Genomic DNA, 57139 nt, shown 5'->3' on the forward strand with positions numbered 1-57139 from the left:
CCCGCCACGGGGACGCCTACGGGTGGCGCCTAGGGGTGGCGCCTAGTAGTTGCCCAGGCCGCCGCAGACGTTGAGGGCCTGCGCGGTCACGGACGAGGCGCCGTCGCCGACCAGGTAGTCGACCATGGCCGCGACCTCCTCGACGTCGACGTAACGGCCGATCGGCACCCGGGTGGTGACCTTCTCGGCCGCCTCCTCCAGCGTGATCCCGTACATCGACGCGTAGTGGCCGCGCACGCGCTCGGCCATCGGCGTCTCGACGAAGCCGGGGCAGACGGCGTTGACGGTGATGCCCGTCTTCGCGAGGTCGAGGCCGAGGGCCTTGGTGAAGCCGACGACACCGTGCTTGGAGGCGGAGTACGGGGCGGCGGTGACCGCGCCCTGCTTGCCCGCCGTCGAGGCGATGTTGATGATGCGGCCCCAGCCCTTGGTGAGCAGGCCGCCCGCGCTCAGCACCTCGCGCGTCACGAGGAAGACGCTGTTGAGGTTGGTGTTGATCACGTCGTACCAGAGCTCGTCGGACATCTCGGCGATCGCGCCGCCGCCGTTGCGGCCGGCGTTGTTGACGAGGATGTCGACGGTGCCGAAACGGTCCACCGCGGCGGCCACGAAGCGCTTGACGTCCTCGCGGTCGGTCACGTCACAGGTGGTGCCGTCGGCCTCGAAGCCCTGGTCCTGAAGGGACTTCACGGTCTCCGCCAGCTTCTCCGCGTCCCGGGCGCACAGGTAGACGCGGGTGCCGTTGCGGGCCAGGTGGGTGGCGATCGCCAGGCCGATGCCACTGGTTGCGCCGGTCACCAGTGCGACCTTGGCGTTCTGCGTGCCCATCGTTCCTCCGTAGCTGGTTGCGAATACTGCGCGTGGCGGACGTCCCGCGCGGTGATGGCGACATGACGTCGGTCGCGCCGAGGGTGCCGCCGGGGCCTCGACGGCCGGTCGAAGAGGGGTCGAAGAACCGATTCCGCCCCGCCGGCCCCGCCTCGGCGGTCCCGCCCCCCTCACGCACACAGCGGCGCGACCGCCCCCGTCCCCGCCCCTCGCCGCCGCTGTGCCGGCAGCCGCCGCGCCCCCGCGCGTGCGGCGATGAGGTGGGCGACGGAGGCCAGGGTGACGTGGCGGTGCCAGCCGCGGAACGAGCGGCCCGCGAAGTCCCGTATCCCCGTGTGCTCGGAGATCTCCGCGAAGTCGCGCTGGACGACGTCCGTGAGCCGGGTCAGGCGCAGCAGGGTGACCAGCGGCAGCCGCCGGGAGTCGGTGAGCCACAGCCGCGACGGCCACCGGTCGGAGGAGCCCCAGTCGCCCATCAGCAGCATGGGCCGGTGATGGACGCCCCCGATGCCCCCGCCGCCGGTCCCGCCCGCGGGCGCGGGGCACGAGAGGATCACCGGGATCGCGCTCACCACCCCGCGGTACGAGCCCGTGCCCGAGGTGTCGGACCACTCGACCTGGCGGCGCATCCGATTCATGGAGCCGATCAGGTTCTGCGCGGGCACCTCCCGGTCGCTGTAGCCCTGCAGCAGGGCGCCGTCGACGCGCAGCGGGGTCGTGCCGTCGATGCGCATGATCAGCGGGAGGCCCGCACGCGCGAAGCGCCGCACGGTCGCCCCCGCGTCGAGCCCCTCCACGTCCACGACGACGGGGCGCCGCCGCAGCCCCCAGGAGTCGGCGGCTTCCAGGGCCACCGCGCCGGCGTGCTCCTCCAGCGAGATGGCGCGGCTGGCGTCGGGTATGTGGGCGCGGCTGCGCCGGGCCGGGTCCTCCACCCAGTTCCTGGACAGCACCAGGCTCCAGTTGAAGGGCACGCTGATCCGCTCGGAGGCGCTCCAGACGCTGAACGCCCGCTGGCCGTTGACCGTCTGCCCCAGGTGGGGGAGGAACTGCTGGTCGACGCCGACCGAGTGCACCCCCGCCTTGGGGATGACGGTGGAGTTGACCACCCACGCCTGGGGGCGCACCGCCTCCTCCGCGCGGCGCGCGAGCGCCCGCCGCACCGGGGACCAGTTCCAGGACGAGGCGGTGATGAAGTGGTGGACGCTCTGCTGGAGCGCCTTCCCGCCGATCTGTTCCGCGACGTTGCGCAGGGTCTTGCGGCCCTCGGCCTCCAGCAGGCCGCGTACGTACTGTTCCGCCATCCTGCGCTGGTCGTTGCGCGTGAGCGACGAGAACAGCTCCGGTTCCACGCTCCACGGATCGGCGGGGGACGGTTCCTTGCGGGGTCGTTCCTCGGTGGACACAGGGCTGAGTTGCACGGATCTGGCTTCCATCGTCTCTCCCCACGTGATGGCTACCGACGGCGCATTTGACCGTACCAAACCGACTGCGTTGTTTCTATTACTCTTTGAAACCTTGACCTGACGCATATTTCTGACCGTTCTTGTCCGCTTTCATCCCCCTCTACGGCGCCCCAAGCCCGACAAGAAACCAACCGGAAGCCCTCCCTACGCCGCCCCCGGCGTCGGATTACCAAGAGAAACCGGCCAGCCGGTTTCTTGTCTCGGCCCTCCTGTGCGCCACCCGGGCCACCCGGGGCCACCCGGAGCCACCTGGAGCCACCGGAAGCCACCCGGCGCCCCACCTGCCGGTGCCCCATCCGTCTTCGAGTGGTGTTCGAGCCCGGCGCCGCACCGTTTCCCTTGCCAACGGCGCTGTCCCTGGCAAGCAGCGGAAAGGAACGTGACTCGATGTTCAGCTCGAAGGAAGGCGTGCCCACGCGATGACCCGACGAGTGGTGATCACCGGTATCGGCGTCCGCGCCCCGGGCGGCTCCGGCACCAAGGAGTTCTGGGACCTGCTCACCGCGGGCCGCACCGCCACCCGGCGGATCTCGTTCTTCGACGCGGCTCCCTTCCGGTCCCGGGTGGCGGCCGAGGCGGACTTCTTCCCCGAGGCCGAGGGCTTCTCCCCCCGGGAGATCCGCAGGATGGACCGGGCGACCCAGTTCGCCGTCGCCTGCACCCGGGAGGCCGTGGCCGACAGCGGCCTGGAGTTCGCCGGCGTGGACCCGTACCGCGTGGGCGTGAGCCTGGGCAGCGCCGTCGCCTCCGCGACCAGCCTGGAGAACGAGTACCTCGTGATGGCCGACAAGGGCCGCGAGTGGCTGGTCGACCCCGACTACCTGTCGCCGCACATGTTCGACTACCTCAGCCCGGGCGTCATGCCCGCCGAGGTCGCCTGGGCCGCGGGCGCCGAGGGCCCGGTGACCATGGTCTCCGACGGCTGCACCTCCGGCCTCGACGCCGTGGGCTACGGCGTCCAGCTGATCCGCGAGGGCTCCGCCGACGTGATGATCGCAGGAGCCTCGGACACCCCGATCTCCCCGATCGTGCTGGCCTGCTTCGACGCCATCAAGGCCACCACCACGCGCAACGACGACCCCGAGCACGCCTCCCGTCCGTTCGACGCCTCCCGCAACGGCTTCGTCCTCGCCGAGGGCAGCGCCATGTTCGTCCTGGAGGAGTACGAGGCCGCCAAGGCCCGCGGCGCGCAGATCTACGCCGAGGTCACCGGCTACGCCACCCGCTGCAACGCGTACCACATGACCGGTCTGAAGAAGGACGGCCGGGAGATGGCGGAGGCGATCCGCGCGGCGCTCGACGAGTCGCGCATCGACCCGACCGTCGTCGACTACGTCAACGCGCACGGCTCCGGGACCAAGCAGAACGACCGCCACGAGACGGCAGCGTTCAAGATCGCGCTCGGGCAGCACGCCTACGACGTTCCGGTCAGCTCCATCAAGTCGATGGTCGGCCACTCCCTGGGCGCCATCGGCTCCATCGAGATCGCGGCCTGCGCCCTGGCCATCAAGCACGACGTCGTGCCGCCGACGGCCAATCTGCACACGCCCGACCCCGAGTGCGACCTCGACTACGTCCCGCTGACCGCGCGCGAGCAGCGGGTGGACTCCGTCCTCACCGTCGGCAGCGGCTTCGGCGGTTTCCAGAGCGCGATGATCCTGCGCGCCCCGGAAGGAGTGAAGGCATGACCAGCAAGGACGGCCTGAACGACGTGAACGGCCGAAACGCCCGGACCGTCATCACCGGCATCGGCATCACCGCCCCCAACGGCCTCGGCACCGAGGCCTTCTGGAAGGCGGTGCTCGCGGGCCACACCGGCATCGCCCCCGTCACCCGCTTCGACGCCTCCCGCTACGCGGCCTCCCTCGCGGGCCAGATCGACGACTTCGACGCCGCCGAGCACCTGGGCAGCCGGCTGCTCCCGCAGACCGACCCCTCGACACGGCTCGCGCTCGTCGCCGCCGACTGGGCGCTCACCGACGCCGGCGTCTCCCCCGACACCCTGCCGGACTACGACATGGGCGTCGTCACCTCCAACGCACTCGGCGGCTTCGACTTCACCCACCGCGAGTTCGACAAGCTGTGGAGCAAGGGCCCGGACTTCGTCAGCGTCTACGAGTCCTTCGCGTGGTTCTACGCCGTCAACACCGGCCAGATCTCCATCCGCCACAAGCTGCGCGGACCGAGCGCGGCCCTCGTCGGCGAGCAGGCCGGCGGCCTGGACGCGCTCGGCCACGCCCGCCGCACGATCCGCCGCGGCACCCCGCTCGTGGTGGCCGGCGGCGTCGACTCCGCCCTCGACCCGTGGGGTTACGTCTCCCAGCTGGCCGGCGGCCGCGTCACCACCGCCACCGACCCCGCCCGCGCCTACCTGCCCTTCAGCGCCGACGCCTCGGGCTACGTACCCGGCGAGGGCGGCGCGATCCTCGTCACCGAGGACGAGGCGAGCGCCCGCGAGCGCGGCGTGCAGCAGATCTACGGCGAACTCGCGGGCTACGCCGCGACCTTCGACCCGGCGCCCGGCTCGGGCCGTCCCCCGGCCCTGCGCCGCGCCGCGGAAGCCGCCCTGGCCGACGCGGGCCTCGCGCCGGGCGACATCGACGTCGTCTTCGCCGACGGCGCCGGCGTGCCCGAGCTGGACGCGGCCGAGGCCGAGGCCATCAGCGCCGTCTTCGGCGCCGGAGCGGTGCCCGTCACCGCCCCGAAGGCCCTCACCGGCCGGCTCTACTCCGGCGGCGGCCCGCTGGACGTCGCGACGGCGCTGCTGTCGATCCGCGACGGCGTGATCCCCCCGACCCCCACGGGCGCCCCGGTGCCCGAGGCCTACGGCCTCGACCTGGTCCAGGGCGCGCCCCGCGACCGGCGGGTCCGCACCGCGCTGGTGCTCGCGCGCGGCCGCCACGGCTTCAACTCGGCCGTCGTCGTCCGCGGCGCGTAGGCACGACCGGCAGCCCCCGCGGCCGCCGCCCTCACCTCATCGGCCTTCTCTACCCCTTGGAGCAATACCCATGGCTCACATGACCGTTGACGACGTCCGCCGCATCCTCGTCGAGTGCGCCGGCGTCGACGACAGCATCGACATCAACGGCGACATCTCCGACCGCCCCTTCGACGAGCTGGGCTACGACTCGCTCGCCCTGATGGAGAGCGCCGCCCAGATCAAGCAGGAGTTCGGCGTCGTCGTCCCGGACGACGAGCTCGTCGAGGCCGAGACGCCGCGCGCGCTCATCGACCTCGTCAACGGCCTGGTCACCGAGGCCGCCGCCGCCTGACGCGCCACGCCACGCACCGCACCGCACCACACCGAGCGGACGGCAGTAACCCGGCAGGGCGCAGCACCCCGGGGCCGGGCACGGGACACCCACGTGCCCGGCCCGGGCCCGGGCCCGGCCCCGTACGCACCGAGGAGACGAACGACATGACGGAACCGCGCCGGCACCACACCGAGCACACCCTGGATGTTTCCGCGCCCCCGGAGGTGCTCTACGGCCTGGTCGCGGACGTCACGACCTGGCCTGCGATCTTCGGGCCGAGCGTCCACGTCCACCACCTGGAGCGCGGCGAGCGCGCGGAGCGCTTCGAGATCTGGGCCACGGTCAACGGCAAGGTCAGCACCTGGACCTCCCGGCGCACCCTCGACCCCGAGGCGCTGCGCGTGACCTTCCGGCAGGAGCGCAGCACGGCCCCCATCGCCTCCATGGGCGGCGAGTGGATCTTCGAGGCGCTGCCGGGCGGCGGCACCCGCGTGGTGCTGCTCCACGACTTCACGGCCGTCGGCGACGCGCCGGAGACCGTGGCCGCCGTCAACGCGGCGCTCGACCGCAACAGCCCCGAGGAGCTGGCGGCGCTGGCGCGGATCGCCGAGTACGGCGGCACCGCGTCCGACGTGGTGTTCTCCTTCACCGACACCGTCGAGCTGACCGGTTCGGCCGCCGACGCCTTCGACTTCGTCGACCGCGCCGACCTGTGGGCGGAGCGGCTGCCGCACGTCCGGCAGGCCCGGCTGACCGAGGACGTCCCCGGCATCCAGGACCTGGAGATGGACACCGTCACCGCCGACGGCTCCGCCCACGCCACCCGCTCCACCCGTATCTGCCGCGGCCCGGAGTGGATCGCCTACAAGCAGCACGTCATGCCGAAGCTGCTGCTCGGCCACAGCGGCCTGTGGCACTTCACGGACAAGCCCGGAGGCGGGGCCGTCGCCACCGCCCGGCACACGGTGGCGGTCAACCCCGAGGCGGTCACCGAGGTCCTGGGCGCGGGCGCCACGCTCGCCGACGCCCGCGCGTACCTCCGCGAGGCACTCGGCCGCAACAGCCTCGCCACCATGGCGCACGCCGCGACGTACGCCGAGAAGCGCGCCGCCGCGCAGGCCGGCTGACCACCCCTGTCACCCCCTTCCTTCCGGAGAGGCACCATGACCGCCACCCAGTCCCTGACGGAGCTCCACTCCCAGGTCCAGCACTTCTACGCCCACCAGATGCACCACCTCGACGCCCGCCGCTTCGAGGAGTACGCGGCGACGTTCACCGAGGACGGCGTCTTCCAGCACTCGCCGGGCGCCGAGCCCGCCGTCGGCCGGCCCGGCATCGTCGAGGAGCTCGTGAACTTCCACAAGAAGTTCGACGGCGACCCCGTCACGCGCCGCCACTGGTTCAACCAGATCGCCCTGGACCCGCAGGAGGACGGCACGGTCAAGTCGACGGTGTACGCCCTCGTGGTGACCGTCCGCCCCGGCGGCAAGCCCGAGATCAACCCGAGCTGCACGGTGCACGACACGCTGGTGGTGGACGGGGGCGAGGTGCAGCTCAAGTCCCGCCTGATCACCCATGACCAGGTCTTCTGACCAGGCCGAGGCAGCGACAGCGACAGCGACAGCGACAGCGACCACGCTCCGCGGCCGCGTCGCCGCGCTGGAACGGCACCTCGGCGACCCCCGCGACCCGGGCAACCCGCTGGGTCACACCGCCGTGCTGGCCGCCGACCGCCGCGGCGAGCTGCCGCTGGGCGGCGACCGCCTGCTGGACGCGTTCGGCCTGCGCGAGGAGATCGTCCCGCAGCCGCTGGGCGGCCGGCTGACCGGCCTGGACACCGCGACGCAGCTGCTGCGCGCGGTGTTCCGGCGGGACTTCGCCCTCGGCCGCGGCCACGGCTCCGCCTCCCTGGTCTCCGCGGCGTTCGCCTGGTGCCACGGCACCCCGGCGCAGCAGGCCCGTACGGCCCGGCTGCTCCTGGACGGCGGACGGCTGTCCGTCGCGTTCCAGAACATGTCGTACGGCAACGAGTTCAGCAGCGGCGACCTCACCCTGACCCCCGCGCCGCAGGGCGGCTGGGTGCTGGACGGCCGCACCCCGCTGATCGCCAACGCCCCACTGGCCGCGGGCTTCGTCCTCCTGGCCCGGCACGCGGACGGCGCCGGCGGCGGCGACAGCTATGGCGGCAGCAACGGCACCGGCACCGGCAACAGCGACGGCACCCACTCGGCGCTGCTCCTGAACCGCGCCGACCTGCCGCCGGACGCCGTGCGGCCGGTGTCCCCGTACCGCACCGGCGCGGTGCGCCGGCTGCCCGCAGGCTTCCTGGAGTTCGACCGGTGGCCCGTGCCGGAGGGCAGCGTGCTCGGCGCGCCCGGCGACGGGACGGCGGTCGCGCTGCGGTCCCTGCAGGTCAGCAGGCCGCTCGTGCCGTCGATGGCGGTCGGGTGCGCCGACACCGCGCTGCGGTCGGTGGTCGAGGCGGTGCTGGAGCGCGCGCCGGGGGTACGCCCGCTGACCTCGCGGTACGCGCGGCGCGCCATCACCTCCTCGTTCGCGGACATGCTCGTGTGCGACTGCCTGCTGCTGGCCGCCATCCGCTCGCTGCACCTCCTGCCGGAGGAGTCCAGCGTGTGGACGGCTGCGGCGATGTGCCTGGTGGTGCGCATGCTGCAGCAGAGCACGGGCGATCTCGCAGCCGTCCTGGGGCCGCGTGCCCTGCAGGAGGAGGGCGGCTTCGGCACGTTCCGCAAACACCTGCGCGACCTGTCGGAGATCCCGCCGGGGCCGATCGGCGCCGCCGCGGCGCTGGCGACGCTGGTGCCGCAACTTCCCTTCCTGGCCCGGACGTCGTGGACCGCCGCCCCGCCACCGGACGGGCTGTTCTCCGCCTCGGCACCCCTGCCCCCGCTCGACCCGGCGCGGCTCGACCTCGCCGCCGGAGGGGACACGCTGATGGCGGTGCTGCCGCACGCCGAGGAGACCCTGGACGCCCTCCCCGTCACCGGCCCGGACGGGGAGGCGCTGCGCTCCCAGGTAGGGGCTCTGGCCGCGGAGCTGCGGGCACTCGGCGAGGAGTGCCGCGCGCTGCCCGCGCAGGACCTCGCCGCCCTGGCCACCCCGCACGGCTACGCCCTCGCCGAGCGCTACACCCTGCTCGCGGCGGCGGCCGCCTGCCTGGGCGTGTGGATGTACGGCGACCGGGGCCGGGACCGGGAGGAGCAGGGGGAGGAGGAATCCGGCTTCCTGTCCGACCCCGCCTGGCTGATCGCGGCCCTCGGCAGGGTCCAGTTCCGCCTCGGCCTGCCGGAGCCCGCGGCCGACGGCAGACGCGTCGAGGCGCTGCTGGCGGAGGCCGTGGCGCGCTGCGCACAGGGCCGCAGCCTCGACCTGTACGACGTGCTGCTGGGCGGCGGTCCGGCCACCGCGTAGCACCCGCCACGCAACCGGCGACCGCATAAAGGGACGCATAAAGGGAGATGACATGGCCACATCCGGTCCCCGGGGGCTGGCCGGTCCGGCGCCGGTCCGGGTGACGGCCCCGGACGGCCCGTGGACCGCGGCGGACGCCGCCATGGAGGAACAGGGCTTCGCCCTCGTCTACGGGCTGACGGCCGACTGGGGCGACCACGGCCTGCCGGACGACGAGCTCGGCAGACTGCTCGGGCAGGAGGCGCAGCGCTACGCCGGGATCCGCCAGGAGCACACGCGACGACGCTTCGCCGCCTCCCGCCTCCTGCTGAAGTACGCCGCGGGCGCCGTACTCGACGCCGACCCGGGCGGGCTGGAGCTGGCCCGCAACCCCAACGGCAGGCCTTACCTGCGGGGTTGCGGGCAGCTGGAGGTGAGCCTGAGCCACACGGGGGACATCCTCGCGGTGGGCCTCAGCCACGCCGGCCCGATCGGCGTCGACGTGGAGTCCTCGGCGCGCCCGGTCTACGGCACGGGCCTGGCCGAGGAGTCCTTCACCGCCTACGAGCGGGCCGCACTCGGCTGGCTGCCGGAAGCGGACCGCAACACGTCCATGATCCGCCTGTGGACCCTCAAGGAGGCGTACAGCAAGGCCCTCGGCCTGGGCCTGCGGCTGCCCTTCACGTCGTTCGGCTTCACCATCCCGGCCGCCTCGGGCGCCACGGCCCGCCTGCTGCGCTCGGACGGCTCGCCGGCCGACGACGGCGACTGGCACCTGGAGTCCCACACGCTGCCCGCGGGCTACACGCTCAGCGCGGCGGTGGCCCCGACGGCCTTCGGCCCGGCGCGAAGACCGACGGCGTACTCGGTCCTGGACACGACCCTGGCCGCGGCAGTGCTCTCGGCGAGCCCCGGCTCACGTCCCGACACGCATCCCTCCCCGACCCCAGCCCTGACCCCGCCCCTGACCCCGACCCCGGCCCCGGCCGCACAAGGAGCGCACCCGTGAACACCCATGACACCCCCCGCCTCCAAGAGGTGGCGGAGAACGTCCACGCCTACGTCCAGCCCGACGGCGGCTGGTGCCTGAACAACGCCGGCCTCATCGTCGCCGGCACCCGCTCCGCGCTGATCGACACGGCCGCCACGGAGACGCGGGCACGCGCCCTCAAGGAGGCCGTCACACCGCTCACCGCGCGGCCCCCGCAGTTCGTCGTCAACACCCACTCCCACGGCGACCACACCTTCGGCAACTACCTGTTCGCCGACGACGCCGTGGTCGTCTCCCACGAGCGCACCCGCACCGAGATGGCGGACGTGGGCCTGCACCTGACGGGGCTGTGGCCCGAGGTGTGCTGGGGCGACGTCTCCGTCGAGCTGCCCACGCTCACCTTCCGCGACCGGCTGACCCTGCACATCGGCGACGTCACGGCCGAGCTGCTGCACCCCGGCATCGCGCACACCACCAACGACACGGTCGTCTGGCTGCCCGAGCAGCGGGTGCTGTTCACCGGCGACCTGGTGATGTCGGGGGCGACGCCCTTCTGCCTGATGGGCTCGATCTCCGGCTCGCTGGCCGTGACCGAGCAGCTGCGCGCCCTCGACCCTCTGACGGTCGTCGCAGGCCACGGCCCCGTCGGCGGGCCGGAGCTGCTGGACACCACGGAGGGGTACCTGCGGCGCGTCCAGGAGATCGCCAAGGCGGGGCTCGCCGCGGGAATCGGCCCGCTGGAGGCCGCGCGCGAGGCGGACCTCGGGGAGTACGCCGAGCTGCTCGACTCCGAGCGCCTGGTGCCCAATCTGCACCGCGCCTACGCCGAGGAGAAGGGGGCGCCTCCCGGCCGCCCGCTGGACGTCGGCCTGCTCTTCTCCGAGATGGTCGAGTACCACGGCGGGCTGCCCATGTGCCATGCGTGACACAGCCCATGACACAGCCGTGAACCGGATGTGACAGGGCCCGAACAAAAGAAAACCTACCGGTCGGTAGCCTGACACTCTCACCGTCCCGGAGTGGGGGCTTTGTGCCGCAGACACCTACGTTGTCAGCAATCTTGCTCAACGCGGCACAGGGATCTTTGCACCCGGTACAGGAGTGTGTGCAGTGCGATTCAACCTCATCGGCCCGTTCGAGATCGTCACCGGAGACGGACGGCCGCCCCACCTGCCCAGCACGCCGAAGGTCTGTCAGACACTGGCCCTGCTCCTGACCCGGCCCAACGAGATCGTCACCTCGGAATCGCTCATCCAGGAGCTCTGGGGCGAGACCCCGCCGCGCAGCGCCCTGACCACGCTGCAGACGTACATCTACCACGCACGCAAGATGTTCATAGCCGAGCGGCTGGTGCCCGCCGAGCGCGCCCTGCTGATCACCCAGCCGCCCGGCTATCTCATCCGCGTGGAGGACCACGAGGTCGACATCAAGATCTTCGAACGCCTCGTGCTGCAGGGGAAGACGGCGCTGGAGAACGGCCGGCCCGAGGCCGCCGTCCAGCGCCTGGAGCAGGCGCTGGCCCTCTGGCGGGGGCCCGCGCTCTCCAACATCCCCGCGGGCGACGTCCTCACCGGCCGCATCGTGCACCTCAACGAGCTGCGCATCCGGGCGCTGGAGCTGCGCATCGAGGCGGAGCTCCAGCTCGGCCGGCAGCGGGAGTCCATCCCTCTGCTGCGCGCGCTCGTCAACGACTACCCGCTCAACGAGTGGTTCCACGGCCAGCTGATCTCCGCCCTCAACCACTCCGGGCGGCGCGCCGAGGCCCTGCAGGCGTACCAGAGCCTGCGCCGGATCCTCAACGACGAGCTGGGCCTCGAACCCTCCCCCGAGCTGCAGCGGCTGCAGCTGGACGTACTCAACCCGGACCCGGCCACCGTGCCGGCACAGCAGCGCCGTCTGGCCTTCGCCGCCGTCTGACCTCCGTCCCGGGCCCAGGAAGCGCCCACGAAGCGCCGGACGACCCTTTTACGGGTCCGTCCGGCGCTTTCGCGTGGAGTCCTTCGGCGAGTCGTTCAGCCGGAGTCGTTCAGGCTGAGTCGTTCAGGCGGAGCCGTTCAGCAGCCGGGCGTACGCGCCCGCCGCCGCCGGGAACTGCAGACCGCTGTGGCCCGCCCCGCAGTTCACGTCCCGCCAGCGCCGCTGCAGCTCCTCGCCCTCGGCCTGTGCACGGGTGCCGGCCGAGCGCAGCAGCCGGTCGGTGACCGTCGCGAGCATCTCCGCGGCGAGCGCGCAGTCCCGTCCGTTGCGGGCGGTGCCGAGCGCGTCGGCGGCACCGGAGTCGGTGGTGCGGGCGACGCGCTCCAGCAGCAGCCCGGCCGCGTCGGTCTCGCCCTCCGCGCGGGCCAGGAGCTGCTCGAAGGTGCCGTGGTCGGAGCCGCCGGAGATGGCGCCGGCGGGGGCCGCCAGCTTGGCGGCGACGAGTTCGCGCCAGCGGCGCAGCGCGCCCCGGGTCGCGCCGAGCAGCGGCCCGGCGAGGGTGACGCCGTTGGCGGCCTTGATCGGCACCCGGTGGCAGGCCGCCTCCGCCTCGGGGGCGAGGCCGGCGAGCAGCACGTCGAGGGGGACGGTGAACGCGTCGGGCACCAGCGCCTCGTCCAGCACGACGGTGTTGCTGCCGGTGCCGCGCATGCCGATGACCTGCCACGTCTCGCTGATCGCGTAGTCGGTGCGGGGCACGGCGAGGACGCGGACGCCGGTGCCCTCCTCGCCGGTACGGGCGGCGAGGAGCGTCCAGTCGGAGAAGTCGACGGCGCTGACGTAGTTCCACGAGCCGGTGACGCGCCAGCCGCCGGGGGCCCGCTCGGCGGTGCCCGAGGGCACGAGCCCGGCGACGACGACGGTCTGCGGACCCTTGGCCCAGACGCCCTCACGGCCCTCCCGCGGCAGGTAGGCGGTGAGCCGTCCGGCGCTGGCGATCACCGAGGCGAACCAGGCAGCGGACGCGCAGCCCTCACCCAGCGCGGCCGTCGCGTCCAGGAGTTCCGCGAAGGTCCCGGCCGCCCCGCCCTGGGCGGCAGGCGCGAAGTGGCCGGAGAACCCGGCGGCGACGATCGCGTCCACCACGGGCTGCGCGAGGCGGCGGTCCGCCTCCGCAGCCTCCGCGTGCGCGGCGGCGAGCGGGGCGGCCGCGACGGCGGCCTCCAGCAGGGTGGGTACGGCTGCGGCTACGGCTACGGCTGCGTCCCTGGTCATCGTGAGGGCTCCTGTGGTGTGCGGTGGTGCGGTGGATGGCGGTGCGGGCGCGCGTCAGGAGTTCTTCGCGGCGAAATCCCGGATGGACTCGGCGGAGTAGTCGACCATCTCGGGGGTGAGGCCGGGGTAGACGCCGATCCAGAAGGTGTGCTCGGCGACGAGGTCGCTGTTGGCGAGCGAGCCGCTGATCCGGCGCGGGCGGTCCAGGTAGGCCGGGTGGCGGGTGAGGTTGCCGGCGAAGAAGCGGCGGGTGCCGATCTTCCGTGCCTCCAGGAACGCCACCAGGTCCTTGCGGGTGTAGCGCGCCTCGGGCCGCACGGTGAGGGCGAAGCCGAACCAGCTGGGGTCGCTGTCGGGCGTGGCCTCCGGCAGGAGCAGCCCGGGCACCCCGTCCAGGCCCTCGCGCAGCCGCTTCCAGTTGGCGCGCCGGGCCTCGCCGAACGCGTCGATCTTGGAGAGCTGGCTGAGGCCGAGGGCGGCCTGGAGGTCGGTCGCCTTCAGGTTGTAACCCACGTGGGAGAAGATGTACTTGTGGTCGTAGCCGTGCGGCAGATCGCCCATCTGGTAGTCGAACCGCTTGAAGCAGCGGTTGTCCTCGCCCGGCTCGCACCAGCAGTCCCGGCCCCAGTCGCGCATGGACTCGACGATGCGCGCGAGCGCGAGGTTGTCGGTCAGCACGCAGCCGCCCTCGCCCATCGCGAGGTGGTGCGCGGGGTAGAAGCTGGTGGTGGCGATGTCGCCGAAGGTGCCGGTGAGCTTGCCGCGGTAGAGCGAGCCGACGGCGTCGCAGTTGTCCTCGATGAGGAAGAGGTCGTGCTCCTCGGCGAGCTTGGCGACCTCCTCGACGGCGAAGGGGTTGCCCAGCGAGTGGGCGATCATGATCGCCCTGGTGCGCGGGCCGATGGCCTCGGCGATGCGCTCGGGCGTCGTGTTGTACGTGCCGAGCTCGACGTCGATGAAGACGGGCACCAGGCCGTTCTGGATGATCGGGTTGACGGTGGTCGGGAAGCCCGCCGCCACGGTGATCACCTCGTCGCCGGGCTGCAGCCGCCGGTCCTCCAGCTGCGGGGAGGTGAAGGCGGACAGCGCGAGCAGGTTGGCCGAGGAACCCGAGTTGGTCAGGTGGGCCTTGCGCAGCTTGAAGTACTTGGCGAACTGGCGCTCGAAGCGGCGGGAGCTCACCCCGGCGGCGATGCGCATGTCCAGCGCGGCCTCGACAAGCGCCACGCGGTCGTCGGCGTCGAAGACGGCACCGGCCGGCCACACGCCGGTCTCCCCGGGGACGAACTCCTTCTCGTCCGTGCCGTGGTAGGCACGGACCTGCTCCAGAATGCGGGCCTTGGCTTCGTTCACTTCTCTTCGCCTCCTACGGCGTACTCAGCGAGTCGTCGGGCAGTGCCGGCCCGGCCGCTGCCGCTGCGCGCGGCCCGACCGCCGCCGCTGTGCGCGTGCCCTGCCCGGTGGACGTCGGCGACCAGCTCCGCATGGCGGACGGTCGCCTCGCCGGTCGTCGTACCGGCGCCGGATCCGATGGTCGTCACCAGCGCTCGGACGGCGGCCGTGACCTGGTCGAAGGGCTCCAGCTCCAGCTCCTCGACGCCGCCCCGCCGCTCGATCGCGACCACCGGGCGGTGGTCGGCCGGGGGCGTGAAGGCGTGGTCGAGGCGGAGCCGGCCCGCGCTGCCGAGCACTTCGTAACGTGACGTGTAGTGGTGTTCCATGCCGAACGTGAGGTGGGCGGTCACCCCGTCGTGCCGCCGCAGCAGCACGCCGCCCGCGACGTCCACACCCCGCTCCGGGTCCGTGCGCAGGTCCGCGCCCACGACCTCCAGGCCGGGCCCGAGCAGCAGCTGGGCGGCCCGCAGCGGGTAGACGCCGACGTCGAAGAGCGCGCCGCCGCCGAGGTCCGCCCGGTAGCGGATGTCGCCGCCGGGCCGCGGCGGGATCGTGAAGGCCGCGTGGACGGTGCGGACCTCCCCGATCGCGCCCTCGTCCAGCAGCTGCCGCACGCGCCGGTGCTGCGGGTGGTGGACGAACATGAAGTTCTCCATCAGCACCAGCCCGCGGGAGCGGGCGAGGCCCACGAGCCGTGCCGTCTCCCCGGCGTCCAGGGTCAGCGGCTTCTCGGCCAGGACGTGCTTCCCGGCGAGCAGCGCGCGTTCGGTCCACTCGGCGTGCAGCGCCGACGGCAGCGGCACGTAGACGGCGTCGACGTCGTCCCGCTCCAGCAGCTCCGCGTAGCCGTCGGCGGCCTCGGCCCCGTACTCCCGGGCGACCCCTGCGGCCCGTGCGGCGTCGCGCGCGGCCACGGCCGTGAGCGCGATGCCCCCGGTCCGGGCCACGGCGGGCAGCACCCGGCGCAGGGCGATGTCGGCGCAGCCCAGGAGGCCGAGGCGCACGGTCCCGGCCGCGGGGCCCTGCTCCCGGGCCTGCTCCCGGGCGCTCACCGCAGGAACCGCAGGCAGGCCAGGAGGTTGCGGGCCTCGACGTTCACGTGGTGGGAGTGCCGGACCATCGCCCCCAGCTGATGAGGCGTCATCCAGATGTGGTCCGGGCCGACTTCGAGCGGGAAGCCGTCGGGCGCCTCGACCGCGAGGTAACGGTTCTCCGCGTGGTAGAAGCGGCCTCCCTCCTCGGAGTGGACGACGTCCAGCAGGACCCGCTCGGGGGCCGCCGAGAGCACCTCGTCCAGGAAGCGCGGACGGCTCCCGGCGGGCAGGCCCTCGTAGTTGGCGGGCGCACACTGCACGGTGGGCCCCATTTCGAGGACGTCGAAGCTGCCCGCCTCGGTGCGCGCGTTCACCAGCAGGTGGACCGTGCCCTCGATCCGCCGCGTGAGGAAGGCGATCACGCCCCGGCCGACCGGCGCGATCATCGGCTGCGACCAGCGGGCGACCTCGCGGCCCTGGGCCTCGACGTCCACGCCGATGACCTTGAAGAAGCGGCCGCTCTCGTGCACCACGGCCCCGCCCTCCTCGGACCAGCCGCCCACCTCGTTCAGCGGGATGCGGCGGCGGTCGAGCCGGTGCGAGGCCTTGGCCTCGGTGAACCAGCTCAGCAGCTCGGCCGTCCGGTGCAGGGCCCGGCCCTCGGCGCCGGTGGTGCGGCCCTGGACCGCCCAGCCGTCGGGGAGGCCCGACAGCACGGTGCGGGTGTCCATGTTGACGAGGTTCTCGACGTTCAGCAGCTCGCCGATCTGGTCGAGCGTGAGCCAGCAGAACCCGTCGCGGACCGGGACGTCCCCGTCCACCTCGATGATCATGTTGCGGTTGCGCTTGCCCAGGAACCACGAGCCCTGCTCCGACTGCAGGGCGTCGAAGACCACCCGCCCGGCGCGCGGCGCCAGGAAGTGCTCCAGGTACGGGACGGCGTTCCCCTGGTGCACGCGGGTGAAGTTGCTCCGCGTCGCCTGCACGGTCGGGGAGAGCTGCAGGATGTTGATGTTCCCCGGCTCCATCTTCACCTGGAGCAGGAAACGGGGAACGCCGGCGAACTCCTTCACCAGGATGCCCAGGATCCCCGACTCCGGCTGCACGATGACCGGCTGCGACCAGGCGGCGACCTCGCGGTTGTCGGTCTCCGCCGCGATGCCCTCGATGCTGAAGAACCGGCCGCTGCGGTGCCGGATGTCACCGGTCCCCGGCTCGAACGACCAGCCGTCGAGCCCGCGCAGCGGGGCGGGCGTCACCCGGTGGTGCTGCGCCGCGCGCTGTTCGGCGAACCAGTCGTGGAATTCGCTTGTCTGCCGGAACACGGCAGCCCTCCTCATGATGTGCGGTGGCTTCAGCTTTCGGCACCCGGTTAGAGCGCCGCTCGAAGGAGGCTCAGAGCGTCAGACCCTGCGCCAGCCCGTCAGAGCGACAGGCCCACGCGCTGCGCGGCCGTGGCGAAGACCTCGGCGGTCGCCGGGAGCCGGTCGATGCCGTCCCGGTAGGCCGCGCGCGCCTCCGCCAGCCGACCGCGGACCAGCGGGTCGTAGAGGATGCCCGTCAGCGCCTCGACGACGCCCTGCTCGTCGAACAGCTCGGTCCGTACGGTGGTGTCGGCGAACGGGTTGTCCACCAGCAGCGGCCCGACCACCTTGTTCCAGCTCAGGGGCCACATGTGGAACGAGGGGACGGCGCCGGGGAAGTCCGCGAGCCACCCCCGGACCGCGGGCGAGAGCCCGTCCGGGGCCCCGGCCCGCCGCCCGCCGGCGCCCGCCGCCTCCCCCATGGCGTGGGAGTTGAGGGTGAACATCCCCGGCACGTCGGCGAGAACGGCCCGTTCGAGGGCGTAGGAAAGCATGAAGGCCGACATCACGGCGTCCGAGGCGCCGAGCAGGGCGTGGTAGCGCTGCGCGGTGTACGAGGACTCCACGTGGACGCGCTCGGGCGGCAGCCCCAGCCCGTCCAGATACGGCCCGGCGACGACGAAATGGGTGTCGTCCGGGAGCTGCCGCAGGTAGTGCCCGATCAGCTGCGGCACGCGGACCGCCAGCTCGCGCGTCCGGGGACCGGCCCGCGTCTGCATGATCTCCTGCCACGGCAGCGTCGGGAACATCAGCAGCCGCTCCGCCCCGCCGAGCCCCAGCAACCTGCGTACCTCCGCCCGCGCCGCGTCCGTCAGCGGCTCGATGCCGCTGTTGGCGCGGTACGGCAGGCCGAGCCCGCCGGCCCGGGCCTCCGGGCGGCCCATCGGCACCGGGTGCAGGTGCACCGGCATGTCCAGGAGGTTGCCGTCGGCGACGACGGTCTTCCCCAGCACTTCCAGCTCCCGCGTGGTGTTCGTCAGGTCGTGCAGGTCGAGGGGGATCACCGGCACGCCGAAGTCCTGGACGTACCAGGGGTCGGTCTCGTAGCTGACGAGGTGGGTCAGCCAGTGCGCGAGGTAGTCGCTCAGCACGATCGCGTCGGGCCGGAACTCCCCGACGACCCGCCCGACCTCCTCGCGGACCCGGCCGCCCATCGCGGGTGTGATCACGGTGTACGGGTATCCGGCGGTCTTGAGCTGGTCCTCGTTGTCCGCGTCGATCACGAAGTGAGCGACGACGCCGGCCCCCTTGAGCTGGTCCGCGAGGTCGAGCCCGATGGTCGTCTCGTGCAGGCTCTTGGCCAGCGGGGACATGAACAGCACTCGCATGACGTGGTCTCCCGTCCTGGTCAGCCCGCGGCCGGGACGTCGGTGGTCTCCCGGGCCAGGTCCCGGCCGCGCGTCTCGATCGCCTTGCGCAGCTCGGCCACCACGGTGAGCACGTCCGCGTCGGCGAGCCCCGGATGGATCGGCAGGCACAGGGTCTCGCCGGACGCCTGCTCGGTGCCCGGCAGCTCGGCGTCGGACTTGTAGGTGGGCACCTTGTGCAGCGGGGCGTAGCGGAAGGTCGTGTAGACGTCGGCGGCCAGCAGGTCGGAGGCGACCTGGTCGCGGATCCGCGCGTCCATCTGCACCCAGTAGAAGTAGTGCGAGGACTCGTGCCCGTCCGGCAGCGGCGGGGGCGTCTTCAGGCCCTCGACGTCCGCGAGTTCGCGGTCGTACAGGGCGACGATCTCCTTGCGCCGGCCGGTGAACTCGGGCAGCCGACCGAGCTGTACCAGGCCGATCGCGGCCGTCAGGTCGTTGCCGATGACGCGCCGGCCGACCTCCGGCACCTCCAGCTCCCACCAGCGGTGCGAGACCTTCGCGTAGGCGAGACCGGTGGCCTGCACGAGCCCGTGGTACGCGAGCCGGCGGGCCCGCTGCGCACGCTCGGCGTCCCGTACGTAGAGCATCCCGCCGTCGCCCGTGACCAGCACCTTCGCGGCGTCGAAGCTCCACATGGCCAGGTCGCCGAAGGAGCCGGCCGCGCGGCCGTCCACGCGGGAGTCCACCGAGCAGGCCGAGTCCTCGACCAGGGCGAGGCCCCGCTCCCGGCAGCGCTCGGCGATCTCCACCACGTCGCCCGGGCAGCCGCCGTAGTGCAGCACGACGACCGCCTTGGTGCGCGGCGTGACCGCCGCCTCGATGTGCTCCCAGGTGGGGTTCATCGTCCGCGGGTCCACGTCGCAGAAGACGGGGGTCGCGCCCGCGGAGACGATGGCGTTGGCCGCCGCGAGGAAGCTCATGGACGGGATGACGACCTCGTCGCCCTCGGCCAGGTCGAGGAGTTCGAGCGCCAGGAACAGCCCGGCCGTACCGGAGTTGAGGAAGAGGACGTGCTCCGGCGCGACCCCGAGGCGCTCGGCGAACGCCGCCTCGAAGGCCTTCGTACGCGGCCCGTGCCCGAGCCACTTGCTGTCGAACACCTCGGCCACGGCCGCGAGTTCCGCGTCCCCGACCTGCGGCTGGAAGAGATTGATCATTTGGTAGTACCCCTGGGAGTCGGTGTGGCGCGAACGCGTGCGGTGGCGGGCGTACGGGGCGGGACGGGCGTACGCGGCATGCGGGTGTCAGCCCGCGGCGGCGAGCCGCTCGATCGCCCGCACCGCGTCGGCGGACGTGGGCAGCGCGGCCACCTCGGCGGCCAGCTCCGCGGCCCGCTCGCGGTAGGAGGGGGTGGCCAGCATCTCGGCGCAGACGCGCGCGATGTTCTCGGCGCCGTCGTCGGCGGGGTCGATCATCGTCGCGGCCCCGTACGCGCTGAGCCGGGCCGAGTAGTCGACGCAGTAGGGCAGGTAGGGCACCAGCACCTGGGGGACGCCGTAGGAGAGATAGCCCATCGTCGTGTTGCCGCCCGCGTGGTGGACGACGAGGTCGCAGGTCGGGGCCACCAGGTGCAGCGGGATCCAGCCCGCCCGCACATGGTCCGGCAGCGGCCGCAGCTTCTCCGCGACCGCCTCGGGCGCGGCGATGAGCAGCTCGACGTCCAGCTTGCCGACCTTGTCGACGAGGCCACTGAGGATGTCGAAGTCGGACTCCGGGGTGACCCGGCTGCCGGCCGACACCAGCACCCGCGGCCGGTCGCCCTTGGTGTACATCCACGGCTCGACCGGCATCTGGGTGGCGAACGGCACGTAGCGCATCATCTGCGCGGGCGGCGCGTCGGAGGGCCGCAGGCTGGGCGGGCAGATGTCCACGAACAGATCCGTGCGCGGCATCTCGTACATGCCGAGCCGCTCCAGCTCCGGGCCCAGTTCGGCGGCGGCCGCGAGGTCGATCGTGCGCGGCTCGCCCATGTCGATGGCCTGCTTCACGTACGGCACGCCCAGGTGCCCGGCGATCAGCGGCGCGGCGAAGGCGAGCGCCCCGCCCACGACGACGTCCGGGCGCCAGTGCGCCACCAGGGACAGCAGGCCGTCCAGGCAGGCGGCGGCGTAGCGGCCGAAGGTGCGCCCGTTGAAGATGTAGCGCTCGTGAAGATCCTCGGGGATGGGCACGCGGATGCCGCGCCGGTCGACGAGGTGGTCCAGCATGGGCACGTCGGAGACCGGGACGCCGGGGATCCCGGCGCCCGTGACGGTCGCCATCATGTTCTCGGGGGCGGCCATAAAGACCTCGTGCCCGGCGTTGCGGGCGGCCTGGGCCAGCGGGACGATGCCGAAGATCACCCCGGAGGTGCCTCCCGCGACAAAGAGAATCTTCATGCGGTCATCGTTGGAACCGGGCCTCGAACCCTGCTCGACGGCGGCTCGACGGCGCCGCCCGGCGGGCCCTCAGACCAGCGGCTTGCGGACGGTGATCACGGAGTACCCGAGCATGTCCCGCTCCAGCGTCGAGACCCGGCCGATCATCTCCTTGAACTCCTCGGCGAACTGCAGCCCGCCCTTCTCCACGACCTTGTCGTAGTTGTCCGCCACGAGCTGGTCGATCCGCGCCGCCGAGCGCCGCAGGTGCGCGGTCGCGTCGAGGTTCCGCTCGACGGTCAGCCCCGCCGCGGTGAGCATCTCGGCGTACTGGTCCGCGGTGGGCAGCGAGCCCACGGTGAAGCCCTCCAGCAGGACCTTGCGCCACTCCTCGTCCAGCTCGGCCGACTCCACGTAGTCGGACAGCACGAACACCCCGCCGGGCTTGAGCACGCGCGCGATCTCCCGCAGCGCGGCGGCCCGGTCACCGAGGTACATCAGCGACTCCACGGCCCAGGCGGCGTCGAACTCACCGTCGGCGTAGGGCAGTTCCGACACGTCCGCCAGCGCGAACCGCACCCGGTCCGCCAGGCCCGCCCCGGCCGCCGCCTCCGTGCCGTCCGCGACCTGCTCCGCGCTCACCGTGATGCCGGTGACGGCACCGCCGCTCGCCTCGGCCAGCCGCAGCGCCGGGCGGCCCTTGCCGCAGCCGACGTCGAGGAGGTGCTGCCCCGGCCGCAGCCCGACCTGCCCGATGAGGACGTCCGTGAGCCGGTCCTTGGGGTCGGTCTCCGGGTCCTCGTCGTCCCACCAGCCGATGTGCAGGTTCTGGCCCATGAAGATCTCCCAGAGCCAGCCCTTCTCGTCATAGACCTCGCCGACCTCGTCCGGCGACAGGGCCTGGGCTTCGGCCTGCGGTTCCTGCGTCATTGACTCTCAGCTCCTCCACATCGGCGACCGCGACGGGATGAGAAGTTGTCAATATTGGTTCGACGGTGACTCGAATCGGAGTCGAGCGCGGTCGACCACGTTGTCCCCGATCCTGTCTCCTTGCGAGAATTTCTGGGGAACCCATGAAAGCACTGGTCCTGTCCGGGGGCGAAGGTACGCGGCTGCGGCCCTTCACCTACTCGATGGCGAAACAACTGGTCCCAGTGGCGAACAAACCCGTCCTGGTGCACTGCCTGGAAAACCTGCGGGACATCGGCATCGAGGACGTGGGCGTCATCGTCGGCGGCCACGCGGCGCAGATCGAGGCCACGGTCGGGGACGGCTCTCGGCTCGGGCTGCGCCTCACGTACATCCGCCAGGAGGCCCCGCTCGGGCTCGCCCACTGCGTGGCCCTCGCAGCCGACTTCCTCGGCGACGACGACTTCGTGATGTACCTGGGGGACAACGTCCTGGCCGACGGCATCGCCGAGGCCGCCGAGGACTTCCGCGCGCGCCGCCCCGACGCCCAGGTGCTGGTCACCAAGGTGGCGGACCCGCGCCAGTACGGTGTGGCCGAGGTCGACGCGGACGCGAACGTGCTCGCCCTCGTGGAGAAGCCGAGCGCGCCGCGCAGCGACCTCGCCGTCATCGGCGTGTACTTCTTCACCGCCGCCGTGCACGAGGCGGTGCGCGCCATCGAGCCCAGCGCCCGCGGCGAGCTGGAGATCACCGACGCCATCCAGCACCTGGTGGACCGGGGCCGGACCGTCACCGCCCGCGAGTACCAGGGCTATTGGAAGGACACCGGCAAGATCGACGACCTGCTGGAGTGCAACCGGGAGATCCTCGACCGCATCAGCGGCACCGAGGCCGACCGCGAAGGCGCCGAGGTCGATGCGGAAAGCATTCTGCAGGGGCCGGTCGTCATCGGACCGGGAGCCCGCGTCGTCCGGTCCAAGCTCACCGGCCCGCTCGTGATCGGCGCCGGAAGCGTCATCACCGGCAGCACCGTCGGCCCGTTCACGGCCATCGGGCGCGACTGCGTCCTGGAGGACACCGGCGTCGAGGACTCCATCATCCTGGAGGGCGCCGCCATCAAGGACGTCCGCGACCTGCAGAGCTGCGTCATCGGCCGCTGGGCCCGGGTCCAGGCGCCCGTCACCGCCACCTCGGGCAGCCGGCTGATCATCGGCGACCACACGCGCGCGGAGGTCATGGCATGAAGGTCCTCGTCACCGGCGGCGCCGGCTTCATCGGCTCGCACTACGTCCGCACGATGCTCTCCGGCGGCTACCGCGGCTACGAGGACGCGCACGTCACCGTCATCGACAAGCTCACGTACGCCGGCAACACGGACAACCTGCCGATGGGCGACCCGCGGCTGACGTTCGTCCGCGGCGACGTCTGCAACCAGGACCTGCTGCGCCAGCTGCTCCCCGGCCACGACGCCGTCGTCCACTTCGCGGCCGAGTCCCACGTCGACCGGTCCGTCGACGGCGCGGTGGCCTTCGTCCACAGCAACGTCCTGGGCACCCAGAGCGTCCTCGACGCCTGCCTGTACACCGGTGTGGACAACGTGGTGCACGTGTCGACCGACGAGGTCTACGGGTCCATCGCCACCGGTACGTGGACCGAGGAGTCGCCCCTGCTGCCCAACTCCCCCTACTCCGCGTCGAAGGCCGGCAGCGACCTCCTCGCCCGCGCCTACCACCGCACCCACAAGCTCAACGTGCGCATCACCCGGTGCTCCAACAACTACGGCACCCACCAGCACGTCGAAAAGCTCATCCCGCAGTTCGTCACCCGGCTGCTGCAGGGACAGCAGGTGCCGCTCTACGGCGAGGGCACCAACATCCGCGAGTGGCTGCACGTCGACGACCACTGCCGGGCCATTCAGCTCGTCCTCACGGCGGGCCGCGCGGGCGAGACGTACAACATCGGCGGGGCCACCGCCCTGACCAACCGCGAGATGACCGAGCGGCTGCTCGACCTGACCGGCCACGACTGGTCGCAGGTGCAGCACGTCCCCGACCGCAAGGGCCACGACTTCCGCTACGCGATCAACGACGACAAGATCCGCGCCGAGCTCGGCTACGCGCCGCACTGGACGCTGGACGAGGGCCTCAAGCGCGTCGTCGGCTGGTACGTGGACCACCCCGAGTGGTGGAAGCCGCTGCTCGATGACTGAGCACGCACGACAGGGCGGAAGCCGGGGCGGATGACTCGGCGGAATCCGCGCCACCGCCTTCGAGTGCCGCTCGAGTCATCCTCGAGCGGCATCTGAAGGAGTGGCAGGACGGCACTCACCATCCACCCCCCGTTACGCAGCTAAGGTTCCGCCGATGGCATCACCCGTCCCGTCATCACCCACCCCGCCCGGACCGGCCTCACGCGGCCGGGCCGCCCTGGCCGTACTCCTCCTCGCCTCCACCCTCACCGTCATGGCGGGCACGATCCTCACCCCCGTCGTCGGGGTCATCCGCGGCGAACTCGGGGTCAGCGGTACCAGCGCCGGTCTGATCCTCACCGCCCACGGCCTGTCCCTCGCGATCGCCAGCCCCCTCGTCGGCTGGACGATCGACCGCTGGGGGCTGAAGACGCCCCTGGTGGCCGGGCTCCTGCTCTACGGCGTCGCGGGCGGCGCCGGGCTGGTCACCACCTCGTACACGGCGCTGATCATCAGCCGGTTCGCGTTCGGCGTCGGCGCCGCCGCGGTCTTCGCCGGGACGACGGTGGCCCTGCTGGCGCTCTACGAAGGGCCCGAGCGGGACCGCGTGGCCGGCTGGCGCTCGGTCGCCATCAGCGTCGGCGGGATCATCTGGCCGCTGCTCGGCGGCGCGCTGGGCGGGATCTCCTGGCACGGCCCGTTCGCGATCTACCTGCTGGGCATCCCCGTCGGCATCGCGATGATGTTCACCCTGCCCAGGAGCCTGAACGCCAAGCGGCCCGGCGGAGGTGGCGGAACGTTCACTCTGCTGCGCTCCCGCCCCCGGCTGCTGGGCCTCTACGCCCTGTCGCTCACCAGCTCGTTCCTGCTCTACGTCCTCGCGGTCTTCCTGCCGCAGCGGCTCGCCCAACTCGGCGTCGAGACGCCGTTCCTGGTCGCGCTCTACACCACGAGCACCTCGGTCGCCGGCACCCTGGTCGGCCTGGGCTACGCCAAGATCAAGAAGAGCCTGGGCTACATCCGGCTGCTGCGGGTCGCGGTCGTCCTGTGGGTGGCGGCCTTCCTGGTCGCGGGTACCGCGTCGCACTCGGTGCTGATCATCCTGGCCCCGGCCCTGTTCGGGCTCGGCATGGGCATGTCCGTACCCGCGCTCGCCGTGATGATCGGCGAGACGGCGCCGCCCGCGATGCGCGGCCAGGCCACGTCCCTGTCGGGAACGGCCAACTTCACCGGCCAGTTCGCCGCGCCCCTGGTGATCGGCCCGGTCATCGGCGCGACGTCGATAGCCACCGGCTTCCGTATCGCCGGCGGCATCGCCCTCCTGTCGTTCCTGCTGCTGTTCTTCCTCAAGGCCCCGGCCCCCGCCGCCGCCCCGGCGCCCGCCCCCGCGGAGCCGGCGGACGAGGAGGGCTCCGCCGCGCGCTGACGGCGCCCGGCCCTCGCCGCGGGCGCCCCCTCCGGCCCGCCCGCGACCCCATTTCCGCGGGCGGGCCGCAGTCTGGCCGAAATCGACCGATTGCCGTATCACGCCTGGTCACAGATTGATCAAAGGGTGAACTCTCCGCCACTGAACCCATCTTTAGCCGGATGCGGGCTTTTAGTTAGCGCTAAAGGTGGCATCCTCTAACTGGGAAGGCGCCCAAGGGCGCCGACATTTCTGTTCCTGGGGGTAGCGATGGCGTGGGGCGACAGACACGATCAAGGACGGAAGGCCGATGCGGCCGGAGCCCGGTTGGCCCGCCACGCGACGGCATCCCTGGCGGGCCTCCTGGCCGAACGGGGCATGACCCGCAAGGACTTAGCGGACAGCATGGGCGTGTCCCCGGGCAGGGTGAGCCAAATCCTGTCCGGCGATGAAAATCTGACGATGCGTTCGCTGGCGGCCGTGGCCGACGCGCTCGACGTGAAGATGGAAGTGTCCTTCACCGAGGCGCCTTCGGCCGAGCGCCAGGAGCAGTCCACCAGACGGGCGTTGGCCCGCACCCACCACTGACTCAGCGCGTCGAGGGCTCGGCGGCAGCTGCGTACAGGGGCTGCCGCCGCAGTGCGAGGATCTTCTTGTCATCGCTGCGCTTGCAATGGGCGTGCGCCAGCTCCAGCAGATACGCACACAAGTGCTCGGCCTCGCCGAACGCCCGCGTCATCCGCCCGGCCTCCTGCCGCGTCCGCTCGCGCTGCTCGTCCTTGCAGGTCTTCTCGATCTCGGTCTCAAGGGTGTCCGCGTGCTGCACCGCGGCCCGCACCTCCTCGTACCGGTCCTTGATCGAGGTCACCAGGCCGCTCTTCCCCTTGGGTGAGCGCCCCGGGACGTCCACGCGGGCCTTCAGGTGCCGCGCGACCCGGTCGGCGAAGATGTCGATCTCCCAGCAGTTGTCGAAACCGCCGGCCATCCGGGCGCACCAGTCGGCCCGGTCGGTCTGCAGGCGCAGCATCAGGCTGTTGATCAGCAGGGAATGCCCCAGTGTGACAATCGCCATCACCGGGTGCTCGGCCTGCTCGGTCCTCTTCTTGGGCACCAGCCCCGCCCCCGCCACGACGCCGACCGCGGCCGGCGGCACGCTGGAGGCGTGCGGTAAGAGCAGGCCACTGGCCAGCGCCGCCATGGCGGAGGTCCACAGCACCACGGCGACCGCCGCCGACGCCGACCTCACGCTCCCCAGCAGCCGCCCCTGCCCGCGGAAGCGGTGGACGAGGCACACCCAGGTGACGGGCGCGCAGACGACAGCGGGCAGTATCCACTCCGAAAAAACGGACGTCTGGTCCCCAGCCACCCCGCGTCCCCCATTCCGGATCACACAGCGCCCCGGTGCGACTACAGAATGATGTTCCCACTCCCGTCACTACGGCGTGCCACGTTCCGGCCAAGCTCTTCCGGTTCAGTGGGCACAAAACGAGACAGGCCCCTCAGAGTGACATGAGTCACTCTGAGGGGCCTGTCCTCACTGTGCGCGAGGGGGGAGTTGAACCCCCACGCCCTTTCGGGCACTGGAACCTGAATCCAGCGCGTCTGCCTATTCCGCCACCCGCGCATGGGTGTTGTCCTCGGGCTTCCGGGGCTTTCCCTTGGGGCCTCGCCCTTCCGGTTCTGCGCCGTTCGCCTTCCGACATCGAGAACATTAGCACGCCTTCGCGGGTGCCTTCACACTCGTTCTCCCGGGGCGGGCCTGCGGGGACCGTGCCGGTCCGCCGGGACCGGTGGGGACCCCGCCGGTTGCGGGACACTGGCTCCCGGCCGCCTCTACGATCCCTATGTAGGGGTAGGAAGAGGTCGCGCCGGGCAGGCCGGGGCGACACTCGTCACTCCTGGCCCCGAAGGGGAACCGGCCGTTTCCCCAACGCGTGGATACGATCAGTAAGCAGTATCAGGAACGACACCGAGCATCAGGAACGTCACTGAGGGAAGGAGGTGCCCCGTGGGAGTACTGAAGCGCTTCGAGCAGCGTCTCGAGGGTCTCGTGAACGGCACCTTCGCCAAGGTGTTCAAGTCCGAGGTGCAGCCGGTCGAGATCGCCGGCGCGCTCCAGCGCGAGTGCGACAACAACGCCACCATCTGGAACCGTGACCGCACCGTCGTCCCGAACGACTTCATCGTGGAGCTGAGCACCCCGGACTTCGAGCGGCTCAGCCCGTACTCGGGCCAGCTCGGCGATGAGCTCTCCGGCATGGTCCGCGACTACGCCAAGCAGCAGCGGTACACCTTCATGGGGACCATCAAGGTCCATCTGGAGAAGGCGGACGACCTCGACACCGGCCTGTACCGGGTGCGCAGCCGCACCCTCGCCGCCAGCGAGTCGCAGGACCACCAAGGCCAGCAGAGCGCACGCCCCGGTCCGGCGCGCCCGGGCGGCCCCGCCACACACGGCGCGGGCTATCCGGCACCGCCGTCCGGGCTGCCGCCCATGCCCGCGTCGCCGCCGCCCTCCGCGCCCCCGGGGCGGTCCGCGCCGCGCGCGGGCGGCCAGGGCCCCGCGGCAGGCGTGCCCGGAGCCCAGACCCGGCGCTGGATCGAGATCAACGGCACCCGTCACCAGATCTCCCGACCCACCCTCGTGCTGGGCCGCAGCACCGAGGCGGACGTACGGATCGACGACCCCGGCGTCTCCCGCCGGCACTGCGAAATCCGCGTCGGCACCCCCGCGACCATTCAGGACCTGGGGTCGACCAACGGCATCGTGGTGGACGGACAGCACACCACGCGCGCTACGCTCCGCGACGGCTCACGGATCGTCGTGGGCAGCACCACCATCGTTTATCGGCAAGCCGAAGGGTGAAGCGGGGGCAATGTCAGAGCTGACCCTCACGGTCATGCGGTTGGGTTTCCTCGCCGTACTGTGGCTGTTCGTGATCGTGGCCGTTCAGGTCATCCGCAGTGACCTCTTCGGCACCCGGGTGACCCAGCGCGGCTCCCGCCGGGGCGGTCCCGAGCGGCAGCCGCAGCGCGCGCAGGCCCAGACCGCGCCCCCGCAGCAGCGCCAGCAGCAGGCGGCCGGCGGGCGCCGGGCCGACCGGCGCGCGGACCGGGGCCGCCGTGGCGCCCCGACCAAGCTCGTGGTCTCCGAGGGCTCCCTCACGGGCACCACGGTCGCCCTCCAGGGCCAGACCATCTCGCTGGGACGCGCCCACGACTCCACGATCGTGCTGGACGACGACTACGCGTCCAGCAGGCATGCCAGGATCTACCCCGACCGCGACGGCCAGTGGATCGTCGAGGACCTGGGTTCGACCAACGGCACGTATCTCGACCGCACGCGGCTGACCACCCCGACCCCGATCCCGCTCGGCGCGCCGATCCGTATCGGCAAGACCGTCATCGAGCTGCGGAAGTAGTAGGACCATGACGACCGGAGGGTGGGCAGCGTGGCTGGGAAGGGGCTGTACCCGGAGCCGACGGGCGAGGTGCGTATGAGTCTGTCTCTGCGCTTCGCCGCCGGATCGCACAAGGGCATGATCCGGGAGGGCAACGAGGACTCCGGTTACGCCGGCCCGCGCCTGCTCGCCATCGCCGACGGCATGGGCGGCCAGGCCGCGGGCGAGGTCGCCAGCTCCGAGGTGATCTCCACCCTCGTCCAGCTCGACGACGACGTCCCCGGCTCGGACATCCTCACCTCCCTCGGCACCGCCGTGCAGCGCGCCAACGACCAGCTGCGCGTGATGGTCGAGGAGGACCCCCAGCTGGAGGGCATGGGCACGACCCTGACCGCCCTGCTGTGGACCGGCCAGCGGCTCGGCCTCGTGCACGTCGGCGACTCCCGCGCGTACCTGCTGCGCGACGGCGTCCTCACCCAGATCACCCAGGACCACACCTGGGTGCAGCGGCTGGTGGACGAGGGCCGGATCACCGAGGAGGAGGCCACCACCCACCCGCAGCGCTCCCTGCTGATGCGCGCGCTGGGCAGTGGCGACCACGTCGAGCCCGACCTCTCGATCCGTGAGGTCCGGGCGGGCGACCGCTATCTGATCTGCTCCGACGGCCTGTCCGGCGTCGTCAGCCATCAGACGATGGAGGAGACCCTCGCCAGCTACCAGGGCCCCCACGAGACGGTCCAGGAGCTGATCCAGCTCGCCCTGCGCGGCGGCGGTCCCGACAACATCACCTGCATCGTCGCCGACGTCCTCGACGTCGACGGCGGCGACACCCTCGCCCAGCAGCTCAACGACACGCCGGTGATCGTCGGCGCGGTCGCCGAGAACCAGCTGCAGCTGGGCGTCGACGGCGCCATGCAGACCCCGGCCGGGCGGGCCGCCGAGCACGCCCGCGCCAACCGGCCCGTGCCCCCGCAGCCGCCCGGCGGCGCCTTCGGCCCGCCCGGCAGCGGTGACGGCGGCATGGGCGGCGGTCCCGAGGGCACGTTCGGCGCCTTCATGGACGAGGACTTCGTCAAGGCGCCCTCGCGCGGCCGGTGGATCAAGCGTTCACTGATCCTCGCCGTCGTCCTCGGCGTCGTCGCGGGCGGCCTCTACGGCGGCTACAGCTGGACCCAGACGCAGTACTACGTGGGCGCCAAGGACAACAACCACGTGGCGGTCTACCAGGGCATCAACCAGGACCTGGCGTGGGTCAGCCTGAGCAAGCTCTACCAGGACCACCCCGAGATCGAACTCAAGTACCTGCCCGTCGACCAGCGCAGCCGGGTCGAGGACACCATCGCGCTCGACAGCCGCGAGAAGGCGGAGCAGAAGGCCAAGGACCTCGGCCTGCTCGCCGGCGCCTGCAAGAAGGAAGACGAGCGGCGCAAGGCCGAGCAGCAGCAGCGCGAGAAGGAGAAGCAGAACGGCGACCGGGTGGGCTCCGTGGGCGAGCTCCCCAAGGACCCCAAGGATCCCAAGGACCCGAAGGCCGACGCCAAGCCGGGAGCCACCGGCCTCTCCGCCCAAGCCACCCCGGTGCCGAGCCCGGCCCCCACCCTCACCGAGGAAGAGCAGAAGTTGGTCCCGCAGTGCAGCGCTCAGCAGTAAAGCCGTAGGGGGCCATCAACTCATGTCAGCCATGCCATCCATGCCATCCAGCGCGGGCAGCAACACCACCGCGACGACCACGATCAGCACCGTGGGCCCGCCCAGCCGGCGCAACACCGAGCTGGCGCTGCTCGCGTTCGCGGTGATCCTGCCCTGCTTCGCGTACGCCAACGTCGGCCTCGCGCTCAACGGCGAGATGCCCTCCGGCATGCTCGGCTACGGGCTCGGCCTCGGCCTGCTCGGCGGCGTCGGCCACCTGGTGGTGCGCAAGTTCGCCAAGTACGCCGACCCGCTGCTGCTGCCGCTGGCCACCCTGCTCAACGGCCTCGGCCTCGTGATGATCTGGCGGCTGGACCAGTCGGAGCGGCTCGCCCGGCTGGCCAAGGCGCAGGGCTTCGTCTTCCAGCCCTCCGCGCCCAACCAGCTGATGTTCTCCGCCTTGGGCATCGCGCTGTTCGTCGCCGTGGTGATCTTCCTCAAGGACCACCGCATCCTGCAGCGCTACACCTACATCTCGATGGTCGTCGCGCTGGTCCTGCTCATCTCCCCGGTCTTCTTCCCCGGCAAGTTCGGCGCGAAGATCTGGATCGTCATCCCCGGCCTCGGCTCGATCCAGCCCGGTGAGTTCGCGAAGATCATCCTGGCGATCTTCTTCGCCGGCTACCTGATGGTGAAGCGCGACGCCCTGGCGCTCGCCAGCCGCCGCTTCATGGGCCTGTACCTGCCGCGCGGCCGCGACCTCGGCCCGATCCTCGCCGTCTGGGCGCTCAGCCTCGTGGTCCTCATCTTCGAGACCGACCTGGGCTCCTCGCTGCTGTTCTTCGGCATGTTCGTCGTCATGCTGTACGTCGCCACCGAGCGCACCAGCTGGATCGTCTTCGGTCTGCTGATGTCGGCGGGCGGCGCGGCCGTCGTCGGCTCCGTCGAGCCGCACGTCAAGGTCCGTGTGATGGCCTGGCTGCACCCCTTCGCGGTCTACGACAACCCGCGCCCGTCCTGGGCCACCACCGAGCAGATCGCCCAGGCCATGTTCGCCTTCGGCTCCGGCGGCGTCTTCGGCACCGGCTGGGGCCAGGGCGCCTCCGACCTGATCCAGTTCGCGGCCAACTCCGACTTCATCTTCGCCTCCTACGGCGAGGAGCTCGGCCTGGCCGGCGCCATGGCGATCCTGCTGATCTACGGCCTGATCGTGGAGCGCGGCATGCGGACGGCCCTCGCCGCCCGCGACCCGTTCGGCAAGCTGCTGGCCACCGGCCTCGCCGCCGCCTTCGGCATCCAGGTCTTCGTCGTGGCGGGCGGCGTCATGGGCCTCATCCCGCTGACCGGTATGACCATGCCGTTCCTCGCCCAGGGCGGCTCGTCCGTCATCGCGAACTGGGCGCTGATCGCCATCCTGATAAAGATCAGCGACACGGCACGGCGCCCGGCCCCGGCCCCCGCACCGTCCACAGACGCCGAGATGACCCAGGTGGTCCGCCCGTGAACAAGCCCGTACGCAGGATCGCGATCTTCTGCGGTCTCCTCGTCCTGGCCCTGCTCCTGCGGGACAACTGGCTGCAGTTCGTCCAGGCCGACGAGCTGAAGACGCACAAGAACAACCGCCGCGTCGACATCGCCCGCTACAGCCAGCCCCGCGGCAACATCATCGTGGACGGCCAGGCCATCACCGGCTCCGTGGAGACCGGCGGCGTGGACTTCAAGTACAAGCGGACGTACAACGACGGCGCCATGTGGGCGCCGGTCACCGGCCGCTCCTCGCAGGTCTACGGCTCCACCCAGCTGGAGAAGCTCTACGACCGCGTCCTCATCGGCGACGACGACCGCCTGTTCTTCAACCGCACCGTCGACATGATCACGGGCAAGGGGAAGAAGGGCGGTGACGTGATCACCACCCTGAACAGCAAGGCCCAGAAGGCCGCCTTCGAGGGCCTGGGCGACAAGAAGGGCGCCGTCGCGGCCATCGACCCGCGCACCGGCAAGATCCTCGCCCTGGCGTCCACGCCGTCCTACGACCCGTCGAAGATCGCGGGCGCCAACGACGGCAAGGAGTGGACGTCGCTGGACAAGGACAAGAACCAGCCGATGCTCAACCGGGCGCTGCGCCAGACGTACCCCCCGGGCTCCACGTTCAAGGTCGTCACGGCCGCTGCCGCGCTGGAGAACGGCCTGTACAAGGACGTCGACTCCAAGACCGACTCGCCGCTGCCGTGGACGCTGCCGGACACCCGGGTCACCCTCGACAACGAGGGCACGATCCCCTGCAAGGACGCCTCGCTGCGGGTGGCCCTGCAGTACTCCTGCAACACCGTCTTCGGCAAGGTCAGCGCCGACCTCGGCAACAAGAAGATGATGGAGCAGGCGCAGAAGTTCGGCTTCAACAACGACAAGGTCGACACGCCCGTGCGTGCGGCCCAGAGCGTCTACCCCAAGGACAACCGTCCGCAGAACGCCATGGACGGCATCGGCCAGGCCTCCAACCGCGCCACGCCGCTGCAGATGGCCATGGTGGCCGCCGCGGTCGCCAATGACGGCAAGCTCATGGAGCCGTACATGGTCGACAAGGTACGCGCCCCCAACCTGAACGTGATCGAGACGCACCAGCCGAAGGAGATGTCCCAGGCGATGTCCCGGGACACCGCCCGCAAGGTGCAGTCGATCATGGAGACGGTGATCAACGACGGCACCGGCAAGAAGGCCCAGATCCCGAACGTCACCGTCGGTGGCAAGACCGGAACCGCCCAGCACGGCGTGGACAACAAGGACAACCCGTACGCGTGGTTCATCTCCTACGCCAAGGGCGCCGACGGCTCGCCGGTCGCGGTCGCCGTGGTGATCGAGAGCTCGGACACCCTCCGCGACGACATCGCCGGTGGCGCCCTCGCCGCGCCCGTCGCGAAGAAGGTCATGGAGGCGGTGCTGAGCACGTCGAAGTGACGCCGCTCACCTCCGCCGTCCGGCGCCGCGGGTGACGGTACCGGTCGTGTATCAGGTGACCGTCGCGGCCGGAAGGGGCGCGACGTGCCGGGTACGGTATGCCGGACAGCACACCGCCGGACGTAGTGAAGGTGCGGTCAGAAAAACGGAAGGGCTGGAGCTATGGAAGAGCCGCGTCGCCTCGGCGGCCGGTACGAGCTGGGCTCGGTGCTCGGCCGCGGTGGCATGGCCGAGGTCTACCTCGCCCACGACACCCGGCTCGGCCGCACCGTCGCCGTGAAGACGCTGCGGGTGGATCTCGCCCGCGACCCGTCCTTCCAGGCCCGGTTCCGCCGTGAGGCCCAGTCGGCCGCCTCGCTCAACCACCCGTCGATCGTCGCCGTCTACGACACCGGCGAGGACTACGTCGACGGCGTCTCGATCCCGTACATCGTCATGGAGTACGTGGACGGGTCGACGCTGCGCGAGCTGCTGCACTCCGGCCGCAAGCTGCTGCCCGAGCGGTCGCTGGAGATGACCATCGGCGTCCTGCAGGCGCTGGAGTACTCCCACCGGGCCGGCATCGTCCACCGCGACATCAAGCCGGCCAACGTCATGCTGACCCGCACCGGCCAGGTCAAGGTCATGGACTTCGGCATCGCCCGCGCCATGGGCGACTCCGGCATGACGATGACGCAGACCGCGGCCGTCATCGGCACCGCCCAGTACCTCTCCCCGGAGCAGGCCAAGGGCGAGCAGGTCGACGCCCGCTCGGACCTCTACTCGACCGGCTGCCTGCTGTACGAGCTGCTGGCCGTGCGGCCGCCGTTCATCGGCGACTCGCCGGTGGCGGTCGCCTACCAGCACGTGCGGGAGGAGCCGAACCCGCCGAGCGTCCACGACCCCGAGATCACGCCCGAGATGGACGCCATCGTCCTCAAGGCGCTGGCCAAGGACCCGGACTACCGCTACCAGTCGGCCGACGAGATGCGCGCCGACATCGAGGCGGCCCTGGAGGGCCAGCCCGTCGCCGCCACGGCCACCATGAACGCCGTCGGCTACGGCGCCGACGCCCCGACGGCCATGCTCCGCCCCCAGGCCCCGCAGGGCCCGGGCCAGACCTCCATGCTGCCGCCCGTCCGCGAGGACGACGGCGGGTACGGCGGCTACGACGACGGCGCGGGCCGGCGGCGCGGCGGAGGCGGCGGCAAGAAGAGCAACCTCTCGACGATCCTGCTGATCGCCGCGGGCGTGCTGGTGCTGGTCGGTGCCATCTTCATCGGCAAGTCGCTCTTCAGCGGCAGCAACAACGCCTCCAAGGTGTCGGTGCCCAACCTCGTCGGGCAGACGCTGAAGGACGCTCAGCAGCAGGGCGTCAACGGCGACTTCAAGGTCGTCCAGAACGGCACGGACACCTGCGAGCAGCCCAAGGGCAAGATCTGCAGCCAGGACCCCACGGGCGGCGGCAAGATCGACCGCGGCGGCGAGGTCAAGGTCAAGGTGTCCGAGGGCGCGGCCAAGATCGAGGTCCCGGACGTCACCGAGAAGCAGCTCGACAACGCCCGGCAGATCCTTGAGGGCAAGGGCTTCCAGGTCAGCACCAAGACCAAGGTGACCGACGGCGTCGCCGCGGGCACGGTCCTCTCGCAGAACCCCAAGGGCGACACCAAGGCCGAGAAGGGCTCCGAGGTCACCCTGACCGTCGCGGAGTCCAAGCCGACCAAGACGGTGCCGTCCGTGGTGGGCCAGAACGTCGAGGCCGCGAAGAAGCAGCTGAGCGACAACGGCTTCCAGGTCTCGGTGACGGAGGAGGACGCCCCCGGGCAGCCCCCGGGCACCGTCACCAAGCAGAGCCCCGACGGCAACACCCAGGCCGCCCAGGGCTCCACGGTCAACCTGACCGTGGCCAAGGGCTCCCAGAACGTGGCCGTCCCGGGCGTGCTGACGCACAAGCTCAAGGACGCCAAGAAGGAGATCGAGGGCGCGGGCCTGAAGGTCGGCAACGTCTTCGGTCCCCAGGACGACAACGCCGTCGTGCAGACCACCAACCCGATGCCGGGCACGCAGGTCGCCAAGGGCTCCCCGGTCGACCTGACGACCACGGCGGGCCTCCCGGGCGGCGACACCGGCTCGCCCGGCACCCCGCCGGGCGGCGCCAACGGCGCCACGGGCGACACGGGCTTCATCGGAGGCGGCTTCATAGGAGGCCGGCGCCACTAGCGCCTCCGGCGTAAAGGCACGAACGGCGAGGGTCCGGCGGGTTGTTTCCTCCGCCGGACCCTCGCCGTTGTGGTGCCCCGCCGTTGCGGCGGGAAAAACGGAGTCCTAGCGCAGCTCCGCCGGCTTCGTGCGGTCCGCGTCGACCTTCTCCGTGCGCTCCAGTTCCGCCCAGACGATGTAGCGGTAGTCGGAGGTGTAGACCGGCGTGCAGGTCGTCAGGGTCAGGTAGCGGCCCGGCTTGGTCACGCCGGACTCCTTGGGGACGGGGTCGAGGACCTCGACGTTGTACTTCGAGGTCTCCTTCAGCTCCGCGAAGACCTTGTAGACGTACCAGACGTCGCGCGTCTCGAAGACGAGGCGGTCCCCGGTCTTCACCTTGTCGATGTTGTGGAACTTCGCGCCGTGCCCGTCCCGGTGGGCGGCCAGGGTGAAGTTGCCCTGCTTGTCCCAGGGCATGGCGGCCTTCACCGGGGTGCGGTAGAAGCCGGCGACGCCCTCGTTGAGGACGTCGGTGGAGGTGCCGCTCTTGACCAGCACCTCGCCGTTCTTCATGGCCGGCACGTGCAGGAAGCCGATGCCGTCCTTGGTGTCGAGGGCGCCCGGGCCCTTCTGAGCCCAGGTGTTGCGCACCGCGTGGCCCTGGCGCTTCGCCTCGCGGTCGGCGAGGACGTTCGTCCACCACAGGGAGTAGACGACGAAGAGGGCCATGACCACACCCGCGGTGATCAGCAGTTCGCCGAAGACGCTCACGGCGACGGCGAGGCGCCCCCGTCCCCGGTCAGTCCGTGCCACAGACGTTCGTACCCCGCTTCGCTGTTCTTCGCGCGTTTCCCGCGTGTCTCAGTTGACGAGCGCATCCGGCTTTCCCTTGCTCCGGGGCCGCTCGTCGACCATCTTGCCCCACACGATCAGGCGGTAGGTACTGGTGAACTCGGGGGTACAGGTGGTGAGGGTGATGTAGCGGCCGGGGCCGCGGAAGCCGGAGCCGGCCGGGACAGGGGCGATGACCCCGACATTCGCGGGTGACGTCTGCTCCAGACGGCTCGTCATCTCATACGTGTAGAACGCGCTGCGCGTCTCCACCACGATCTTGTCGCCGGGCTTCAGACGGTTGACGTAGCGGAACGGTTCGCCATGGGTGTTGCGATGGCCCGCGAGGGAGAAGTTGCCGTTCTTGTCCCACGGCATCGCGGTCTTCAGAGCGCCGTCCCCGTAATGGCCGACCATGCCGCGGTCGAGGATCTTCTGCTTGCCGACGCCCTCGGCGATCGGGGCCTTCACGTCCAGCGCCGGGATGTAGATGATCGCGAAGCCCTCGCCGGGCGAGAACGACCCGGCGTCCCGGTCGGCGCCCTGCTCCTCCTCGTCCCAGCGGCTCTGCAGGTGGTGGGCGGCCCCGCCGGCCTGCTGCAGGGCGCGGACGTTCGTCCACCACAGCTGGTAGGCCACGAACAGCAGCATCACCAGGCCGGCCGTGATGAACAGCTCGCCCGTGAAGCGGCACAGCAGCACGCCCAGGCTTCCCCTGCGCGCCCGCCGGGCCGCGTGCCGCCGCGCGGCACGCCCCCCGGTCCGTACGGGCCGGGGCGCCTGCGACGGCACCTCCACCCTGCGCAGCTCCATGGTCGCCCGGTCCTCGGGCGGCAGGGGCTGCGATACGACCCGCGGGTGCGTGGTCACGCCCCGGCCTTGCCCACCACCGGGGCCAGGCCCGCCGACCGCTCCACTGCCGTGGTGTCACCGCAGGCGACCAGCCAGTTGGCGAGCATCCGGTGGCCCCACTCGGTGAGCACGGACTCGGGGTGGAACTGCACCCCCTCGACCGGCAGGTCGCGGTGGCGCAGGCCCATCGCGATGCCCGACTCGGTCCAGGCGGTGATCTCCAGCTCGTCGGGCCAGTTCTCGCGCTCGACGGCCAGGGAGTGGTAGCGGGTGGCGGTGAAGGGCGAGGGGAGGCCCTGGAAGACGCCCGCGCCCTCGTGCGTCACCAGGGACGTCTTGCCGTGCAGCAGCTCGGGCGCCCGCCCGACCACGCCGCCGTACGCGACGGCCATGGACTGCATCCCCAGGCAGACTCCGAAGACGGGGATGCCGTGCTGCGCGCAGTGGCGCACCATGTCGATGCACACGCCCGCCTGCTCCGGGGCCCCCGGCCCGGGGGACAGCAGGACGCCGTCGAAGCCCTCCTGGGCGTGGCCGAGCTCGACCTCGTCGTTGCGCCGCACCTCGCACTCGGCGCCTAGCTGGTAGAGGTACTGGACGAGGTTGAAGACGAAGCTGTCGTAGTTGTCCACGACGAGGATGCGCGCACTCACTTGTTGACCGCCGTTCCGTTGTCGACCGTCACGTCGTTGAACGGCAGCAGCGGTTCCGCCCAGGGGAAGACGTACTGGAAGAGGACGTAGACGAGCGCCAGTACGAGAACCAGCGAGATCAGCGCCCGCACCCACGCATTGCCCGGCAGATGCCGCCAGATCCAGCCGTACATGCCGTCCCCACTTGCCGATGACGTAGTCGAAATTGCAGCACCAGACTAAGGGGCGGGGGCCTCCCGAGGGGGTCAGCCGGGCAAAGCCCCGGGGCGGCCCTGTGCCGCGGGCGAGGTGGCGTCGAGGTGCGCCCAGACGATCAGACGGTGGCTGTGGCCCCACTCCGGTTCACAGGTGGTGAGGGTCAGATAGCGGCCGGGGCCGCGGAAGCCGGAGCCGGCGGGCACGGGGTCGATGACGCCGGTGTCGTCGGGCCGGGTGCGGTACGGGCGGGCGTCGACGCGGTACGTGAACCACGTCGTGCCGTCGCCGACCACCACGGCGTCGCCCGGGCGCAGCTCGTCGAGGTCCTTGAACGGGTCGCCGTAGGTGCGGCGGTGGCCGGCGACGGCGAAGTTGCCGGTCTCGCCGGGGAGCGCGGTCCGCTCGTAGTGGCCGAGGCCCTTCTTGAGGAGCTCGGTGCCCGTGCCCTGGAGGACGGGTTTGGCCCAGCCGGCACCGAAGCGGGGGATGTACATGACGGCGAAGGCCTCGCCGGGGCGGGCGGGTGCGGCCTGCTGCCGCCCGGGGGCGCCCTGGCCGCTGCCGGACCCGGGCAGGGGGCGCGACGGCGGCGCGGCCTGCGCGGAGGGCGCTGCGGGCCGGTCAGGCGGCCGGGCGGCGTCCCCGGGATCTTCCGGTGACACTCCCGGCTGCTCTCCCGGCCGCTCTCCCGGCGGCTCTCCCTGCTGTTCTCCCGGCACCGGCGCCCCGGACGGCCCGGCCGTCGCCGCGGCACCACTGGACCACCGGTCCTGGAGGCGGCTGAGCTCCCGGTCCATGGCGCTGTCGGCGCGCACGCCCGTCCAGTAGAGGACGTAGACGACGAAGAGGACGAGCAGGGTGCCGGTGGTGACGCACAGTTCGCTGAGGGTGCGGACGACGGTCCTGGGCCTCACCGCGGGCCCCCTCCCGGGTCGTGGCGTCACCCACCACAGGGGTCACGCCAGGGGCTTGGCGTAGTGGAGGTCCACTGTGCCCGAGTAACCGGGAAGAGTCATCGCGTCGTGCTGGTCGACTTTCCAGCCGAGCCCGTAGGCGGCCACGTACTGGAGGTAGTTCTGGATCGCGGGCGAGGAGTCGACGGCCTTGCGCAGCGCGCCGCGGTCGCCGACGGCCGTCACCTTGTAGGGAGGGGAGTAGACGCGGCCCTGGAGGATCAGGGTGTTGCCTACGCAGCGGACGGCGCTGGTGGAGATCAGCCGCTGGTCCATCACCTGGATGCCCTTGGCGCCGCCCTTCCACAGGGCGTTGACGACGGCCTGGAGGTCCTGCTGATGGATGACCAGGTCGTTGGGCTGCGGCTGCGGCACGCCGGGGATCCTGGCCGTGGCGTTGGGCGGGGCGTCGGTGAGGGTGACGGTCAGGCCCGGGCCGCTGACCGGCGTGGTGCCGGCGGCCGCCGCGAGGTCGGCGAGCTTCTTGTTCTGGGCGGCGGTGTTGCCGTTGTCGCGCCGGGCGAGGGCGTCCACTTGGGAGCGGACGGCCGCGGCGCTCTCGTCCAGACCGGCGTTCTTGCGGCTGCGCTCCTGGATGAGGTCGGAGAGCCGGAGCATGGAGTCGTCGGTGCGGATGTTGGTGCCGTGGGCGGTGTTGAAGCTCATCCAGAAGATGAGGCCGGCCAGCGCGAAGACGCCCCCGGTCAGCAGCCGGACGGGCTTGAAGCGCCGGGGAGACCTGCTGGTGGAGTCCGCAGAATTACTCAACGTACCCTTATCCTCTCCGGCGCCACGGAAGCACTACGCTAACGGACGCCCGGGGAAAGGTGGCGTTCCCGCCGCTCGCCGCCTCGGACCAGCCCTTTGTACATTCCCTTGTATCCCAGCGCGGTCACGCAGCGCGTCGACAGGAGAGTTCCTCGTGCCGAAGTCACGGATCCGCAAGAAGGACGACTTCACGCCGCCGCCGGCGAAGCAGCAGACCATCAAGCTCAGCAGTGGGCGGGGCTGGGTGGCGCCGCTGATGCTGGCGATGTTCCTGATCGGGCTGGCCTGGATCGTCATCTTCTATGTGACCAGTGGTGACATGCCGGTGGAGTCCCTGCACAACTGGAACATCGTGGTCGGTTTCGGCTTTATCGCGGCGGGGTTCGTAGTCTCCACACAGTGGAAGTAGCAAGCCTTCCGGGGAGCCTTCCGAGGAGTTATCCACACCCTCGTCCACAGTGGGGAAAAACTCAGAAGATCTGTGGATAACTTCCCCGGGGTTGACGCCGGTGTGACTGATCACAAGCGCGGGGTGCCCCTCGGCGCCCCCGCCCACCAGCGGAAACGCAGCTGTGTGCGAGGACGGACACCTGTTCCCCACAGCGTGCACAAGATTCTGTACGCGCTGTGGACAACCCTGCTCCGGTCCGGGGCGCTCAGCCGGGGATCACGGTGAGCGCGGGCAGCGCCGCCGTCCGTACGACCACCGCCGCGACGATCACCAGCAGCGTCAGGCCGCAGGTCAGCCCCTGGACGAGCGCCCGCTTCTCCCGGGGCGCGTGCACCATCCCGTAGGCCACGGCGGTACCCACCACCAGGCCGCCGATGTGGGCCTCCCAGGCGATGTTGCTCCAGGCGAAGGTGAAGATCAGGTTGAGCACGAGCAGCGCCACGACCGGGCGCATGTCGTAGTTGAGCCGCCGCATCAGCACCGCCGTGGCACCCAGCAGGCCGAAGATCGCACCGGACGCGCCGAGCGAGGGCTGGCGGGGGTCGGCGACGACGAAGGTCAGGGCCGAGCCGCCCAGGCCGGACAGCAGGTACAGCGCGAGATAGCGGGCCCGGCCCAGCGCCGCCTCCAGCGGGGGGCCGATCCACCACAGCGAGAGCATGTTGAAGGCGATGTGCATGGGCGCCTGATGCAGGAACATCGCCGTCAGCAGGCGGTACCACTGGCCTTCGGCGACGCCCTGGGGCTCGCCGCCGAGCACGGCGCGGCCGAACAGTTCGAGCTCGTCGAGCAGGCCGTCGCCGGTGGCCATGACCGCGATCCACAGGGCGACGTTGATCCCCAGGAGGATCTTGGTGACCAGCCGGGGGTCGGCCGCATGGGTGCCGCCCGCGAGCGTGCGCGGAGCGGAGGCCTGCGGGCGGTGCCCGGTGCCGGAGTCACCCGCGACACAGGCCGGGCACTGGAACCCGACCGACGCGCTCACCATGCACTCCGGGCAGATCGGCCGCTCGCAGCGAGTGCAGCGGATGCCCGTCTCCCGCTCGGGATGCCGGTAACAGCCGACGGCCTGGTCGTTCATGCGTTCCCCTTGCGCCTGTGATGGGCGGGCCTGTCCGGGACGCGCGGCCCCGCCCGTCATACGGACGAGCGGGGCGCCGGGTTCCCTCGGGCCGTGATGAGGGAGCTGGAGCCGGGTGTCAGCGGGTCTCGATGACGACCGACTCGATGACCACGTCGTTGACCGGACGGTCGGTGCGCGGGTTGGTCTGGGTGGTGGCGATGGCGTCCACGACCTTCTTGCCGGCGTCGGTGCTGACCTCGCCGAAGATGGTGTGCTTGCCGGTCAGCCACGCGGTGGGCGACACGGTGATGAAGAACTGCGAGCCGTTGGTGCCCGGGCCGGCGTTGGCCATGGCCAGCAGGTAGGGCTTGGTGAAGGCCAGGTCCGGGTGGAACTCGTCCGCGAACTTGTAGCCCGGGCCGCCGGTGCCGTTGCCCAGCGGGTCACCGCCCTGGATCATGAAGCCCTCGATGACGCGGTGGAAGACCGTGCCGTCGTACAGCTTGTCCGTGGTCTTCTGGCCCGTCTCGGGGTTGATCCACGCGCGCTCGCCCTTCGCGAGCTCGACGAAGTTGGCGACCGTCTTCGGGGCGTGGTCCGGCAGGAGCCGGATCTCGATGTCGCCCTGGTTGGTCTTCAGGGTGGCGTAAAGCTGCTCGGCCACGATCTACCTTCCATAGTCTTCACTGACGGCTACCGATCCTCGCATGGACGGGTTCGCGGCGAGTAGCCAGCAAACGCCCGCGCGCCGCACGAAAGCGTGGCATGGTCGAGCGAGGTCCCACCCGCTCCGTCCCCCGTTGACCCGGATGCCCGCCCACACGTGCCGGACCGCCCGTCCGCAGGCATGATTTTTCACTGGGTGGAAAGGCGACAAAACATACGCCACCGAGGAGGAGGTTCTCGTGACCCGCAAGGACAGCGTGCGCCACGCGGCCGCAAGCACGAAGGATGTCGTGCGCCATGCGTCGGAAGTGGTGGCGCCCTACGCCGGCACTGCGAAGGATGCCGCCGTGCACTATGCGCACGAGGCCCGGACCCGGCTGGCGCCCAAGGTCGCGGAGGCCGCTCACCAGGCCCGCTGCCAGTACGACGCCCATCTGCACCCGCGGATCGAGCACGCCCGCGACGCCCTGCCCCCGAAGATCGACCAGGCCGCCGTGCGGGCCCGCACGGCCGTCGAGCCGGTCCGGGAGGAGGCCGTCGCCCGCAGTGCCGCCGCGTTCGCCGCGCTGCGCGGGCAGGTCAGCCCCCGCGAGATCGAGAAGCTGGTCGCCCGGCGCGACCGGCGGTGCCGGGCGGGGCGGGTGCTCCGGCGCCTGGCCGTGGCGGCTGTGATCGCCGGTGGTGCGTATGCGGCCTGGAAGTGGTGGGACAAGCAGGCCAACCCGGACTGGCTGGTCGAGCCGCCCGAGGCCACCGAGGTGCGCGACCGCCCGCCGCTGAGCTCGGTCGACGGCACGGGTCCCGCGGCCTCCTCCTCACCGCTCGACCCCGAGGTCCAGGCCAAGCAGGCCGAGGCCGAGTCCTCGCCCGAGAACGGCGGGACGGACGACCGGCCGTTCTGACGACGGCCGACCGGCCGACCGGCCGCTCCTGACGGAGCTGTTCCCGGCATGAGCAGGGCCCTCCGGCCCGCGCGCGTCGCGCGGGCCGGAGGGCCCTGCCGGAGAAGGCTCAGCGGAGAAGCGTCAACGGCTCAGGCCGCCACGTACTCCTGCGGCGCGCGGCCGAAGAACGCCGCCGCCTCGTCGAGCGCGCCCTCGTCGTCGTGGACCTGGCCCGGCCGGGTGCCGTTGCCGAGCAGCACGCCGCCCCAGTTCATGCCCATGAAGTCGGCGGTGAGCTCCAGCGTCCCGATGAGCGGCTCGGCGACCTTGCGGTCCCGGGTCGCGTGCCCGGTGACGCCCCACAGCGTCGTGCCGCCCATGGCGGCCCGGAAGTCGGCGCCGGGCACGCGCAGCCACGCGGACCAGTAGTCGAGGTAGAGCTTGGCGGGCGTGGCCAGGCTGTACCAGTAGACCGGCGAGACGATGACGAGGTCCGTGGCGGACAGGGTCGCGTCCAGCAGCACCTTCTCGTTCCCGGTGGGCTGCGGGTACACGCCGTCGCCCTCGTGACGTATGTCCTGGAAGGGGTCGAGGGGGAGGTCGGTGAGGCGGATCCACTCCTGCTCGACCGAGTCGGGCAGCGCCTCGGCGGCCCGCTTGGCCAGCAGTTCGGAGTTGCCGGTGACGCCGGCGTTCCGCGAACTCGCCAGCAGGAAAACGAATTTACGTGACAACGGGTACCTCTCTCAGAAGGAGTGACACCGGGCCGGTACGGCGGTGTCGGCCGGAGCAGGCGACGGCAGCGATGGCGGCACCTGGTGTGGGCACGTCGTGCACCGAGAAATTACCCGATGATCTTTGCGGAGCCGTGCCGGATTCGGCTTCGGCGATCCTCGCAAGTGCCTTGCGCCGCACCCGGGCCCGGGCGGCGACCTCGGACGCCGGATCCTCAACTTGCGCGAGAGCCACGGCGATCCGGGCGTCGCGGGCGAGGGCGAACAGCCAACCGTGCGCGGACCAGACGAGGTCCAGGGCCAGAGGCGGGGGCGGGGAGGCCAGGTCGATCGTCTCCGGGGCCGCCCCGAGGAGGTCCGCCAGGATGCGCCGGGCCCCGGCGCGGGCCGCCGCGAAGCCCCGGCGCTCCGCGAGGTGGGTGATGCGGGCGCACCGGATCTTCTCCTCGCGCGACAGCAGGGAGATGTCGCCGACGGCGTCCGCGTGAGGTGCGTGGTGCGAGTCGCCGAACCACACATGCACTTCACCGCTCGTGGGGAGCGTGCGATTCACGGTGTCCTCCTCGCACTCCGTTGATGGATTGATGGATTGAGGGAATGAAGGATCGTCGGTCAGACGAGCGTCGTTGTGCTGCTGCGGGCGTCGCACCGGCGTGCCCGGACCGCCCGCGCCACCTCGTCCCGGCCTTCGACGAGCAGCCGGCGCAGGGCCGCCGGTACGCCGTCCGCCGAGGCGGCGGCGTCCGCCGAGGCGAGGGTGCGCTCGGAGACGGCGCCCGCGGGAAAGGCCTCGCGGGCGAAGCGCTGGGCGTTGCCGCCGGGCCGCTCGGCCCACATACGCCGTACCTCGGCGAAGTACCGGTCGGCGAAAGGCTCCAGGAGGTCGCGGTGGTCCGGCTCGGTGAAGCCTTCCAGGTTGGCGCGCAGCAGGCTGTTGGGCAGGTCGGCCGCGAGCATCCGCTGCCAGGCCGCCTCCTTCGCCTCGGGGGTGGGCAGCGCCGCCCGGCAGACGACCGCGTTGCGCACGCCGGCCGCGGACCGGTCGCCGCGCAGCTCCGTGTCGATGTCGTCGGGCCCTGCCGCTCCCCGGGCGACGAGGCGGCGCAGCAGTGCCCAGCGCAGGTCGGCGTCGGCCTCCAGGCCGGGGAAGCCGGCGTTGCCGTCGAGGATGTCCCGCAGAACGCGCAGGTGCGCGGGCGAGGCCGCGGCCTGCAGGAACGCCTGGGCGTAGACGAGTTGCAGCTCGGAGCCGGGCTCGGCGGTGCGCAGCAGGCCGTGGGCCGCCTCGGCGAGGATCTCCAGGCCGGTGTCCCGCCACGCCGGGTCGGCGTAGTCGTGGACGGCCTTGCGGGCCTGGTCCAGGAGGGTCTGGGCGAGGGTGGCGTCGGTGACGGAGCCGAGGCCGGAGACGACGAGGGCGACGTAGTCGCGGGCCGGGAGCAGGGCGTCGCGGGTCATGTTCCAGGCGATCGTCCACACCTGTGCGGCGGCCAGCGGGTCGCGGATCTCGCCGATGCCCCCGAGGACGGTGCGCAGGGACCGCTCGTCGAGCCGGACCTTGGCGTAGGTGAGGTCGTCGTCGTTGAGGAGCAGCAGTTCGGGCAGCCGCTCGCCGACGAGCGCGGGGACGTCCGTACGGGCCCCGGTGACGTCGGTCTCGACGCGGTGCCGCCGGGTGATCCCGTCCGGCCCGCGGTCGTAGAGGCCGATCGCCATCCGGTGCGAGCGCAGGACGGGGCTGCTCTCGGGCGCGGCCTGGACGACGGTACAGCGGGTGATCCGGCCGTCGGCGTCCGTCTCGTACTCGGCGTGCAGCGTGTTGACGCCGGAGGTCTCCAGCCACTCCTGCGACCACGCGGCGAGGTCGCGGCCCGAGGTTTCCTCCAGGGCGCGGAGGAGGTCGGCCAGGGTGGTGCTGCCCCAGGCGTGGCGGCGGATGTACGTACGGATCGCCGCCTCGAAGTTGTCGCGGCCCACGTAGGCGACCAGCTGTTTGAGGACGGAGGCGCCCTTGAGGTACGTGATGCCGTCGAAGTTGACCTCGGTGGCGGCGATGTCGGGGATGTCGGCGGCGATGGGGTGGGTGGACGGCAGCTGGTCCTGGCGGTACGCCTCCGCCTTGCGCAGGGCCGCGAAGGTGGCCCAGGCGCCGGTCCACTCGGTGACCTCGCTCTGGGCGAGCACGCCGGCGTAGGTGGCGAAGGACTCGTTGAGCCAGAGGTCGTCCCACCAGCGCATGGTCACGAGGTCGCCGAACCACATGTGCGCCAGCTCGTGCAGCAGCGTCTCGGCCCGGCGCTCGCGGAGCAGGGCGGTGGGCCGCGAGCGGAAGACGTACTTCTCGTTCACCGTGACGCAGGCGGCGTTCTCCATCGCCCCGACGTTGAACTCGGGCGCGAAGATCTGGTCGTACTTGGTGAACGGGTAGGGCGTCGCGAAGAGGCCCTGGAGGAAGCCGAAGCCGCGCTTGGTGATGTCGAAGACGACGTCGGCGTCGAGGTGCTCCGCCAGCGAGGCGCGGCACAGGGCGCGCAGCGGGACGACCCGGCCGTCCTCGGCCCGGTACTCGTCGTGCGCGACGTGGTACGGGCCGGCGACGAGCGCGAGCGCGTACGTCGGCAGCGGCTCGGTGGGCGGGAAGTGCCAGACCGTGCCGGACGGCCCGGGCACCGGCTCGTCCACGGCGGAGTTGGAGAGGACTTCCCAGCCGTCGGGCGCGGTCACGGTCAGCTCCAGCCGCGCCTTGAGGTCGGGCTGGTCGAAGCACGCGAAGACGCGCTGCGCGTCGGCGGTCGCGAACTGGCTGTAGAGGTAGGTGCGGTCGTCGGCGGGGTCGGTGAAGCGGTGCAGGCCCTCGCCGGTGCGCGAGTAGCGGCAGTCGGCGACGACGCGCAGCTCGTTGACGGCGGCGAGGCCCGTCAGGGCGATCCGGCCGTCGCGCACGGATCCCGCGGGGAGCGGGACCCCGTTCAGGACCGCCTCGTGCACGTCCGCGTCCGCGAGCTCGGCGAACGTGGCCGTCCCGGGCCCCGGCTCGGTGTTCCACGTGAAACGTACGACCGTGGTGGAGCGGAAGGTGTCCGGGCCGCCGGTGAGGTCGACGTGGACCTCGTACGACTCGACGGAGAGCAGCCGCCCGCGCTCCCGTGCCTCGTCCTGGGTCAGATTGCCTGCCATGCCGCGTCCTTCTCAGGGCTGCGGGTGACCGCAGGTGCCGGGTCGGGGGTGTGGAACACCGTGGTCGTCTTGAAGGTGCCGGCCCGGACGACACCGCTCGCGTCCTCCAGCGCCCGCACGTAGGAGCCCGCGTAGCCGGTCGGGAGCAGGAACACGCCCCATGTGGCGCTCCACTCGCCCGCCTGCCCGCTCTCGGGGTCGATCACCTTCTCGGGGCGGCAGCCGGCGCGGCGCTGCACGATGAACCCGGCGCCGGCGGAGGCGTCGAGGGCGTCCTTCCACTCCCGGTCGGTACTGTCCCAGCCTGCGACGATGCCGGCGCCGCCGTAGTCGGCGCGCGGCTTGAGGATGAGCTCGTCGCGGTGGGCGCGGCAGTGGTCGGTGAGCTCGGGGGTCAGGAGCCGGGTCCAGGGCAGGATGCGGTCGATGAGCTGCGCTTCCGCGTCCGAGAGGCCCTCGCGCAGCCGCGGGTCCGACATCAGGGCCATGGCGCCCTTGTTGCCGAAGAGGGCGCTCTGCGGCGTGGTCCACAGGACCACGCGGCCCTCCTCGTGGGCCCGCAGCACGGGTTCGAGGTCACGCGGCCCGTCGGGGTCGTCCACGATCTCGTTGGGCGTGAAGTACCGCAGGATCACGTCGACGCGGCGGCCGTGCAGGTGGATCCGCCCGGCCCGCTCCTCCAGCTGCCCGACCTCGCCGACGACGAGGTCGATGCCGCAGCGGTGCATCATCTCCGCGAAGGAGCGCGCGAGGTGGGTGCTGCCGGACAGGCCGCCGTTGGCCTCGACGTAGGCGACGACGGGCTCGGCGCCGCCGGTGAGGTCCCGGGAGACCTCGCGCAGGGTCGCGGCGAGGCGCTCCCCGGTGTGGACGTGACCGAGACCGTGCTCATCGGCGAAGGCGCGGAAGGCGGGCACGTCGAGGAGGACGCGGGCGAGCTCGGCGCGGTCCGTGCCGCCGAGGGAGCTGCCCACGTTGAGCTCGAAGAGCTTGAACGACTCGCCGTCGTGGCTGAGGTCCGCGCGCCCGTACAGCGCCGGCCGGTCGCCCAGCCGCCGCATGACGGCGGCGCGGGCCGCGTCGATGCCCAGTGCCGCGCAGTACCGCCCGAGGTCGCCGTCGTAGAGCCGCTGCGGGATGTCGAACAGCAGCTCGAAGAAGGCGCTCAGGTCGTCGGCGACGGCGCGGATCTCGGCCTCCGGGACGAAGAACGGCCGCGGGAGCAGCATCTTGCCGAAGGCCTCGGCGAACGCCTCGGGGAGCCGTGCGTCCCGTACGGCGTCGAGCAGTCCGCGGTCGCCTTCCTCCGTCCGCCGGAGCCAGGTCTCGGTGACGGTCATCGGGCGTCAGACCTCTCCGTAGTGGAAGACGCCGGCGGTGCGCGTGTTCTTGTACGCGGTGACGCCGATGACCGGGCTCTCGAAGGCGGGGACGGCACGCGCGTAGGCGCCCGCGTAGCCGCGCGGCGTGTAGAACAGGCCCCATGCGGCCTGCCAGGGCTCGACGGCCCCGGTCTGCGGGTCCCGGACCGGCTCGGAGCGCGGGATCACGCGCTTCTGGATGACGCAGCCGTCCTCGACGCCGTCCTTGAGGGTCTTCCACCAGGTGTCCGCGTCGGTGTCCCAGCCCGCGACGACGCCGACGCCGCCGTAGTAGCCGTTCGGCTTGAGGATGAGCTCCTCGCGGTTGTCGCGGGCGTACGTGACGAGCTCGTCGTCCAGGGACGCGGCGCCCTTGAGGGAGCGGGTCCAGGGCAGGACGCGGTCGACGACGGCCAGCTCGTCGGCGGTGAAGCGGTCCCGGTGGCGGGTGTCGGAGAGCAGGCCCAGCGCGCCCTTGTTGGCGAAGAGGTTGCTCTCGAAGGGCGTGAACAGGACGGTGCCGCCCTCGCGGTGGGCCTTGAGGACCGGCTCGACCAGCGCGAAGCCGTCCGCGTCGCCGATGATCTCCTCGACGGTGAAGCAGCGCAGCACGACGTCGATGCCGGTGTCGCCCAGGTAGAGCTTGCCGTCGCGCTCGCGGACGTCGCCGACCTCGGCGACGTGGAAGTCCAGGCCGAAGCCGCGCATCACGTCGCGGAAGGTGTTCCAGTGGGCCGCGTACCCGGCGAGCCCGCCCGGGCCCTCCAGGAGCGCCACGACCGGCGAGTCGCTCAGGTGCCGGCCGGCCTCGCGCAGCGTCTCGGCGACCTCGCGGCCGGTGTGGGTGTAGCCGAGGCCGTGGTCGGCGGCGAACTTCGCGAACGCCTCGTTCTCCATCAGGGCCTTGGGGATCTCGCCCGCGCGGTCCGCGCCGCCGACCTCGCTGGCGATGCCGATCTCCAGCAGCTTGAACGAGGTGCCGTCGTGGTACATGTCGGCGCGGCCGTAGCAGGGCGGCTTGATGCCGCCGAGCGAGGTGATCAGCTTCGCCCGCTGCTCGTCGATGCCGAGGGTGGACGTGTAGCGCTGCAGGTCGCCGTCGAAGAGGCGCTGGGGCAGCGAGGTGATCAGCTCGAAGAGGCGCAGGACGTCGGTGCCGAAGTCCACGATCTCGCGGTGGTCGACGAACAGCGGCCGGGGCAGGTACGAGCCCGTCCAGTTGCTCAGCGAGGGGTGGCGGTCGATCTCGTCCACGACGTGGCGCAGGGCGTCCTGCCGGTGGTACTGCTCGACGAGCTCGTGATCGGTGGGGAAACGGGTCACAGTGCCTTCTCCGTAAGCTTCGAGTTGTCGGTCTGAGGGGGGTTGACGCGCCGCTCGACGGCGGCGGTGAGGCGCAGCGTCGCGAGCGCGGTGAGGATGCCGGTGACGGCGCAGCCCCACCACAGGGCGGCCGGGCCGACGGTGGTGAACAGGCCGACCGCGGTGGCGGGCGCCGCCAGGCGCGCCGCGGACCAGACCCAGCTGATCGCGCCCTGGTAGCGGCCGCGGGCCTCCGCGGGGGCGATGTCGGCGACGATCGCACCGGCCACGACGCCGTTGACGACCTCGCCGACCGACCAGACCACCACGGTCAGGACGTACTGCCAGGCGTTGCCGGCGAGCCCGGTGGAGGCGACGCCGATGCCGATCAGCGCCCACGAGGCGGCGAGCACCTTGATGCGGGGCAGCTTGGCGAGCCGGCCGTAGAGGACGGGCTGGAGGGCCACGACCAGCACGGCGTTGGCGACGCCGACGAGGCCGTAGACCGCGGGCGACAGGCCGTCCGAGCGGATGGCGAGGGGGATGGTGAACTCGGTCTGGGTGTAGATGGTGATGCCGAGGGTGCTCAGGCCCATGTGGGCGAGCATCAGCCGGTCCCGGAAGACGACGCCGTAGCCGACGCCGCCCTTGGCCTGGGCGGGCGCCTCGGGGCGGGGCAGGTCCTTGGGGATGCCGACGATCACGATGACCGCGTAGGCCAGGCAGGTGACGGCGTCCAGCAGGAACAGCAGCCAGAAGCCGCGGGCCGCCAGGTAGCCCGCGGCGGCGCTCGCCACGGCCGTGCCGATGTTGAAGCCCCAGTGCAGCAGGCTGAACGCCTTGCCGCGCAGCTCCGTGCCGACGACGTCGCCGACGAGCGCGGAGGCGGCCGGGCGGTAGATGCCCGACGTCAGGCCGAGCAGGGCCGCCGCGGCGCCCAGCGTGACCGGGCTGGGCGCCGCGAGCAGCGCACCCAGGCCGGCGGGGGTGGCGACCAGGCCGATGATGACCGCGGAGCGGCGGCCGATGCGGTCGGCGAGCGAACCGCCGAGCACCGGCCCGAACATGCCGCCGATGCCGAGGGCGATCACGATGCCGCCGGTCTGTGCGGTGCTGATGCCGCGCGAGCCCAGGTAGAAGACCAGGAACGGGACGACCATGGTGCCGATCCGGTTCGCGATCATTCCGGCGAAGACGATCCAGAACGGCCTCGGCAGACCGCCGAAGTTGTTCTGAAAAACCGTTCGCAGGGGCGAGGTTGCGCTGCTCATCGGTGGTTTCCCTCCTCTCCGGCCCGCCTGCTCAGGCGACGACGTGGACGCGGGTCAGGTTGGGCACGAAGTACTGCGCGCTCAGGAACAGCCCGCCGACCTGCGGCCCGAAGAGGGTGAACTGCCGCTTGTAGTACACGGGGACGACCGGCGCGTGCTCGGCCATCAGACGGCGGTCCAGCTCGGCGTAGCCCTCGGCGACGGCCGCGCGGTCGGGCTCCTGGGCGAGCCGGGCGATCTCCGCGGTGATCTCCGGGTCGTCGAAGTAGGAGAGGTTCATGTTGCCCTGGGCGGTGAGGCGGTCGCCGCGGAAGAGGACGTCGAAGACGCCGGAGGCGTCCGGGAAGTCCGGGCCCCACACGCCGTAGATCAGGTCGCAGTCGTTCTCGGCGTCGCCCATCAGGCTGTAGAACGCGGCCTTGTCGACCGGGCGCAGGACGATCTCGAAGCCGGCCGCCTCCAGGGCGGTCTTGACCGCGGGGGCCACGGGGGCGTTCGGGAGGGTGTCCGGGTAGGCGAAGACCAGCGGGCGCAGCTCCTTGCCGGCCAGCAGCTCCTTGGCCTTGACCGGGTCGCCGTGCTCGCCCGACGGGTAGACGTCGTGGTGGCGGTAGCCGGGGACCATCGGCGCGAGGATCGTGGTGGCGTACTGGGCGCCCGCCGTGCCGCCCGCGAGCTCCACGCAGGTGCCGCGGTCGAAGGCGTGGTTGAGGGCCCGGCGCACGTCCACGTCGGTGACGCGGCGGGTGTTGATGTACACGTACTGCAGGTACGCGGACGGCCCGGCGATCACGCGGGACGAGAGCTCCTCGGAGCCCTGGACGGTGGCCACGTGCGCGTCGGCGACGTCGAAGGTCGCGACGGCGAAGCGGTCCTGGCCGGAGGGGTCCAGCAGGCGCTCGGTCTGCTGGTCGCGGGCGACGCCGAACTCCCAGAGGATCTCGTCCGGGTACTGGTGGCGGATCGGGTCGGTGGCCGGGTCCCAGTGCGGGTTGCGCTCCAGCAGGTAGTGACCCTTCTCCCCCGCGACCCGCTCCTTGACCTTGTACGGGCCGGTGGCCAGCCACGACGTCTCGTAGTCCGCGCCGGTGTCGCGGTCGCGCGGGACCGGCGTGGTGGTGGTCGTGGTGGCGAAGAACGGGAAGCCGGGGGTCGGCTCGGCGAGGGAGAAGACGATCGTGCGCTCGTCGGGCGTGCTCAGGCCGGGCGCCTGCGGGCCGTCCTCCTCGGGGCCGCCGTAGGCGCGCTCCGGGTCCAGGGCCTGCTGGATGAACTGCGGGCCGTAGACGCCGTTGGGGCCGAACGAGCGGGTGATCGCGTGCGCCACGTCGTACGAGGTGACGGGCGTGCCGTCCTCGAACTTCAGGCCCTCGCGCAGGGTGTAGGTCCAGGTCCGGCCGCCGTCGGTGGTGCGGCCGGTGTCGGTCGCGAGGTCGCCGACGAGGCGGCGCGGGCCGCCGTCGTAGCTCTCCTGGTAGCCCGTGAGGGTCCGGTGGAAGAGGCCGAGCGCGACGCCGAGCGTGGTGCCGATGTACATCTGCGTCGGGTCGACGTGCTCCGGCGGGGCGTCGGCGAGCAGGGTGACGCGGCCGCCGCGGCGCGCCCCGGGCACGTCCGGGGCGGGGGTGGGGGCCTCCCCCAGGTGATCGATCTCGAACTGCTGCGACACGGTGGACAACTCCTGTGGATGGGTGTGGACGAAGGGGGAGGGGGACCTGGGGGGCTGGGGGCTCGCCCCCCAGGAAACGGCGAAAGGGTGGGACCGGGGCGTTACACCTCTGCCGGCGTGAGCCGGTCCGCCGCGGCGAGGACCGCCTGAAGGTCGAAGCCCAGGGCGGCCATGACCTCCCCGTGGTCACCGCCCTCGGCAGGCCACGCGTGCCCCGCGTTGACGCCGAAGACCTCGCAGCGGGGCATCAGCAGCGCCAGCGCCTCGGCGACGCCGCCCTCCCGCCGGTGCTCCTCGACGACCACGAAACGGCGGTGCCGGTCACCGAGTTCGGCGGCGGCGAGCGTCAGGTGGTGGTGGTCCAGGTAGGTGAGGTGGGCGTGGCCCAGGCCGGGCCGCTGCCCGGTCGCCTCCAGCGCGAGGCGGGTGCCCTCCTCCCCGACCGACACCAGGCAGACCTCGTCCGCCGCCGCCTCGTTCGCCCAGTTGACCAGCGGCAGTTCGCCGCCGGACCACGGCAGGCTCTCGTACGCCGCGTTCCGGCCGGTCCGGATGTAGTGCGGGCGCCCGGACTCGGCGGCCGCCCGCACGACGGCGCGCATGTCGGCCTCGCCGTACGGGGCGGCGATGGTCACGCCGGGAACGCTGCGCAGGACCGCGAGGTCCTCCAGGCAGTGGTGGGTGGTGCCGAACCAGGCGCCGGAGACGCCCGCGTAGGGGGCGACCACCGTGACGCCCGCGCCCAGGTAGCCGAGGGTGAGCTTGAGGCTCTCGGCCGCCCGGAGCGCGGCGAACGGCGCGAAGGTGGAGACGAAGGGCCGGTGCCCGCCGGCCGCGAGACCCGCGGCCATGTCGACCATGGCGCCCTCGGCGATGCCGAGATTGAAGAACCGGTCGGGGTGGGCGGTCTGGAAGGGGTGGTTCTTGCCGCCGAGGTCGGCCTCCAGGCAGACGATGCGCTCGTCCGCCTCGGCGAGGGCGGTGAGTTCGGCGCGGTAGGCGTCGCGCCCTGACAAGGTCATCGGATCATCCGCTTCCACTTGGCGGCGCGCGGGGCGTCGATGGTCACGTAGTGCGAGCCGGCCTTGCCCTCGACGGGCGGCAGGCCCTTGCCCTTGACGGTGTCGGCGATCACCGCGAGCGGCCGGTCCGCATCCCTGCGGTCCTCGTCGAACAGCGCCGTCAGGGCGGCGAGGTTGTGCCCGTCGACGCGGGCGATGTTGAAGCCGAAGCTCACGAACCGCTCCGCGAGGTGGGGCAGCGGCGAGATGTCCTCGACCATGCCGTCGTTCTGGCCGCCGTTGCGGTCCACGACGAGCACGAAGTTGCCCAGCCGCTGCGCCGCGGCGACCTGGCACGCCTCCCAGACCAGACCTTCCTGCAGTTCGCCGTCCCCCGCGACGGCGATCCCGAGTCCGTTCCGCCCCGACAGCCGCTCGGAGAGCGCCCAGCCCGCCGCGTAGGGCACCCCGTGGCCGAGGCTGCCGGTGGGGAAGAGCACCCCGGGCACCTTGGGGCCGGGGTGGCCGGTGAAGGGGTGGCCGGCCTGTCCGTACAGCGGCGCCGGGTTCTCCGGCAGGATCCCGCTGACGTGCAGGGCGGCGTACAGCCCGGCGGCCGCGTGGCCCTTGCTGAGCACGACCTCGGTGCCGTCGCCGCGGGAGGCCCGGTGCAGCGCCGCGATCAGGATGTCGAGCACCGACAGGCTGCCGCCCAGGTGGCAGCCGCGCGGGCTCGCCGCCATGTCGACCACCAGCCGGCGGGCCTCGGCGGCACGCGCCTCGAGCGAGGTGTCGTTCTCCAGCACTGCGGTCATGACCGTCCCCCTTCCAGGGCGAACCACCGGCTCACGGCGTCCGCCAGCACGGTGCGGGCGGTACGGGTCTCCTCGGCGCCGATCCGCTCCTCGTCGGTGTGGTCGAGCGCGGAGTCCCCCGGCCCGTACGCCACCATCGGGACGCCCTGCCAGGTGGTGGCGAGGGTGTTCATGTCCGAGGTGCCCTTCTTGACCACGAAGCGGGGGCGGACGCCCGCCGCACCGAAGGCCCGGGTGAACACCTTGGCCAGGGGGCTCGTGCGGCCGCCCGCGTAGCCGGGGGTCGCGCGCAGCACCTCGATCTCCGCGCCGGGGCCCGCCTGGTCGAGCGCGAGCTTGCGCAGGGTGGCGAGGTCGGCGTCCGGCGGCACCCGGAAGTTGAGGATGCCGACGGCCTGGTGGCGTTCCCGGCCGGTATTGCAGCTGATGTCGATGACGGCGCTGAGCGCGTCCGACGCCTCGCCGCGGACGGCGTCGCGGATGTCCTCCAGGACGCGGATCAGGGCGTCCGGGGCGGAGACCGCGTCCATGCCGGCCGAGTGGCCGCTGGCGACGGTCGCCGTGACCTTCAGCTTGAAGAGGCCGAAGTAGCCGAGGGTGAGCTTCCCGGAGCCGCTGGGCTCGCCGATGACGACCGCGTCGGCCGGGTAGTGGTCGCGGGCGTGGAAGGCGCCCTTGGACGAGGAGATCTCCTCCTCGACCGCGCCCACGACGCGCAGCTGCCCGTTCTCCGGGATCTCGGCGTCGGCCAGCACCTGCAGGAAGTTGACCAGGCAGCCCTTGGCGTCCACGCTGCCGCGGCCCCACAGCTCGTCCTCGCGCCACTCGACGGGCCAGCGGTGCGGGACGGTGTCCATGTGGCCGAGGAGCAGCAGCCGGTTCTCGCCGGTGCCGCGGGTGGCCACGAGGTTGCCGGCCTCGTCGACGAACGCGTCGATGCCGTGCTCGGTGCACCAGTCGCGCAGGTAGAGGGCCAGTTCGTGCTCGTCGCCGGAGACCGAGGAGATCCCGACGGCGCGGCTGAGCAGCGTCAGGTCCCCGGCCGGCTCCTCGGCCCGCCAGAAGCGGGTCCAGCCGGAGGGGTCCGCCATGGTGTGCGGGCCGGTGATGGCCACGTCCGCGGAGCCGCCCTCCAGGGCCAGCTCGGCGGCCCGGACCTTCTGCCGCATCCGGCCGCCCGCGTAGGCCCGGGCCTCGCCCGGGTGGGCGTGGCGCAGGGTGGAGGCGGGGTCGGAGGGGTCGGTGAGCAGTCCGGCGGTGCCGGTGACCAGCCGCAGGTGGTCGGCGTCCAGGGCGTTGCTGAGCGCGGCCGCGAGGACGTCGGCGTCGACGTTGAGCGGCACCCCGCCGTCCCGGTCGCGGACCGGCGGCGAGAGGCAGACCACGTCGTACGCGTCGAGGAGGGCGTTCAGCCGTACGGTGTCGACGTCCTCGGGGACGCCCGCGCGGTGGTCGCGGACGACGGTGGCCTTGCCCTCGGCGGTGACGGCCTTCAGCGGGCGGTTGGCGCGCCCGGTGACCAGTCCGCCGCGGGAGGCGACGGCCGTGAAGGCGCTCAGGCCGAGGGCGCGCAGGCCCTCCTCGACGGCGGGCAGGGTGACCCGCTCGTAGGCGTCGATGAGGTGGGGCATCTCCTCGGGCGGGCAGTAGCGCACCGCGTCGCCGTTGGCCAGCCGCAGCTGGGGCATGGGCCGGCCGATGGCCTCGTAGTGCTGCTCGATGCCGACGGCGCCGCCGGCCACCAGCAGGACGCGGGCGCCCCGGGCCACGAGCCCGGCGAGCTCCTGGTGGATCGCGCCGCGGTCGAGGGTCGCGCTGCCGACCTTGACCACGTAGAGGGGCTTCACGGCGACACCGCCGTCCTGGGCAGACCCGCCGCCTCGTCGAGGCCGCTGATGAGGTTCATGGCCTGGACGGCCTGGCCCGCGGCGCCCTTGATGAGGTTGTCCAGGGCGGCGACGACGACGCACTCGCCGTCGCGCACGGACACCGCGACCTCGGCGATGTTCGAGCCGATGACGGCCTTGAGCATCGGGAAGTCCTGCGGCGCCTTGGGCGCGGGCCGCACCCGGACGAACGACTTGCCGACGTAGGCCTTGGCGTAGGCCCGCTTGACGTCCAGCGGCTCGACCCCGGACTTCAGCTGGCTGTAGGCCGTGACCATGATGCCGCGCGGCACGTCGAGGCTGTGCGTGGAGAACTGCAGGTCGAGGCTGGCGCCGGTGAACTCCTCCAGGGCCTGGTGGATCTCCGGGGAGTGCCGGTGGCCGTGCAGCTTGTGCACCCGGAAGTTGCCCGCGCGCTCGGCCGGGGGCTCGTTGCCGCCGCGTCCGCCGCCCGTGGAGCCGGTCTTGGCGTCGACGATCACGCGCGTGGAGGCCAGCCCGGCGGCCAGCAGCGGGTAGAGCGCGTAGATCGTGGTGACGGCCATGCAGCCGGGCAGGTTGATGAACCGGCCCTCCGGGATGCCGGGCGACAGCTCCGGAACGTAGTAGGCGAAAGGTTCCTGCGGAGGGTGGGCCGCCGTCTTCGGGTAGTGCGTCGCAATGTCGTGCGGGTCGCGCAGACGGAAGTCGCCCGCGATGTTCAGCACCCGCTTGGCGCGCTCGGCGAGCAGCGGCAGCCGCTCCGGCAGCGCACCGGTGGGCAGGCAGCTGAACGCGATGTCCACGTCCGGCAGTTCGGCCAGCGGCCGGAACTTCAGCCCCGCGGCGCCCGGGTGGTTGCGCAGCCACGGGTGGACCGCGCCGATCTGCGCCCCGGCGCTGCGCTCGGCGGAGAGGAACGCGAGCTCCACGTGCGGGTGTTCCAGCAGCAGGCGGATCACCTCGCCGCCGGTGTAGCCACTGGCGCCGACGACCGCGACCCTGAGCTTCTCCTGCTTGCTCTCAGCCAAGGCGGGCCGCCTTCTCGTACGGCCGGACGTAGTCGCGGTCCTCGACGAGCTTGCGGATCGCGTCCGGGCGGCGGGCCACCTTGCGGAAGGCGTCGGCGTAGCGCAGCGCCCGCTCGTACTCGACCGGGGAGCGCAGCTCGCGGCAGAGGACCAGGGTGCTGTCGAGCATCCCCAGGGTGACGGGGAAGTCCTCGGGCTTGTGGTCGCGCACGGCGCCCGGGTTGAGGGTGAAGGGGTAGCCGTTGCCGAAGCCGAGCCGGTGCTGGAAGG

The 57139-nt window shown here is 71.8% G+C and carries 51 protein-coding genes, 1 tRNA gene and 1 pseudogene (1 of these 53 cut by a window edge); 21 read left to right on the forward strand and 32 right to left on the reverse strand.

The annotated features are described in order from the left end of the window. Positions 1-42: 42 nt before the first annotated feature. Entirely contained in the window at positions 43-828 is a 786-nt protein-coding gene (gene fabG, locus IE241_RS20385; RefSeq protein ID WP_190023241.1) for a 3-oxoacyl-ACP reductase FabG, read from the reverse strand. A 170-nt stretch (positions 829-998) separates the two neighbouring features. Then, positions 999-2264, reverse strand: a complete 1266-nt coding sequence (locus IE241_RS20390; RefSeq protein ID WP_190023242.1) for an IS701 family transposase — start codon at positions 2262-2264, stop codon at positions 999-1001. 449 nt (positions 2265-2713) lie between these two features. On the opposite strand from IE241_RS20390, the gene IE241_RS20395 reads away from it, so the two are divergent. The 9 genes from IE241_RS20395 (at position 2714) to IE241_RS20435 (ending at position 11867) form a co-directional block, all read left to right on the forward strand. Then, on the forward strand, positions 2714-3982 hold the full coding sequence (locus IE241_RS20395) for a beta-ketoacyl-[acyl-carrier-protein] synthase family protein (protein ID WP_190023243.1): 1269 nt from the start codon (positions 2714-2716) through the stop codon (positions 3980-3982). Then, the gene (locus tag IE241_RS20400; protein ID WP_190023244.1) at positions 3979-5232 is read left to right on the forward strand and encodes a ketosynthase chain-length factor; all 1254 of its coding nucleotides are present in this window, start codon (positions 3979-3981) and stop codon (positions 5230-5232) included. The genes IE241_RS20395 and IE241_RS20400 overlap by 4 nt, the downstream gene beginning before the upstream one ends. 70 nt (positions 5233-5302) lie before the next feature. Beyond that, positions 5303-5566, forward strand: coding sequence for an acyl carrier protein (locus IE241_RS20405; RefSeq protein ID WP_190023245.1), 264 nt, complete (start codon positions 5303-5305; stop codon positions 5564-5566). A gap of 146 nt (positions 5567-5712) precedes the next feature. After that, entirely contained in the window at positions 5713-6675 is a 963-nt protein-coding gene (locus IE241_RS20410) for an aromatase/cyclase (protein WP_190023246.1), read from the forward strand. Between the two features lie 36 nt (positions 6676-6711). Continuing rightward, entirely contained in the window at positions 6712-7140 is a 429-nt protein-coding gene (locus IE241_RS20415; protein ID WP_190023247.1) for a nuclear transport factor 2 family protein, read from the forward strand. Beyond that, a complete protein-coding gene (locus IE241_RS20420) occupies positions 7124-8980 on the forward strand; it encodes an acyl-CoA dehydrogenase family protein (RefSeq protein ID WP_190023248.1) in 1857 nt (618 codons plus the stop codon). Before IE241_RS20415 ends, IE241_RS20420 begins: the two co-directional genes overlap by 17 nt. A 52-nt stretch (positions 8981-9032) precedes the next feature. Beyond that, positions 9033-9968 (forward strand): 4'-phosphopantetheinyl transferase family protein, encoded by a 936-nt coding sequence (locus IE241_RS20425; protein ID WP_190023249.1) that lies wholly within the window; start codon positions 9033-9035, stop codon positions 9966-9968. After that, complete coding sequence (locus IE241_RS20430) at positions 9965-10876, forward strand: MBL fold metallo-hydrolase (protein ID WP_190023250.1); 912 nt, start codon at positions 9965-9967, stop codon at positions 10874-10876. The genes IE241_RS20425 and IE241_RS20430 overlap by 4 nt, the downstream gene beginning before the upstream one ends. Positions 10877-11060: 184 nt before the next feature. Then, entirely contained in the window at positions 11061-11867 is an 807-nt protein-coding gene (locus IE241_RS20435; protein WP_190023251.1) for an AfsR/SARP family transcriptional regulator, read from the forward strand. A 123-nt stretch (positions 11868-11990) separates the two neighbouring features. Here IE241_RS20435 and IE241_RS20440 read toward each other — a convergent pair whose 3' ends face one another. The 8 genes from IE241_RS20440 to IE241_RS20475 form a co-directional block, all read right to left on the reverse strand. Then, entirely contained in the window at positions 11991-13142 is a 1152-nt protein-coding gene (locus tag IE241_RS20440) for an acyl-CoA dehydrogenase family protein (RefSeq protein WP_190023252.1), read from the reverse strand. A 54-nt stretch (positions 13143-13196) separates the two neighbouring features. Beyond that, complete coding sequence (gene rfbH / locus IE241_RS20445) at positions 13197-14495, reverse strand: lipopolysaccharide biosynthesis protein RfbH (RefSeq protein WP_190023253.1); 1299 nt, start codon at positions 14493-14495, stop codon at positions 13197-13199. Further along, complete coding sequence (locus tag IE241_RS20450; protein ID WP_229899557.1) at positions 14492-15589, reverse strand: Gfo/Idh/MocA family protein; 1098 nt, start codon at positions 15587-15589, stop codon at positions 14492-14494. The genes rfbH and IE241_RS20450 overlap by 4 nt, the downstream gene beginning before the upstream one ends. After that, entirely contained in the window at positions 15586-16896 is a 1311-nt protein-coding gene (locus tag IE241_RS20455; RefSeq protein ID WP_190023254.1) for an NDP-hexose 2,3-dehydratase family protein, read from the reverse strand. The genes IE241_RS20450 and IE241_RS20455 overlap by 4 nt, the downstream gene beginning before the upstream one ends. A 98-nt stretch (positions 16897-16994) precedes the next feature. Next, a complete protein-coding gene (locus tag IE241_RS20460) occupies positions 16995-18263 on the reverse strand; it encodes a DUF6365 family protein (RefSeq protein WP_190023255.1) in 1269 nt (422 codons plus the stop codon). A gap of 20 nt (positions 18264-18283) precedes the next feature. Next, positions 18284-19459, reverse strand: coding sequence for a DegT/DnrJ/EryC1/StrS family aminotransferase (locus tag IE241_RS20465; protein ID WP_190023256.1), 1176 nt, complete (start codon positions 19457-19459; stop codon positions 18284-18286). An 87-nt stretch (positions 19460-19546) separates the two neighbouring features. Continuing rightward, on the reverse strand, positions 19547-20680 hold the full coding sequence (locus IE241_RS20470; protein ID WP_190023257.1) for a nucleotide disphospho-sugar-binding domain-containing protein: 1134 nt from the start codon (positions 20678-20680) through the stop codon (positions 19547-19549). A gap of 69 nt (positions 20681-20749) precedes the next feature. Continuing rightward, positions 20750-21589: a class I SAM-dependent methyltransferase gene (locus IE241_RS20475; protein WP_190023258.1), complete on the reverse strand. Its 840-nt coding sequence runs from the start codon at positions 21587-21589 to the stop codon at positions 20750-20752. A gap of 143 nt (positions 21590-21732) precedes the next feature. Here IE241_RS20475 and IE241_RS20480 point away from each other — a divergent pair, with 143 nt between their 5' ends. The 4 genes from IE241_RS20480 (at position 21733) to IE241_RS20495 (ending at position 25749) form a co-directional block, all read left to right on the forward strand. Further along, positions 21733-22812, forward strand: coding sequence for a glucose-1-phosphate thymidylyltransferase (locus IE241_RS20480; RefSeq protein ID WP_190023259.1), 1080 nt, complete (start codon positions 21733-21735; stop codon positions 22810-22812). Continuing rightward, entirely contained in the window at positions 22809-23777 is a 969-nt protein-coding gene (rfbB, locus tag IE241_RS20485) for a dTDP-glucose 4,6-dehydratase (RefSeq protein ID WP_190023260.1), read from the forward strand. The genes IE241_RS20480 and rfbB overlap by 4 nt, the downstream gene beginning before the upstream one ends. A 154-nt stretch (positions 23778-23931) precedes the next feature. Beyond that, positions 23932-25182 carry an MFS transporter gene (locus IE241_RS20490; RefSeq protein ID WP_190023261.1) on the forward strand — a complete coding sequence of 417 codons (1251 nt, stop codon included), beginning with the start codon at positions 23932-23934 and terminating at the stop codon, positions 25180-25182. Between the two features lie 249 nt (positions 25183-25431). After that, complete coding sequence (locus IE241_RS20495) at positions 25432-25749, forward strand: helix-turn-helix domain-containing protein (protein WP_190023262.1); 318 nt, start codon at positions 25432-25434, stop codon at positions 25747-25749. A 1-nt stretch (position 25750) separates the two neighbouring features. On the opposite strand, the gene IE241_RS20500 is transcribed toward IE241_RS20495, so the two are convergent. Beyond that, positions 25751-26527, reverse strand: coding sequence for a hypothetical protein (locus IE241_RS20500; RefSeq protein ID WP_190023263.1), 777 nt, complete (start codon positions 26525-26527; stop codon positions 25751-25753). 174 nt (positions 26528-26701) lie between these two features. Further along, positions 26702-26785, reverse strand: a tRNA-Leu gene (locus IE241_RS20505). A gap of 384 nt (positions 26786-27169) precedes the next feature. Here IE241_RS20505 and IE241_RS20510 point away from each other — a divergent pair. The 6 genes from IE241_RS20510 (at position 27170) to pknB (ending at position 35345) form a co-directional block, all read left to right on the forward strand. Beyond that, positions 27170-28027 carry an FHA domain-containing protein gene (locus IE241_RS20510; protein ID WP_190023264.1) on the forward strand — a complete coding sequence of 286 codons (858 nt, stop codon included), beginning with the start codon at positions 27170-27172 and terminating at the stop codon, positions 28025-28027. A gap of 10 nt (positions 28028-28037) precedes the next feature. Beyond that, positions 28038-28583 (forward strand): FHA domain-containing protein FhaB/FipA, encoded by a 546-nt coding sequence (locus IE241_RS20515; RefSeq protein WP_190023265.1) that lies wholly within the window; start codon positions 28038-28040, stop codon positions 28581-28583. Positions 28584-28658: 75 nt separating this feature from the next. Next, positions 28659-30212 (forward strand): Stp1/IreP family PP2C-type Ser/Thr phosphatase, encoded by a 1554-nt coding sequence (locus IE241_RS20520; RefSeq protein ID WP_190023266.1) that lies wholly within the window; start codon positions 28659-28661, stop codon positions 30210-30212. 40 nt (positions 30213-30252) lie between these two features. Continuing rightward, the gene (locus tag IE241_RS20525; protein ID WP_190023497.1) at positions 30253-31695 is read left to right on the forward strand and encodes an FtsW/RodA/SpoVE family cell cycle protein; all 1443 of its coding nucleotides are present in this window, start codon (positions 30253-30255) and stop codon (positions 31693-31695) included. Next, positions 31692-33146 carry a peptidoglycan D,D-transpeptidase FtsI family protein gene (locus IE241_RS20530; protein WP_190023267.1) on the forward strand — a complete coding sequence of 485 codons (1455 nt, stop codon included), beginning with the start codon at positions 31692-31694 and terminating at the stop codon, positions 33144-33146. Before IE241_RS20525 ends, IE241_RS20530 begins: the two co-directional genes overlap by 4 nt. 162 nt (positions 33147-33308) lie before the next feature. Then, positions 33309-35345: a Stk1 family PASTA domain-containing Ser/Thr kinase gene (pknB, locus tag IE241_RS20535; RefSeq protein ID WP_190023268.1), complete on the forward strand. Its 2037-nt coding sequence runs from the start codon at positions 33309-33311 to the stop codon at positions 35343-35345. 105 nt (positions 35346-35450) lie between these two features. On the opposite strand, the gene IE241_RS20540 is transcribed toward pknB, so the two are convergent. The 6 genes and pseudogenes from IE241_RS20540 to IE241_RS20565 all read right to left on the reverse strand — a co-directional run bounded on the left by IE241_RS20540 (position 35451) and on the right by IE241_RS20565 (position 39579). Beyond that, positions 35451-36137, reverse strand: coding sequence for a class E sortase (locus tag IE241_RS20540; RefSeq protein ID WP_190023269.1), 687 nt, complete (start codon positions 36135-36137; stop codon positions 35451-35453). Between the two features lie 48 nt (positions 36138-36185). Continuing rightward, positions 36186-37055: pseudogene (locus IE241_RS20545) on the reverse strand (class E sortase); the annotation flags it as partial. Then, positions 37022-37660, reverse strand: a complete 639-nt coding sequence (locus IE241_RS20550; RefSeq protein WP_190023270.1) for an aminodeoxychorismate/anthranilate synthase component II — start codon at positions 37658-37660, stop codon at positions 37022-37024. The gene IE241_RS20550 and the pseudogene IE241_RS20545, both read right to left, overlap by 34 nt. Further along, positions 37657-37833 carry a hypothetical protein gene (locus IE241_RS20555; protein WP_190023271.1) on the reverse strand — a complete coding sequence of 59 codons (177 nt, stop codon included), beginning with the start codon at positions 37831-37833 and terminating at the stop codon, positions 37657-37659. Before IE241_RS20555 ends, IE241_RS20550 begins: the two co-directional genes overlap by 4 nt. Positions 37834-37905: 72 nt before the next feature. Next, the gene (locus tag IE241_RS20560; RefSeq protein WP_190023272.1) at positions 37906-38772 is read right to left on the reverse strand and encodes a class E sortase; all 867 of its coding nucleotides are present in this window, start codon (positions 38770-38772) and stop codon (positions 37906-37908) included. 42 nt (positions 38773-38814) lie between these two features. Then, positions 38815-39579, reverse strand: coding sequence for a DUF881 domain-containing protein (locus IE241_RS20565; RefSeq protein ID WP_190023273.1), 765 nt, complete (start codon positions 39577-39579; stop codon positions 38815-38817). A 154-nt stretch (positions 39580-39733) separates the two neighbouring features. On the opposite strand from IE241_RS20565, the gene crgA reads away from it, so the two are divergent. Beyond that, positions 39734-39988 (forward strand): cell division protein CrgA, encoded by a 255-nt coding sequence (gene crgA / locus IE241_RS20570; RefSeq protein WP_058047345.1) that lies wholly within the window; start codon positions 39734-39736, stop codon positions 39986-39988. 247 nt (positions 39989-40235) lie between these two features. On the opposite strand, the gene IE241_RS20575 is transcribed toward crgA, so the two are convergent. Beyond that, a complete protein-coding gene (locus tag IE241_RS20575) occupies positions 40236-41111 on the reverse strand; it encodes a rhomboid family intramembrane serine protease (RefSeq protein ID WP_190023274.1) in 876 nt (291 codons plus the stop codon). Between the two features lie 118 nt (positions 41112-41229). Continuing rightward, positions 41230-41757 carry a peptidylprolyl isomerase gene (locus IE241_RS20580; protein ID WP_190023275.1) on the reverse strand — a complete coding sequence of 176 codons (528 nt, stop codon included), beginning with the start codon at positions 41755-41757 and terminating at the stop codon, positions 41230-41232. Between the two features lie 241 nt (positions 41758-41998). On the opposite strand from IE241_RS20580, the gene IE241_RS20585 reads away from it, so the two are divergent. Continuing rightward, on the forward strand, positions 41999-42661 hold the full coding sequence (locus IE241_RS20585; RefSeq protein WP_190023276.1) for a DUF5324 family protein: 663 nt from the start codon (positions 41999-42001) through the stop codon (positions 42659-42661). A gap of 131 nt (positions 42662-42792) precedes the next feature. On the opposite strand, the gene IE241_RS20590 is transcribed toward IE241_RS20585, so the two are convergent. The 12 genes from IE241_RS20590 to IE241_RS20645 all read right to left on the reverse strand — a co-directional run. Continuing rightward, positions 42793-43377, reverse strand: a complete 585-nt coding sequence (locus IE241_RS20590) for a flavodoxin family protein (protein ID WP_190023277.1) — start codon at positions 43375-43377, stop codon at positions 42793-42795. Continuing rightward, positions 43367-43930 (reverse strand): hypothetical protein, encoded by a 564-nt coding sequence (locus tag IE241_RS20595; protein WP_190023278.1) that lies wholly within the window; start codon positions 43928-43930, stop codon positions 43367-43369. The genes IE241_RS20590 and IE241_RS20595 overlap by 11 nt, the downstream gene beginning before the upstream one ends. A gap of 59 nt (positions 43931-43989) precedes the next feature. Beyond that, entirely contained in the window at positions 43990-46554 is a 2565-nt protein-coding gene (pepN, locus tag IE241_RS20600) for an aminopeptidase N (RefSeq protein WP_190023279.1), read from the reverse strand. Further along, positions 46539-47894 (reverse strand): hypothetical protein, encoded by a 1356-nt coding sequence (locus IE241_RS20605; RefSeq protein ID WP_190023280.1) that lies wholly within the window; start codon positions 47892-47894, stop codon positions 46539-46541. The genes pepN and IE241_RS20605 overlap by 16 nt, the downstream gene beginning before the upstream one ends. Before the next feature lie 6 nt (positions 47895-47900). Next, positions 47901-49238: a hypothetical protein gene (locus IE241_RS20610; protein WP_190023281.1), complete on the reverse strand. Its 1338-nt coding sequence runs from the start codon at positions 49236-49238 to the stop codon at positions 47901-47903. Beyond that, a complete protein-coding gene (locus IE241_RS20615; protein ID WP_190023282.1) occupies positions 49235-50488 on the reverse strand; it encodes an MFS transporter in 1254 nt (417 codons plus the stop codon). Before IE241_RS20615 ends, IE241_RS20610 begins: the two co-directional genes overlap by 4 nt. A 31-nt stretch (positions 50489-50519) precedes the next feature. Continuing rightward, entirely contained in the window at positions 50520-52157 is a 1638-nt protein-coding gene (locus IE241_RS20620; protein ID WP_190023283.1) for an ABC transporter substrate-binding protein, read from the reverse strand. A gap of 101 nt (positions 52158-52258) precedes the next feature. Next, positions 52259-53179: a transketolase family protein gene (locus tag IE241_RS20625; protein ID WP_190023284.1), complete on the reverse strand. Its 921-nt coding sequence runs from the start codon at positions 53177-53179 to the stop codon at positions 52259-52261. Beyond that, positions 53176-53973 carry a thiamine pyrophosphate-binding protein gene (locus IE241_RS20630; protein ID WP_190023285.1) on the reverse strand — a complete coding sequence of 266 codons (798 nt, stop codon included), beginning with the start codon at positions 53971-53973 and terminating at the stop codon, positions 53176-53178. The genes IE241_RS20625 and IE241_RS20630 overlap by 4 nt, the downstream gene beginning before the upstream one ends. After that, positions 53970-55820, reverse strand: a complete 1851-nt coding sequence (locus IE241_RS20635) for a M20/M25/M40 family metallo-hydrolase (RefSeq protein WP_190023286.1) — start codon at positions 55818-55820, stop codon at positions 53970-53972. Before IE241_RS20635 ends, IE241_RS20630 begins: the two co-directional genes overlap by 4 nt. Continuing rightward, positions 55817-56869: an N-acetyl-gamma-glutamyl-phosphate reductase gene (gene argC, locus IE241_RS20640; protein WP_190023287.1), complete on the reverse strand. Its 1053-nt coding sequence runs from the start codon at positions 56867-56869 to the stop codon at positions 55817-55819. The genes IE241_RS20635 and argC overlap by 4 nt, the downstream gene beginning before the upstream one ends. Continuing rightward, a protein-coding gene (locus tag IE241_RS20645) for a DegT/DnrJ/EryC1/StrS aminotransferase family protein (RefSeq protein ID WP_190023288.1) crosses the window boundary here: on the reverse strand, positions 56862-57139 show its end. Its footprint extends 1042 nt past the window's final position; only the last 278 of its 1320 coding nucleotides appear in the window; its start codon lies beyond the right edge, outside the window — the gene reads right to left on this strand; the stop codon is at positions 56862-56864. Before IE241_RS20645 ends, argC begins: the two co-directional genes overlap by 8 nt.

This window comes from Streptomyces hiroshimensis, assembly GCF_014650335.1.
GTDB lineage: Bacteria > Actinomycetota > Actinomycetes > Streptomycetales > Streptomycetaceae > Streptomyces > Streptomyces hiroshimensis.

What these genes read in the sequence shown, in the direction of transcription:
- IE241_RS20465 (WP_190023256.1), bottom strand. Translation starts at nt 19,459, where the DNA reads ATGATCAATCTCTTCCAGCCGCAGGTCGGGGACGCGGAACTCGCGGCC.
- IE241_RS20525 (WP_190023497.1), top strand. Translation starts at nt 30,253, where the DNA reads ATGCCATCCAGCGCGGGCAGCAACACCACCGCGACGACCACGATCAGC.
- pepN (WP_190023279.1), bottom strand. Translation starts at nt 46,554, where the DNA reads ATGGCAGGCAATCTGACCCAGGACGAGGCACGGGAGCGCGGGCGGCTG.
- IE241_RS20405 (WP_190023245.1), top strand. Translation starts at nt 5,303, where the DNA reads ATGGCTCACATGACCGTTGACGACGTCCGCCGCATCCTCGTCGAGTGC.
- IE241_RS20615 (WP_190023282.1), bottom strand. Translation starts at nt 50,488, where the DNA reads ATGAGCAGCGCAACCTCGCCCCTGCGAACGGTTTTTCAGAACAACTTC.
- IE241_RS20520 (WP_190023266.1), top strand. Translation starts at nt 28,659, where the DNA reads ATGAGTCTGTCTCTGCGCTTCGCCGCCGGATCGCACAAGGGCATGATC.
- IE241_RS20415 (WP_190023247.1), top strand. Translation starts at nt 6,712, where the DNA reads ATGACCGCCACCCAGTCCCTGACGGAGCTCCACTCCCAGGTCCAGCAC.
- IE241_RS20605 (WP_190023280.1), bottom strand. Translation starts at nt 47,894, where the DNA reads ATGACCGTCACCGAGACCTGGCTCCGGCGGACGGAGGAAGGCGACCGC.
- IE241_RS20395 (WP_190023243.1), top strand. Translation starts at nt 2,714, where the DNA reads ATGACCCGACGAGTGGTGATCACCGGTATCGGCGTCCGCGCCCCGGGC.
- IE241_RS20630 (WP_190023285.1), bottom strand. Translation starts at nt 53,973, where the DNA reads ATGACCGCAGTGCTGGAGAACGACACCTCGCTCGAGGCGCGTGCCGCC.
- IE241_RS20625 (WP_190023284.1), bottom strand. Translation starts at nt 53,179, where the DNA reads ATGACCTTGTCAGGGCGCGACGCCTACCGCGCCGAACTCACCGCCCTC.
- fabG (WP_190023241.1), bottom strand. Translation starts at nt 828, where the DNA reads ATGGGCACGCAGAACGCCAAGGTCGCACTGGTGACCGGCGCAACCAGT.
- IE241_RS20490 (WP_190023261.1), top strand. Translation starts at nt 23,932, where the DNA reads ATGGCATCACCCGTCCCGTCATCACCCACCCCGCCCGGACCGGCCTCA.
- pknB (WP_190023268.1), top strand. Translation starts at nt 33,309, where the DNA reads ATGGAAGAGCCGCGTCGCCTCGGCGGCCGGTACGAGCTGGGCTCGGTG.
- IE241_RS20470 (WP_190023257.1), bottom strand. Translation starts at nt 20,680, where the DNA reads ATGAAGATTCTCTTTGTCGCGGGAGGCACCTCCGGGGTGATCTTCGGC.
- IE241_RS20420 (WP_190023248.1), top strand. Translation starts at nt 7,124, where the DNA reads ATGACCAGGTCTTCTGACCAGGCCGAGGCAGCGACAGCGACAGCGACA.
- IE241_RS20440 (WP_190023252.1), bottom strand. Translation starts at nt 13,142, where the DNA reads ATGACCAGGGACGCAGCCGTAGCCGTAGCCGCAGCCGTACCCACCCTG.
- IE241_RS20575 (WP_190023274.1), bottom strand. Translation starts at nt 41,111, where the DNA reads ATGAACGACCAGGCCGTCGGCTGTTACCGGCATCCCGAGCGGGAGACG.
- IE241_RS20515 (WP_190023265.1), top strand. Translation starts at nt 28,038, where the DNA reads ATGTCAGAGCTGACCCTCACGGTCATGCGGTTGGGTTTCCTCGCCGTA.
- IE241_RS20495 (WP_190023262.1), top strand. Translation starts at nt 25,432, where the DNA reads ATGGCGTGGGGCGACAGACACGATCAAGGACGGAAGGCCGATGCGGCC.
- IE241_RS20555 (WP_190023271.1), bottom strand. Translation starts at nt 37,833, where the DNA reads ATGTACGGCTGGATCTGGCGGCATCTGCCGGGCAATGCGTGGGTGCGG.
- IE241_RS20480 (WP_190023259.1), top strand. Translation starts at nt 21,733, where the DNA reads ATGAAAGCACTGGTCCTGTCCGGGGGCGAAGGTACGCGGCTGCGGCCC.
- rfbB (WP_190023260.1), top strand. Translation starts at nt 22,809, where the DNA reads ATGAAGGTCCTCGTCACCGGCGGCGCCGGCTTCATCGGCTCGCACTAC.
- IE241_RS20410 (WP_190023246.1), top strand. Translation starts at nt 5,713, where the DNA reads ATGACGGAACCGCGCCGGCACCACACCGAGCACACCCTGGATGTTTCC.
- IE241_RS20425 (WP_190023249.1), top strand. Translation starts at nt 9,033, where the DNA reads ATGGCCACATCCGGTCCCCGGGGGCTGGCCGGTCCGGCGCCGGTCCGG.
- IE241_RS20390 (WP_190023242.1), bottom strand. Translation starts at nt 2,264, where the DNA reads ATGGAAGCCAGATCCGTGCAACTCAGCCCTGTGTCCACCGAGGAACGA.
- IE241_RS20400 (WP_190023244.1), top strand. Translation starts at nt 3,979, where the DNA reads ATGACCAGCAAGGACGGCCTGAACGACGTGAACGGCCGAAACGCCCGG.
- IE241_RS20460 (WP_190023255.1), bottom strand. Translation starts at nt 18,263, where the DNA reads ATGCGAGTGCTGTTCATGTCCCCGCTGGCCAAGAGCCTGCACGAGACG.
- IE241_RS20475 (WP_190023258.1), bottom strand. Translation starts at nt 21,589, where the DNA reads ATGACGCAGGAACCGCAGGCCGAAGCCCAGGCCCTGTCGCCGGACGAG.